The sequence below is a fragment of the Chromobacterium sp. ATCC 53434 genome, assembly GCF_002848345.1.
Lineage (GTDB): Bacteria > Pseudomonadota > Gammaproteobacteria > Burkholderiales > Chromobacteriaceae > Chromobacterium.
Map to the genome: position 1 here is coordinate 3,840,374 of NZ_CP025429.1, position 57,296 is coordinate 3,897,669.

Here is a 57,296-nt window from a genome sequence, read left to right on the forward strand (position 1 = left end):
TCATGGACCGTCGGCGGCAAGGCCGTCGCGCTTGAAGGCCACAAAGTCAGTTGCGGCGCCGCGCTGATCTCGACGATGGGCGAAGTCGGCCGCGACTATGAAAGCAGCGGGACCGCGACAACGGGCAGCCGCTCAAACGGGCTGGCCACCGGTGTGGCCGCGACAGCCGCCAGCATGGCGTCCCTCGCCGCTTTCGACGAGCAGATCCGCTTCTTCACCGCCGACCGGAACGTGCTCGCCAACACCCGCTACACGCTCACGCTGGGTGACGGCAGCACGGTCGAAGGCAGCACCGACTCCGCCGGCAAGACGGCGCGCATCCAGACCGATAAAGCCACCGAGATTACCTGCGTGGAGTTTTACCCGGATACGATCTATGGCTGCGCCTGCCAGCAAGAGCATATGTGCGAGACCGGGGGACGCGCGCCCTCCCCGGCCCTCAAAGCCAAGCTCAGTGGCATCAAGACGAATCCCCAGGCTATCGGCTCGTCCACGGTCAACCATACCTTGCCGAAGGCGACAGACACACGGGGCATGACGCCGGGCGAAATCGCCATGGCCCGGACGGTATTCAAGAACGCCATCGATTACACCAAGGTCAAAATCCACCGAGGCGGCTTGTTCGGCCAGCCAAACCGCTCTGGCAATGCCATGACGCCAAAGGGAGAAATTCACTTTCCGGATGATGCATTTCAGCCTGATTTTTCGGCTGTAGATGACAAATCGGTGAAGATCTGGTTCATTCACGAGATGACTCACGTTTGGCAATACCAGCTAGGCTATAGCGTTACATTTGCGGGGATGAAAATTGGCGCAAAAGGCGGTTATTCTGATGACGGTAAAAAGGGAGCACCATCACCGGCCTATCGTTATCATCTGAATACCGAAGACAAAGGCAAAACCATGCCTGATTTCAATATGGAACAGCAGGGTGAGCTTGTGTCCCATTATTTTGGCGCGACAGCATTGAACTACCCCAACTATGTTGGAAAGCTACCGTCTTTGAAGATCGCACTTGCCAGCTTCTTGACCAATCCTTCTGATGCGGGTCTGCTACCCACAACAACTGCAATTGAGCCATAATTATGAAGCAATATATGCTTATCGGTGCGCTGTTTTTTTCAAACACTGGCTTTGCAATGTCAAAGCTGTATGATGCGGATGCCTCTGTATTGATGAAGAATGGCAAACCATGCTTCTACATCAGCACACCAATTGAAAAAGAGACACCAGACTTCCTGGCTGGTGAGGGCGTTCATGCTGCGGTTTTTAAAGTGAATGGCCCCAGCAAATGGGATATGTGGATGGAGAAGCGCTTGCGTGTTGACCCTGTCACACCAAAGTCTTGCATTCCATACGGGATGAAATCTCCAATCAGAAACGACAAGCTTGCATTGCCTTTAAATCACGGTGAAGGATATTACTTCTCACTCACCGGCGAGTATGGTCGCTATCGAGTCTACTTTTGTGTGAAAAAAGATTCAAACAGCAATAAAGATTACTTGGTAAAGGCAGACAAATATGGCCATTGTCTTTCTGAATCATTGTGATACGCCACTTTTATCATTTTAAAGCCATGCATCTACGTGACTACATATTGCGATCAAAAGTAAACTGCTGCAATTTGCACTCGTAGTCAAATGGCCAGAGTAGATAAAATAAACTATGAAATATCTACTGGCAGTGGGACTAGCATTGGCCAGCAACTGCTGGGCAATGTCCAAACCCTTCGATGCGTATGCCGCTGCGGTGATGAAGGATGGGAAACCATGCTTCTACTTGAAAGTTCCGATTGAAGGCGAGACACCGGATTATCTCAAGGGTCAGGGTGTATCCGCGGAGGTTTTCAACGATACACAACATCGTTATATGTGGAAGTCTTGGTACAAAACCACGCTAAAGACTGCTCCAGTGTCACCACAAACATGCCTCCCCTACGGCACCATATCACCGGACAAAAATAAGGTGCCGGCACAGCCACTAACCAACCACACCGCTTATATTTTCGACATGTTTGGCGAGCACGGCCGGAACCGTCTTTACTTCTGTATCAAGAAAAACTCTCAAGGGAAAGACTATTTGAGCAAATTTGACCCACAAGGAAATTGCTCAGCCAATCCTCTTTGAGTTGGTGGCATTTCATAAAATCAAAACCCACCCTAAAAAGCCGGCAGGTTTTAAACAGTCATTAATGAAGAATTACAGCATATGGTGTATAAAAACTAAGTGACTACCGCCAGCGCCGCCACCAGAAGGACAGGCCCCTCCGCTGGATCCCCAAGCCCCACCGATCAGAGCGCCTGCCATTCCTCCAAAATAAGCGCCAACCGCAGCGCCACCAGGGAAAGGAGAAAGCGCGCCAAGTGCACCGCCTGCAAGTGCTCCTGCTCCCATTCCTGCACCGCCGGCGCCAACAATTTGATTTGCGCACTCACCCCGCGCACCTGAGACAGTTTCTACTTCGTCAATCGTTAGCTCGATCATTTCTTCTTCCTTGAAAATAGCCCCACCAATACAACGATTGCCGCTGGAATAAAGGTTTTAAAAACAACAAGCTTTACATCAACCTCATCTCCAGCCGGCGAATAATGTCTTGCAACACCATAAAGCACCGCAGTAAAAGATAGCCATACAAAGCAGAAAGAAAATAGTGCTATTGATATTTTTTTCATGCTCTACCCCATGAAATAAAAGACAATTCAAATATTAATTACTACTTAACTGCATTGAAAATAGATTGAAATATCTCGCAGATCATGAGTTGGCTCAACCAACAATTTATCATGACGACAGGATAATTGCAAGTAATTTCACATACCCGACATAGAGCGGTAGCATCACCGCAAATTGATTCGACGAAGCATGCCCTGCCTGCTTTAAGTTCTTGAAAAAATCAACACTCAAAATCAATAACAATAATATGCCACTTATTTAACTATGAAAAATCTTTGATTGCTTCAACAGTAGATACGGAATATTTCAATTCAATCTTCTCAATACTTCCACACAACTTATTAATCCGGCAGTCAAATACCGTACAGAAAGCTCATGCCGCGTAGCGGATTTTTTCATGCCGGAAGTACGACCGGATTCTGGCCGGCTGCTTCTGCAATGAGCGTAAATGGGACAGCACTTTCCCTTGAAGTTGACCGTCTGATCGAACCGGCTCACCTGCGCTCATTCTGGCCTTCAGGTCGCCGTTCAAGTATTCATCCGGGTTCAGTTCCGGTGAGTAGCTGGGCAGGAAGAACAACTCAATCGCCTTCTTGTTCTCTTCCTCCTCCAACCATGCTTGCACCAGCTTGCTGTGATGCACGCGCAAGTTGTCGAGGATCAAGAACACCTTCTTGCCGCCAGCATCACGGATCAGCCGCATCAGAAACTTGATCAGCACCCGGGCCGTCAAGGTCTCCCGGTACAGCATGAAGCGCATCTTGCCTTGGTTGGTAATGGCCGAAATCAAGTTGATGCGCGCTCTTTTCGATTGGGATAACACCAGAACTGGGGTTTGGCCTTTTGGGGCGTAGCCACGCGGAAAGTGCTCAACACTCGACACCGCCGATTCGTCGCCCCAGCTGATTTCAGCCATTTCCGCTTTGGCACGCGCGACGATAGCCGGGTATTCCTCCTTGAGCCATTTCTCGACTGCTGCCGGTCGCTGCTCATAAGCGCGTTTGAGCGGGCGCTGCGGCGTAAAGCCCCAGCGGGCCAAGTACAGACGGACAGTACGGATCGGCAGATCGATCAGAAACATCTGCTTGATTACAGCCTTGACCGCCTGAGCACTCCACAGGGCAAACCTCAGCTTCATCTGGTCTGGCGTGCGATCCACGATGTCCTGCTTGATCCGGGCTTCCTGCGCCTCGGTCAGCCGACGGCCGGTGCCTTCGGCGCGACCGCGCTTCTGTTCTTTGAATCCCTGCGCACCTAGTGCTGCCTCACGCACCACCCAGGCGGAAATGGTGGGGCGGCGCAGCCCGAGTTCTTCGGCAATACTGGCTTGAGACCGGCCTCGCTTGTACATCCGGATAGCGGTACGCCTCAGCTGCTCACGGGCGGCCAGTTCAAGCTTGCGCACATCGATTTTTTCCATGCCGGAAGTATACAATCTGTACGGATTATTACTGCCGGATTAATAGTAGCAGCACCAAAACTGGGATAGTGAGAAACAGGGTTAGAAAGCGGTGCAATGCCCGGCTGGAAGATGGCCGCATCCCACCGTTTCGTGCCGGATATTGCACCCTACGCCTCTGCGTCTACCCTTGCGCCGTGGGGCGGACGATGATCTCGCCCACATCGACGTCGGCGGGCTGCTCGATGGCAAACGCGATCGCGCGGGCCACCGCTTCCGGTGGCATCGCGAATGCCTCCATGCTGGCCGAGATTTGCGCTTTGACTTCCTGGTTTGTCATCGACTCGGCGAAGTTGGTCCGAGTGAAACCGGGGGAGATGACCGTCACCCGCAGCTTGTCGCCCGCCTCCTGCCTCAAGCCCTCCGAGATTGCCCGCACGGCGGCCTTGCTGCCCGCATAGACCGCCATGTTCGGCAGGATGCGATGCGCGGCGGTGGACGCGGTGTTGATGAAGTGGCCGAAGCCTTGTGAGCGGAAGACCGGCAAAGCCGCATAGATTCCGTACAGCACGCCTTTGATGTTGACGTCCACCATCTCCTCCCAATCGTCGACGCGCAATTCATCGAGCGGGGAGATCGGGCCGACGCCGGCATTGTTGATCAGCACATCCAGCTTGCCGTATCGCTCGCATGCCAGCTGGACGAGCCGCAACGCGTCCTCCCGGCGCCTGACGTCCACGCATGCCCATGCGCAGCTCCCGCCGGCCTCAGCGATCCGTTCCGCCACGCCGCGCAGGCGATGTTCTCCACGGGCGCCTAGCACCACTTTCGCTCCGCGCGCCGCCAACAGCAGCGCGGTGGCCTCGCCGATTCCGCTGCTCGCGCCGGTGATGGCCACGACCTTGTCTTTGATTGCCGACATGATGTTCTCCTTATCGCATATCCAGAAGGGCTCATCTTCAGCTATCGATGCCGGCCAATCTATAATCGATTCAACGAAATTCTTTATCCATCGTACGGAATCTCATGGACCCGCTTTCCGATATCTTCCATCTGCTCAAAGTCGAAAGCATGCTGTCGGCGCGGTTCGAGGCGCATGGCGCCTGGTCGCTGCGTTTTTCCGCCTATCAACACATCAAGTTCGGCGGCGTGTTGGCCGGCGCGTTCTGGCTATGGTTCGAAGACGGCGTCCCGCCGATCAGGCTGCGGCAGGGAGACTTCTATCTGCTGACCCAGGGGCAGGCGTATTGCACCGGCAGCGATCCCTCGCTCGCGCCAGCCGATGGCCGCGAGGTGCTCGCGGCCAACCGCGGCGCCGATGGCGTCGTGCGCTATGGCCAGGGCGGAGAGCGGATCAGCGCGGCGGGCGGCCGTTTCGTCCTCGACGCCAGCGCCAGCGCGCTGCTGCTCAAATCGCTGCCGCCGCTGATCCATATTCCGGCGGCGTCGGAAAGCGCGCCGGCACTGCGCGCCACGCTCGAACTGCTCCGCTTGGAAACGGAAACGCTCCGTCCTGGCGCGTCGCTTGCCGCGGCCAGTCTCGCGAACATGGTCCTGGTGCAGGTGCTGCGCGCGTATCTGGCGTCGAGCGCGCATACGCCCGGCTGGCTGGGAGCGCTGGCCGATCTCAAGATAGGAAAGGCGCTGGGCCTGATGCATGCGAACGCAGCCCGGCATTGGAAAGTCGACGAGCTCGCCGCCGCGGTGGCGATGTCGCGCACGATGTTTTCCCAGCGTTTCCGCTCGCTAGTCGGCATGACGCCTATCGATTACCTGACTCACTGGCGCATCGCCAAAGCCAGCGCCGCGCTGAGAGCCGGGGAGAGCATCGCATCGGTCGCCGAAAGCGTCGGCTATGGCTCGGAAGCGGCATTCCACTCCGCATTCAAACGGATTGTCGGGCAAAGCCCGGGACGTTATCGACGCTCGCAAGCCTAAGAGCCTGTTTACGATCTTTTTGCGGCATCGACGGTATTCTGCCGGATGCAGGGCACGAAAAACGGCCCGCGGCAGTGTCGCTCACTGCAAGAGACGTTTGACAAAGCCATGCGCCGGCAGAAAACCGTCCCGAAGGGCAGGCCAGCCAGCAGGCCATCTGCCGCGTTGTCGGGCTAGGCCTTGGAATCACCAAGGCCTACGCCCTCCGCCTTGCATCTGGCCTGCTGGCTGGCCTGCGCTGCTCGTAAAAAGATCGTAAACAGGCTCTAAGGGCTGGCCGTGGATAGCCGGCCCCGCCCCGCGCTGACTCGGCCGATAGCGATGTGACGGTGCGATGCCTGGCCGGGCATGGCATCCGGCATGCTTCCCAAAGCGGTCCCCGCTATCGCAAATGGCCGCCCCGCGATCATCGAAACGACCGCGATGCGCCCTCTTCCCTGCAGCCTGCCTGCAGGACGAACGCCACGCAAAAGGCTTCACACTTCAATTTCAAATGGATATAGTCTCTTTACATAAGCACACCCTGCCATATCCGCAGGCCTGCCCCTCGCTCCCGCCAACACCCGCGTCCCTGACAGCAAGAACAAAGCATGACGCCTGGCCGGCACGCTGCCGTCCACCAGGCTCGGCGTCGACATGACGCGCATGATCAACCAGCACGGAGTGGAATATGAATTCGAAATACACAGGGCAGTGCCTTTGCGGCGAGATCCGCTACGCAGTCGATGTCGAGCCCTTGTTCATGGGGAACTGCCACTGCAAGGACTGCCAGAGAAGTTCGGGCGGCGCTTTCATCCCGGCCATGCTTTTTCCCGAACAGGCGGTCGTCGTGTCCGGCGAGGCCAAGTTTTTTGAGACCACGGCCGACAGCGGCAATACGCACAGCCGGGGCTTCTGCCCGCATTGCGGCTCGCAACTGTTCGCCAGATTCGGCAGCATTCCCGGCATGCTGGGCGTCAAGGCTGGCACCTTGGACGACAGCTCGCGCTACGCGCCGAAGCTGGACTTCCATGTGGCAAGCGCCGCGCCGTGGGACTTCATGAATCCCAAGCTTCCGAAGAAACAAGGCGCAGCTCAGAGTTAAGATATTAACGATAGTCAGCATTTGACGGGGCCGAGTGGAATCGTAACTTGGCCGCGCTAACTAAAATCAGCGCTTATTGATTGCGCTACAGGTCCTTCTTCTGATAAGCCATGCTTAAGTACTAGGCGCTCTCTTCAGGAGCATGGAAAATAAAGTAAGTTTTTGCTTTTCTTAGCTTACCATCATCATGGTATGGTTGAAACTTCCATTGATACACTGCATCCTCGCATGCTTTTCGTACTGCAGGGTCTACATCTCCAGGCACTGTAACAGTGTTCGTGTCTCCATTCTCTTTCACAACAAAATCGACCTCTACTCTTCCTGAGAAATTTGTTTCACCATTTGGATACCGAGGCTGTACCTTTTTCATGATGATTAATGGCTGCCTACCAGGTGGCGCTCCCAGCATGCTTTCCGCAATGGAAAATGGGACCATAATCATTAGCAAGGTAAATAATATTTTTTTCAAGGCATCCCTAACATCACGTTGACATCTAAATTAAAAACAAAAAAAGCACGATACTTATTTAATCCATCTCAGGAATGAAATGTGATATACCGCCACTACCACCACCACTCGTAGTGCCATCATAAACAACAGGGTCTGAACACTCAACATAGCCACTTTTTGAGCCAAAGTTACCCATTTCCGAAACTGTTGCGTTATTTACGGTCCCCATATGTGCAGAACTTATGCCAGAACAATCTCCTCCTCCAATGCTTTTTGGCACAGATGGTTGAGACTGTGACTGCGGCTTGTGATTCACCATTCTTATACCGACCCCATCTTGACAATCAGATATCGCATCATCGGTAGTCTTAGTGCGCTGCAGCAGATCATTCGCAATATCTAGCGCGGACTTTGCTTCCTTATACTCAGGAAGAAGGGTAAGCGTGGCAATACTCCAAGCACAGCTTAAGAATTTCCCACCATCCTTTACATAAAATTCATTATGGTTATATACATCGACCGTGCCCTTTCCCGGTGTTCCTGACTGACCACTAGCCTGTACTTTTGGTTTCTCATAAACGATTGCCCTCTCTTCGACATCACCATTCTGCCCACTCAGTGTCACAATTGCAGCAGGCGTGCCTTCGTTGGGATCAGTTTCTGAGATATTACTTTTTACCGAATGAGCGTCAATAGGACCATCATCATCCGTAATAAGCTTATCACCTGGAGTTCGATGATTGAGAAGATAGTCACCTGTAGTCATTTGCCCAATGATTGATAGCACTACTCACTCCATGAGTCATAAAATGGAGGTGAATTATCAAATCCAATATGATGCTATTTTGTTAAAAATCTAGCACAAATGTTTATTTTTGTTAACTTGACATCAAATTTTAATATTTTCGACACTGTTGAGTGTTAATTCTCAAAAACATTCAATTATGCCAAATGAATTTCATAAGAATTAACTAATTTGTCTCATTTTTGTTGCACTGCATCTGGCGTAATCGACATTTTCCATAACTGGCATGCCTTACAAAACCCATAGCCTAGTCAGAGCAGAATGAAATCCAACATTCGCCGAGAAATTGATCAGGCGGTAAAGACCGCAGCCACGCCTCACGGTAACCAGTAGGTTTCGCCACACTCCGTGCCAACCCCCACGGTTTGCCCCACGCCCAGCCCCTCCAGCGTCACCTTCACCCCCACGGCAATCAGCGCGGCCGGGTTTGAGATTTTGTCCCACTCCTTCGTATAGACGGCTAGCACGATAGGTACGCAGCCCACGCCACCATCTGGACTCGGCCATTGCCGGCTGCATCCCTCTCCCCTAGTCATATGGCTTGCACACTCGAGCACTCCGTCAGCCCAAGACTTACCACCAAGCTGCAGTCCTCACCTTTTCGGTAAACCTTGGGCTTCGCTGCGCTCAGCACCACGCTACGGGATTTATCGTTTTACTTCCGGCTCACGCCCAGCCCTTCCAAGGCAGCCTTCGCCGCGGCGGCGATCACCGCGTCGCTGGGCTTGAGGTTTTTATCGCGCCCCTTCGTGTAGACGGCCAGCACGATGGGCGCGCGGCCCTTCGGCCAGATCACGGCGTAGTCGTTGGCCGTGCCGTACACCCCGCAGGTGCCGGTCTTGTCGCCGACTTTCCATCCGGCCGGCACCTCCGCCCGGATCCGCTTGTCGCCGGTGGTGTTGCCCTTCAGCCAGTCGTTCAGCTGCCGGCGCTGCGGCGCCGCCAGCGCGGAGCCCAAGGCCAGCTTTCGCAGGCTCTCCGCCACCGCGCGCGGCGACGAGGTGTCGCGCGCGTCGTCCGGAATCGCCGTGTTCAGCTCCGGCTCCCAGCGGTCCAGCCGGAATGTGCGGTCGCCGATGGAGCGCATGAAGGCCGTCAGCCCGGCCGGGCCGCCCAGCTCCTTCAACAGCAGATTGCCGGCCGCGTTGTCGCTGTACTGCACGGTGGCCGCGCACAGCCCCGCCACCGTCATGCCGGTGGCCTGGTGCTTTCTGGTGATCGGCGACCAGGAAATCAGCGCGTCCTCGCCGTAGGCGATGCGCTTGTCCAGCAGGCCGGCCTGTTGTTGGCTGCGCGCCAGCGTGGCTGCGGCCACGAAACCCTTGAACGAGCTGCACAGCGGGAAGCGCTCTTCGGCCCGGTAACTGACGACCGCGCCGGAACCTGTGTCAATCGCGTGGACGCCGATAGTGCCGCCAAAATCCTTCTCGATTTTGGCGAATGTCTCCGCGGCGGCGCCGGCCGGCGCGGCGGCCGAGAAGCTGGCCAGCGGCCACAAAAAGCAAGATAGCAAGGCAAAACGGCGGGAAAACGACATAAAACGCTCCTGGTTTGATGATGGAAAGCGGATTCTGACCGGACGGGCAGCCGCCTTCATCCCCGAAAATTGTAACCGCCGTAACAAGCGCGGCGCTTTCTGCCCGGTCCGGATAGCGTCCGGCCAACCAGGACCCGCCCCCTCCCCCGATGGCGATCCTGGCCGGACATCGCGCATGCGAGGCCATGCGGCGTAAGTATCGGCATCGGCCGCCGCATCGCCGATCCGGCCATATCGAACCAGCCTGGCGCAGCAAACATGAAGACATGAAATACATGTACATCGCCATATCGAAATGAAACGCATTTATTCAAAACAAGCCGGCTCCAATCCCTAGCGGGCGATTTTCCTGCCCATCCCCTTCATAGCGTTCTTCCACGGTTTCTTCATCGTTTTCTGAAATCGAACATTGCGCAGCCATCGATTGGAGCAGGGATGCTAAAATCATAAACGGCCGTATTCCCGGATATCAGGTCAATCCACTGCACATTAATTTCCATCCGGTATTCCTACCAGAAAACCTCTTGCATCCGCATATCAATCGACAGCCATCCAAACCAGGCAGCCCACCCCAAAATAATACCCATCGGCTAATGAATAATTTAAAAGCGCTGCTATAAATCAGAAGTAACTGTTATGCCCCGGCAGGGATAATAAGGCAATAGCAATGACCCTATGCCATCAGTAAAAAATTCCAAATAAATTAACTCTCCGTGCTGATAGTGGAAGTAAAGCGGACACGCATGATGCTCTCTCCTCTTTTTCGAAAGAGGGCATGGCGTTTGCTGCCGTGAATATTGTCGCGAGTACAGGACCACAGCTAGGAGGGATCCGTGTATGGCTACACCGATGAAGATTGGAACCCGCCTGCGGTTGGGATTTGGAACACTGGTCGTGATGACTCTGCTGTTATCGTTGCTGGGCATCGAGGCCTTGTCGTCCGTGGTCAAGGACTTTCAAGCGGTCAGCAGCGAGATCTGGCCCAAGACCAAGCTGGCCAATGCGAATATCAAGGAAGCTTATGATTATGCGCGCGCCTTCAGCTTCATCATCACCTCGGAAGGCCGGCCGGGCGTCAGCCCGGCCGACATAGCGGCCGCGCGCGATGTCCTCGCCGTTACCGTCAAAAACGTCAACGAGAACATGAAGGCGCTGGAGGGGATCGTATCCGGCGAACAGGAAAAATCGCTGCTGGACCAGGTCAAGGAGGCCAGGGCCAACTATGGCAAGAGCCGCAACCGCGTGCTTGGCTTGCAGAAGGCAGGGAAGAAGGACGAGGCCATCGTCCTGATGTTCAGCGAGACGACAAAGCTGCAGTCGGCCTATATCGATGCCTGGAAGAAGTTCATCTCCTACGAGGAAGACTTGCTGAAGAGCGGCAACGAGGAAGCCAACGCCACATACGGCACCGGCAAGCTCAGGCTGCTGGGACTGTCTTTGCTGGCGGTGCTGGTCGGCATCGTCGTGTCCACCGCCAATACCCGGGTGATCTTGCGCCTGCTGGGCGGCGAGCTTCACGCGGCCATCGAGAGCGTTGGCGCGCTGGCCAACGGCAACCTCTCCCAACGCATAGCGGCCAGCAGTCCCGAGAGCCTGCTCGGACACCTGGAATTGATGCGACAGAGCCTCAACGCCATGCTCAAACAGTTGCTCGACAATTCTGCCAATCTGGAGCGTCTGTCCCATGAGCTTGTCGATGTGTCCGAAAATGTGGCCAATGGTTCGGATGTCGGCAGCGATGCCGCCGCCAGCATGGCTGGCGCGGTGGAGGAAATGACGGTCAGCATTTCGGTGGTGTCGCAGAATTCGCGCAATGCGTCGGCCACCGCCGTGCAGACGGGACAGTCGGCCACCCAGGGGGTGGAGCGCATGCACGAGCTGGGCCACAGCATGGCCAGTATTTCCGCCAATGTGCGCGACTCCGCGGTCCAGGTCGGCGAATTGGGCAAGCAGTCGGAAGCCATCCGCTCCATTGTCGGCGTGATCAAGGACATTGCCGATCAGACCAATCTGCTGGCCTTGAATGCCTCCATCGAGGCGGCGCGCGCAGGAGAATCCGGCCGGGGCTTCGCCGTGGTGGCCGATGAGGTGCGCAAGCTCGCCGAGCGCACCGCCCAGTCGACCAAGGATATTTCCCAAGTGATCGAAAGCATCCAGGGCAATGTGCAAAACGTGGTTTCCACCATGTCCAGAAGCGTCGAGGCGGTCGAGAACGGAGAACGGCAGGCCGAGCAAAGCGCGGAGGCGATCAGCCATATCCAGCGGGAAACCAATGGCATGGTCAGCACCATTCACGAGATCAGCAGCGCCATGTCGGAGAATTCCAGCGCGAGCCATCAAATCGCCAATACGGTGGAGAGCATCGCGCGCAGCGCCGAAATGAACAGCGATGCGGCCAAGCAGATGGCCGGCGCCGCGCAGCAGCTGGAAACGCTGGCCAACCAGCTGAACCTGCTGACGACCCGCTTTACCGTTGCTTGAGCGACGATGCCGGCCCAAGCCGCCGTGCTTGGGCTGGATGGACCACCCAGCCCGCCATCCCCCTACCCGCCCATGAAGGCGGCGCCGCCGCTGCCATTGCGCGAAACCGCGAACTTTCCGCGCCTCCCCATTTAGCCATCACTTTTCAGAATCAAATAAATTATTGGCATTTATCGATGCGGTTATTTCAATCCATAACGCAATTCGTTTATTTCGATGCCGGAATGGCAATATTGATGTACGGAATTCATTGCCAGCAATAAAAACAAAAGCGCCGAGCAAAACAAAGGCCATAACGCCAATGCAATGCTCCAAAACGCTATTTTATGGCAATAAATCATTATGCCAGTACAATTCAAGCCGTCTATTTAATAGGATGCCGAAAAACAAATTCCTATTTAATACCATCCATAATCAGACTAATTTGGCGCGGTTCTATTTAATCATTCCAGCTTACCGACTGTGGCAAAACAAACACTCCTTTTGCCGCCATGTCTTATTCAAGACAAAATTAAATGACAAATTCATAATTCACTGGTAAATACTCTCGCTGCAATCGTTGTATCTCATCCCGTATCACTCACTGAAAAGGAATGTGCGATGAAAAAACTGCTGTGTGCGATAGCCGCCAGCATGATGCTGTTCACGATGTCCGCCGAGGCGAAATCGCTCAACTCGGGTCAAAGCCTGTCGATCAACGACAGGGTGTATTCCGATAACGGGCAATATTTTCTCGCCATGCAGGCTGACGGCAATCTGGTGTTCTACGGTCCCAGCGGCGCGCTGTGGGCATCGAATACCGTAGGCAGCGGCGCCATCCAGGCGATGATGCAGCCGGACGGCCGCCTCGTGCTTTATCGCCCGGGCGGTGCGGTGGTGTGGCAACTCAATACCGGCTGGGGCGGCAGCTTCCTCAATGTCCAGAGCGACGGCAACCTGGTGTTCTACCGCCTGAAACCGGTATGGGACAGCCATACCAGCGACCCGGCCACGATGCAGAACCTGCCGTCGCAAACCTTCATGCCGCCGGCCCACATCGCGCCGGGCAACAGCTATACCGTCGGCCAGTATTTCCTGATCTTCCAGACCGACGGCAATATGGTGCTGTACAAGAACGGCAGCCAGATCATCTGGTCCAGCGGCACGACGGGATCGGGCGCCACCGACGCCTGGATGCAGGCCGATGGCAACTTCGTGATCTACGCCAACGGCTCGCCGGTCTGGAAGACCAACACCGCCGGCACGCCCAACCCGTACCTGGCGCTGCAGGCCGACGGCAATCTGGTGATCTACAGCCAGGTTCCGGTATGGGACCGCACCCACGGTCCGCTGCAACAAACCCGTTGATCCCACGGTCGCCCGAAACGGCGGCAAGCGATCAAACCGACAGCCAGGCCCGCCTCCCGGTGGCCCGGCTGTTTTTCATTCCGGTGACCCTGCCCGATTTGAACCACATTCACCGGCAAATAGATACTGTAAGAGCTGGCAGGCGGAAATCGATGCTTGATCGACTATAGATTGATGGCAGCACGCGAGGTCCGTTTCCATCGCATTTGGGAGATCTGTCATGTCAGTTCCGCAAATCGGCACCTACGTTTCCGCAGACAAGAATTTCAGCTTCAAGATCACCTCGGCCAATGCCTCGAATGGCGTGATCGCCGGCGTTTATCAAGCCAATTACAGCCCGATAGGCTCGTTCAAGGCGGAAGGCGAGATCGGCCACTACGGCTGGGTGTTCAGCAAGGCCCAGGGCAAGGACGGCGTCGCGCCGTTCAACCTCTCCTTCGGCGGCAGCCAGCGCCCCGATGGACGCGCCTACAATATCGTCGACAGCTGGAACGGCGCGTATCTGACCAACAACACCCTCCTGGTCGAAGGCTCGCGCGCCTTCGTCAATAGCGACGGCACCGTCCAGGTCGGCAGCCTAGGCACGCAGATCTTCACGCTGTCCTAAGCCTCTTCAGGCAGAACAGCCCGGCCGTCTCTCGACGGCCGGGCTGTTGCATTCAATGGGCTACGCCTACAAGCGGTACTGCCGCAGCGTGGCCATCTGCTGATTGGCCAGATCGTCCAGATGCCCGGCGTTGGCCGCTGGTCGACGCCTTCACCGCCTGCCGCGCCTGGCCTATCGCACGGGATGGCCGTCTCCGGCCGCCACCTGAAATGCCATTGTCAAACTTCACCCGTATAAAGCCCTGACGCGCCGACCGCGGCCTCCTCCAGGCCCGAATGCGCCGGCGCGCCCCAGACTCCAGGAGAATCCATGACCCCGCATCTGTCGAACTGGCCGCGTCGCGTCGCGCTGGCCGCCTTGCCGCTGCTGCTGTCCGCCCACGCCGTCGCCGCCACCGAAACCATCGTGATGATCCGCCACGGCGAGAAGCCGGCGCAGGGCCTGGGGCAGATCACCTGCCAGGGCTTGAACCGCGCGCTGGCGCTGCCGCAGGTGCTGACCAGCGCCTTCGGCACGCCGGATGCCATCTTCGCCCCCGATCCGTCCACCCAGGTGTCGGACCCCGGCGGCAATTTCTACTATGTGCGTCCGCTGGCGACGATAGAGCCGACCGCCATCAGCCTGGGCATGCCGGTCAATACCGGCTACGGCTTCACGCAGACCACCGACCTGGCGTCCAAGCTGCTGAACTCGGACTATGCCGACTCCACCGTGTTCGTCGCCTGGGAGCACAAGAAGATCGTCACGCTGGCCAAGCAGATCTTCTCCGACCTGAAGCAGTCGGCCAGCATCCCGTCCTGGTCGGATTCCGACTACGACAGCATCTACGTCATCACCATCAACGGTTCCGGCAGCCGCCGCACCGCCTCGTTCTCGCTGAAGGCGGAAGGCCTGAACGGCCAGAGCACCGCCTGCCCGCGGCCCAACTGAGCGCCGGCTGGAGGCGGCCCATCGCACGACGGGCCGGCCGCCGGCCACATTCGGTAACGATTGCGTCGCTTGTCCGGGCGTCAAACGCATATACAATGCGTTTACAAAATTCACGCGAGCTATCGCCTCCCGCCGGCCCGCGCCACCAGGAAAGCCCATCATGACGCCGCAAGAGAACCAAGCGCTGCAAACCTTTCTGACCCAACTGGTACAGGCCCGTGGCGTGGCCAAGGACCCGCAGGCCGAAGCCGCCATCCTGCAGGCCGCCGCGCAACAGCCGGACGCCGCCTACCTGCTGGTGCTGCGTTGCATGCAGCAGGAACAGGCGCTGGCCGCCGCCAACGCGCAAATCGCCAAGCTGCAGGCCGACCTGCAGGCCGCGCGCAGCGCCCAAGCGCCGGTCGGCGCGCCCGGGACCTTCCTCGATCCGAACGCCGGCTCCGCCTGGGGCGCCCCGCCGCCGGCCCCGGCCTATGCCCCGCGCCCCGCCGCACCGGCCTATCCGCCGGCCGCGCCGGCTTATCAACAACCGGCCCCGGCCTACCAGCAGGCGCCGGCGCAATCGTCGGGCTTCCTCGGCGGCGGCGTCGGCAGCTTCCTCGGCAATGTGGCCACCACCGCGGCCGGCGTCGCCGCCGGCACCTTCCTGGTGCAGGGCATAGAAAACCTGTTCGGGGGCCATTCCGGCCACGGCGGCGGCCAGAGCCAGGCCGGCTACGACGCGCCGGTTCCGACCGAACAGAACATCACCGTCAACAATTACTACGAGTCCGATTCCCAGGACGGCGGCGATTATCAGGACACCGGCGCCTCGCAGGACGACTACGCCTCCGACGACGACAGCAACTACGTCTGAGCCGGCGGCGGCCGCCAGCGACAACCGCGCCTCCCGGCGCGGTTTTTTTGATGCCTGTTCAGCCGGTGGCCGGCAACACCGGCCAGCTGTCGACGATGCGGCCATCCTGATAGACGGCGATGTCGCCGAACTGCTGCAGCACCGCCTCGCTCTGCCGCGGCCGGAAGAACACCATATCGTCGGCGGCCAGCCGCTGCAGGCCGGACCCCAGCAGCACCTGCTGGTTGGACGAGACGCCGTACAAGCCGCTGGCGGACAGCCCCGGCGGCGACACCGGATCGGCCAGCCAGTTGCCGCCGTAGATGAAGTAGGCGCGACGGGCGTTCGGGTCCCAGCCGCGCGCGAGGCCGCCCAGCCACTCTACGCCGTACGGCAGCTGGAAATCGGGCAGCGCCTTCAGCACCGGCGTGGCGATGAAACAGGCCGGCCTCAGGTCGTCCAGCAAGGCGGTGTCGAAATCGCCAGGCTTGAGCAAGGCCGAGCCCAGCGCCACCTCGTTCTCGACGCCGTCGCCGTGGTAGAGCCGGTAGGTCGGCGAGCCGCCGGCGTTGAAGCAGGGGCGGCCGGCCGCCGCGTACAGCGCCGGCCGCGCCCGCGCCATCGCGGCGAAGGCGGCATAAGCCTCGCGGGCATGACGGTGCGCCCGCTCCCGCAGGCCGGGCAGGTCGGGAATCTTCGCGACGTGCGCGTCGTAGCCCATCAGCCCCGACCATTGCAGCCTGGGCTCCGATTCGAGCAAATCCAGCATCGCCGCCATCGTGGCGGCGTCGGCGACGCCGCCGCGGTGCAGGCCGACGTCTATCTCGAGGTTGACCCTCAGCCTCAGGTTCTGGCCGCGCGCCAGCTCGCGGTACTGCGCCAGCCGTTCCGGCGTGTCCACCAGCCATTGCAGCTGCCGCTCAGGATGAAAGTCCGCATCGGCGAAGCGGTGGTAGAAGGCCTGCGCCGCCGCCACCGGCAACGGCTTGCCCAGCAGAATGTCGCGATCGCCGCGCGCCATCGCCAGAAGCTGGGGCAGGCTGAACAGCATCTGCCGCCGCGTGCCGCACAAGGCGGCCGCCTCGTTCAGCAAGGCCGGACACGGCAGCGACTTCACCACCAGCCGCAGCGGAATCCGCCCGGCCAGATGGGCCATGACCCGGCCGACGTTGTCCTGCAGCCGGCGCCGGTCCAGCACCAACGTCGGCGTGGCGATGCCTGCCTGGCGCAAGGCGTCGGCCATCTGGCGGAAATAGCCGTCGTGCGGCGCGCCGCGCGTCCCTGGACGGAGCGCGACGGCGGCCATCGCGCCGATGCCCAGCGCCGCCAGCATCCGCCGCCGGCCGTTCACGTCGCCACCCCGAACACGCCGCGCAGATGCGGATTGAGCAGCAGGCCGCGCGGATCGAGCTCGCGCCGCAACTTCAGAAAATCGTTCCAGCGCGGATACAGCGCGGCGAAATCGGCCGCGCGATGCGCGTGCAGCTTGCCCCAGTGCGGCCGGCCCTGGTATTTGCGGAAGATGGGCGCCAGGTCGGTCACCAGGTAGTCGCAGGCTTCGCCGGCGGCGGCGTGGACGGCGATGGAGCAAGAGTCGCGGCGATAGAACGGGCTGAGCCAGGCGTCGTCGCCCTGGACGAAGCGGAACTCCATCGGGAAGAACACATCGTCGCGCCGCTCCAGCCGCGCGATCACCTCGCGCGCGCAAGCGATGCCGGCCTCGCGCGGCACATGGCATTCGGTCTCGTTGAAACGGGTGGGCCGCGAGGTGGACAACAGCCGCCACGACTTGTCGAGCGCCTGTTCGCCCATGCCCGGGTCGATCAGTTTCTGCGCCACCCAGCGCCGCAGCGACGGCATCTTGCCCAGCCAGTCGCGCAAGCGGCGCAGCTCGCGCAGCATGTCCTCGTCCTGCGATTCCGGCCGGGACGCCGGGCCGGCCGGCGCCAGGTCGTGGACGATGGCCGCCGCGTAGCCGGTGAACGGCAGGTAGTAGAATTCGAAGTTGCGATGGGTCCGCGCCAACTCCGGCGCGGCGTCCAGCATCTGCTGGGCTGGCATCAGCCACAGCTTGCGCTTCAGATAGTAAGCCGGCACCACGGCGATGGTGGCGCGCGCGATCACGCCCAGGCTGCCCAGCGACACCCGTGCCGCCTGCAGCAGATCGTCGTCGCGGCCGCCGCCGCAGTCTACGATCTCGCCGGCCGGCGTCACCAGCCGCAAGGCCAGCGCGTCGGCGTGCAGCGCCTGCAGCCGCGCGCCGGTGCCGTGGGTGGCGGTGCTGATCGCGCCGGCGTAGCTCTGCGCGTCGATGTCGGGCTGGTTGCGCAGTGCCAGGCCGTGCTGGTCCAGCTGCCTAGCCAGCTGGGCGATGCGGGTGCCGGCCAGCAAGGTGGCGGTGCCGGCGGCGGCGTCCTGCGCCAGCAGGCCCGACATCCGGTCCAGCGACACCAGCTTGCCGGCGGTGGGGACCAGCGGCGTGAACGAGTGGCCGGCGCCGACGCAGCGCAGCGGCGTGCCGGCCGCGCCGGCGGCGCGCAACAGCCGCGCCAACTCGGCCTCGTCGCCCGGCGTGGCCAGCGCCTGCGCGGTGCAGCTTTGCAGGCCGCTCCAGTTGCGCCAGCGGTAGCCGCCGGCGGGCGCGGCCGCCCTGGGACCGGCGGAGCGGACGGTCCAGGCGCCCAGCAGCGCGCCGCCGCCTAGGCGCAGCAGCACGCGTCTATCCAGCGTGGTCTTCATCGCGTCCCTCCTTGCCCGCCGCCGGACATGAAGGCGATCAAGCGGGTGAACTCCTCGTCGCTGCAGTCGTTGCAATAGCCGCGCGGCGGCATCGCGTTCAGGCCGTCGCGGACATGGGACAGCAGCAAGGGCATGCCCTTGCGCAGCCTCGGCTCCCAGGCCGGCGCGAAGCCGGTCAGCGGCGCCTGGCTGGCCGGCATGCCGTGGCAGCTCAGACAGGAGCGCTCGTACTTGCTCGCCAGCGCCGCGTCGGCCGGCCGCAGCGTTTCCGCTTTCTGCAGATCGGCCGGCTGCGGCTTGTCCTCCCCGCCGCAAGCGGCCAGCAAGGCCAGCAAAGCCGCCCCCGCCCCCAGTGCCGCCGGCCGGCGGCCAGCTGTCTTCCTGTCTGCGTCCATGCCGTCTCCTCGCGCCCAGCGCCGCGCCTGCTGCGCCGCAAGCGCGGTCGGCCGTACACGCCGGTCAGTTAATGACATTTGATTTAATATATCACTCAAATATCAATAAATGTCATCAAAGCCTCGCGCACTGTCCCTCTTCCCGGTCGAGACACTTGCGCCGCCCCGCCTTCAGGCCTTGCCGACGCCCAGCCTCCCCGGCCGGAAGCCGGTCAGCGAAATCGCGATCTGCGCCAGCAGCGCCAGACACAGCAGCCAGGCGGCGGCGCCCCAGTCGCCGTGATCGACGACCCGCCCCAACGCGGCGATCATCAGCGTCGCGCCGATATTGCCAGCCAGCCAGAAAATCGCCGTCGCGGTGCCGGAACGGGCATGCCCCGCGGCATCGGAAACCAGTTGCAGCAGCAGCGGCAGCGGCGACAGCAAGGCGGCGCCGATCGCGACGCCGGCCAGGGCCAGCAGCGGCAGCGAGCCGGTGGTGAACAGGCACAGCGTGCCGACGCCGGCGCAGAGGGCCGCGCAGGACAGCACCCGGCCCACGGTCGCGCCGGCGCGCACCAGGGCGACGATCAAGGCCGAGCTGGCCATGCCGGCCGCCAGCATCAGCACGACGATCCAGCCGCTCGTCCGGGTGTCCACGCCCTGCCGCAGCAGGATGGGCTCCAGCCAGGTGGTGATCGCCGAGAAATACCCATTGGTCAGGAAGATCATCAGCAGCACGGCGATGAAGGGCCGGGTGCGCAGCAGATCGACGCCGTCGACGCGTAAGGAGCGGGCGCCATGCCCGGCCGGCGCGGCGCCGTCGCCAAGCGCCGGGTCCCTGGGCACGCAGGCGAAGGTCAGGGCCGCGATCAACGCCAGCAGGCCGGCATCCCAGCGCAGCGAGCCCGCCACGTTTCCCGGCGCCGTCAACGGCACCAGCACGAAGGCCGCGCCTATGCCCAGGAAGATGACCATGCTGGACAGCGCGGACACGCGTCCGCGCTCCGGGGCCGGAAACCAGGTGAGCATCAGCTTGACCAGCAGCGACATGGTCAGCGGCTGGACGAAGCCGAACAACAGCTGACCGGCCAGCAGGCAGCCGTAGCGCGGCTGCCCGATTCGAATCAGCGCCGCCAGCAGCATGGCGACGGCGGTCGCCCGCAGGCAGGCGCGCACCGATATCCGGTCTATCAGGCTGCCGCTGGGCAGCGCCAGCGGCAGCGACAGCGCGGTCACGGCCAGCGACAGCGAGCCCACCTGGCCGTAACTGATGCCGTAGCTGGTGGATACCAGGTCGGTGATGGGCGCGAAGCGCATCCACTGGTACTGCGTCATCGCCAGCATGGCCGAGTAGATGCATAGAATGCGGTAACGCACTGGAATCACATCGATCTCCGCTAATGAAGACAGGAGGCCGCCCCGCCGGACCCGGCAAGCCGGCCTTGCCGCCGCGACGCTAGGGTTTGACGCCGGTGGCCAGACTCCAGTCGCCGTATTGCGTCCGGAACACCTCGACGCCGGCGAAGCCCGCCGTCTCCAGCAGCTCCCGGACCTCCGGCTCCGACAGTTGCTGGCCCTGGGTCCATAGCAGCATATTGGCGTTGTATGCCGCGACGTTCCGCGGACCGGTCTTCTGCGGATTGAACAGCATCTCGTGCAGGATGACGCGGCCGCCGCTCGGCAGGGCCTCGAAGCTCTTCCTCGCCAGAAACCGGCACTTGTCCATCGGCCAGTCATGGAAGATGTCGCTGTAGAAGTGCACGTCGGCGGCCGGGTAGTCCGAGGTCCAGAGATCGCCCTTGCACGTCCGCGCGCGCCCCGTCGCCCGGTAGCGTTCGATGAAGGTGTCGGCGATGTCGCAAACCGTCGGCAGATCGAAGATCACCGCCTGCAACGCGGGCCAGCGCTCGAGCGCGCTGATGACGTGCGCGCCGGAACCGCCGCCAATGTCCAGCAGGCGGTCGTGGCCGGACAGGTCGATGCGCCGCACCCAGGCCTCGGCCGGTCCCCTGCTCTTGCTGTGCATCGCGCGGGTGAAGATCTCGCAGTGCTCGGCGTCGCGGGCATTGTTGTCGAACAGGTCGACGCCATCGAACAGCCGGGAGCGGCCCTCCCGCAGCGAGGCCTTGAAAAAGGCGTAGGAGAACGCCTCCTCCTGCTGGCGGGCCGAGGCCAGCACGCCGCTGAAGGAGCTCGCCGCCTCGCCGGTCAGAAAGCCTTGCGCCAGCGGCGTCGACGCGTAGCGGTCGGCTTGCCGCTCCAGCAGGCCCAGGCTGGCGCACAAGGACACCAGCGCCTGGGCCGAGCGCGCCGCCAGCGCCGTCCTGGCGGCGATCTCGTCCAGCGTCAGCGCGCCGTCCGCCAGCAAGTCGAACAGGCGGATTTCATCGGCGAACAGCAAGGCATAGGTATGGATGAAGCCGAAGTAGATGTCGAATATCGGCTTGTCGCCGTGGCGCGCTTGCGGCGCCGCGCAGTCGATGTCCATAGAACCCTCTCTCAGAAATGTCGTTGCAGACCGTCGACGATGCCATGGCAGTAATGGCCGTCGACCACCCGGCTGAAAGCCCGCCTGGCCTCCGGCAGCGCGTTCCCCACCAGGTAGCCGTTCCGATAGGCCCGCAGCATCTCGATATCGTTGCAGCTGTCGCCGAACGCGATGACCCGGTCGGGATCGACGGCGTGCCGGCGGGCGATGAAATCGACGCCCTGCCGCTTGCCGCAGCCCGGATTCAGAATGGCCACGTCGTAGACCGCCTCCGGATCGCCGGCGGCGGAACTGGCGTAAGTGATCGACGCCTCCAGTCCCACCTGCTCGCACAGGCTGTGAATCCGCTCCATCGCCGCCGTCTCCCGGCCGTCGGCCGGCAGGTAATAGCCGCGGATGCGCTGCTGCTGGAAAGCGGCCCCTTGCGGTTGCAGCGCCAGGCCGTGCGTCTCGAACAGCCCGGCCAGACGCGCCACCCGCCGCTCGAACTCCCCGGCGTCCCGCGGCGGCCAGTCCGGGTCCTCCTCCACCCGTCCGGCACGATTCCAGTACAGTTCGGTGCCCAGGCTGGTCAGCGCGAAGTCCCAGTGGAAAGCCGGATAACGCCGCATTTTCTCCAGGATGGCCGTCCGGCTGTTGCCGGTCGCCCAACCGAACAGCAGGCGATGGCCGCGCCTGAGTCCAGCCAGGCAATCCTGCAGCCTTTCTATCCCCGCCTCCGCCTCGCGCGACGGCTGCGCCGGCATGAAGGTCTCGTCGAAATCGGAAACGATCAGCCAGCTATCGTCGTATGCCATCCCGTCACTCCCTGACATGCGCCATCGGCTCCGGCGAAATCCCGATGTCGGCGAATCGCCCCTCGGCGCCGGCGGAAAACGGCGACTGCACGCAAAAGCCGGCCAGCGCCTCGTCCGGGCAGCCATCGACATAAAAGGCCCGATGAAACAGAACGGCGCCGTCCGCCCCCCGTACATAGCAGGAGAACACGTCCGCGCTGCGCGACACGAACAGCCGTACCGGCTCGTTCCCGACATCGATGCCGTTGGCCTCGTCGCTGTACGGCGCGGAGTGGACCGAGACGATCTTCTTGCCGGAACCGTACTCCTCGACGCCGAATTTCAAGCGATGCTCGCCGACGGCGACGAACAGCCCCGCCGCATCGAACTTCGCCCGGCTGGACAGGCTGACGTCGGCGGCCAGCGTGAACGCGCCCGACAACGGGGCAAGCAGCGTTCCCAGGCGGTCCGCCACATGCAGGCCCGGAATGTTGAAGCCGTCGCTGTCGGCCTCGCTCTCCATGGTCAGCGCCTCCCCCTCGAACCGGCATCGCGCGCCATGCCGGGACGCGAACAGACGGCCGCCTATGCGCAGCGCCGCATCGATGCCGCTTGCGCCGTCAGCCATGGAGATTCATCCCGCCGTCGACGGACAGCGACTGGGCCGTGATGTCCTCGTTCTCGAGAACGGCCAGGCAGAAGCGGGCGATATTGTCCGCCGCCTGGGTGCGGCCCAGCGGAATCAGACCTTCCATCCGGGCCCACAGCTGGTCCAGGCTTTCCTCCGGCGTCATCAGCTGGTTTTCCAGGTACTTCCACATATTGGTCTTGACGATGCCGGGGCATACGCAGTTGACCCGGATGCCGTGCGGCGCCAGTTCAAGCGCCAGCGAGCCGGAAAAGCCCTGCAGACCGGCCTTGGCCGCGCAGTAGGCGGAGATGCCTGGAAAAGCCTGCTTGGCGGCGATGGAGCTGATGTTCAGGATGGCGCCGCCCTTCCCCTGCTTGATCAGCGCGCGCGCCGCCTCCCGCGACGTCAGATAGGGCGCGGCCAGATTGGTCTGCAGGACGGCCTCGAACTCCGTCAGCGACGACTCCACCGTGTGGACCACATGGCTGCTGCCGATGGCGTTGACCAGGCCATAGAAGTCGCCGGCCTGATGCGCGACATTGCCCACCGCCTCGATCACCTGCGATTCGGACGTGGCGTCCACGGCCATCGCCTTGACCGACAAGCCCTGCCCCTCCAGTTCTGCGGCCAGTTCGCGGGCGGCCTGGTAGCCGCTGATGTCCTCGCTCTGGTAATGATTGATGGCCGTTGGGGCGCGGTCGGTATCGAAGATGCAAACCCGGACCTGCTGCCTCGCCAGCGCCTCGACGATGGCCGCGCCTATGCCCCGGGCGCCGCCGACAACGATGATGGTTTTGCCGGCCAGCTTGCCGTGCCCTGCGTTTTGCTGCGTCATGAGTCATGCCTCCTAGGCGATAAAAGGGTTGCCGAAGCCCGGCTGCGGGTTCGGAACAGCTCGAAAAAGGGGACGGCGTTCAAACGCGCAAAGGCTGGTCGGCCAAGGCGAATGAAGGTCGGGCCAGCAAGGCGTCCAGCTGGCGCGGCGCGGCCGCGGACTGGAAAGTCTCCAGCGTCGGCCACTCGTAGGCGTCGCTGAAAACCTTGCGCACCCGGATCAGCAAGCTGGATTCGACGTATTCCGCCAGGTTGAAGCGGGCGCCGTTATGCTCGGCCACGATGACCTCGTCGGCGTTCAGCAGCAGCCTGCGTACCGGCGCCAGATCCGGCCGGGTGGACAAGGCCCGGACATGGGCGCAGCGCTTGGCCTTCGCGACCTGAAAAGCCTCGTAGGCCATCGCTTCCGACGACAGGATCACCGTGCCGCCGGCGTACTCCGGCTGGTAGGCGTAAAACTCGTCGGACAGCCTGCGGTAGTTCTCCCTCAGCGCGAGAATCCGCTCCATCGGCTGGTCGTACATCAGGTACAGGCCGTTTCCGCCGGCCGCCAGCCGGCGCCGGATGCAATCCCTCAGGTCCAGCGGATCGCTCAGCTCGTACACCGTCTCCTCCGTCAGCAGGCCGAAAACCGTCGAGACGTAGGTGGGACCGCCCCATACGCCGTTCTTGCGCGCGGCGATCACATGCAGATTGCGGCAGGCGATCAACGCGGAATGCAGCACGTCTATCGCGTTCAGGTAATACTTGTCGTCGGTCAGGACGAATTTGAGCGCCGCTTCCGGGCAGCCGATGGCGGCGGTCAGCAAGGCCGACTCGGCCAGGCCGACATTGCAATACGCGTCGGCGGGCTTCAAACCGAAGCGGGCGGCCAGATCGGCGGTGAAGACATGGACGGGCCGGCCGTCGCGAACCTCCTCGATCAGGCCCGCCGTCAGGCTGCAGCTGCCGGCCTTTCCGGCGGCGACATGCGCGGGCTGCGCCGGCTGGCCAGGGCGCTTGAACGAGTGCGCGCCTTTCCGGGTATGGCAGACGATGGCGGCGGAATGCCGCGACCGCTCGGCTTCCCGGATGCATTCGGCTATCCCCCGCGTATCGTGGCCGTCCACCTCGTACACCCGATCGAAATAGGCGGCCAGATACCCCGGCCTGAGCTTGCCCGGCAGGGGGTCGATTCCCCGTCCGTTGTTGTCGACGACCAGCGTCAGGTTGGACACCGCCAGCTCGCCGACCAGCCGGATCGCCTCGCAGGACACGCCTTCGTTCAATTCGCCGTCGCCGGCGACGCACAGGACCCGCTCGTCCGGATGGGTGATGGCCCTGCCCAGCGCGATGCCGACGCCCTCCCCCAGGCTGTGGCGCATGCCGTAGGCAAAACCGTAGGCCTTGTTGACCACCGCCGGCACCGGCTCGTGCACCGTCGCCAGCAAGGCCAGCGGCATGCCTTGCCGCAGATGCCGGCAGGCGTAGAACAAGGGCGCGATGTGTCCGCGGCCTATCACCAGATTCGGACCGGCCACTCCCGCCTCATCGCAGTGCCCCAGCTCGAACAGCGCCTCGGCGATGTTCAGCGAGGACAGGCAGGAGGCCAGCGTGCCGTAGCCGGCGATCTCGTGGATGCGCTCCAGGCACCGCGCCGCGTCCCGGTAAAAGGGCGTGAACCGGCGGGCGACGGCCACCGACAGCTCGTTGATGGTCCGGCATTCCGCCATCAGCTCCCGCCCCGCCTCCAGCTCGTCCAGCGCGCGCGCGTATTCGTCGTCCGTCAGAACCGCCCGACGCCGGCGCAGGCACGCCTCGATGCCGGACCACTGCGCCGACAAGGCCGCCATGGACTCGAAATCACAGTTGATCGATGGATTCATTCAACACCTCGAACACTTCCGCCAGGGTGTTTTCCGGCATGACGTAGGCCGGCGCCAGGCACGCCCAGTTTTCCTCGCCGCGGATGATCAGCTTGCGCTCGAAGCACAGCCGCTCCAGTCTCTTGCCCGCGTCGCGGCCCAGCCCGTCGTCCAGCGTCAGGCCTATCAGCAGCCCGCTGGCCTCGATGCGGGCGATCCGCTGATTGGCCGCCATCGCTTGCGCGAGACCGCCAGCCTTGCCGATCAATCGTTGCAGCTGGCCGGAGGCCTCGACTTGCTCCAAAGCCCGCAATGACGCGTGGATGGACGCGATAGACACCGGATTGCTGGCATAGGTATGGGAATAGGAATACGGAATCCAGGCGCCGCGCTTGTCGAATACCGAGGCGATCTTGGCCGACGTCGCCATCGCAGAAGCCGGGTAATATCCGCCGCTGATGCCCTTGCCCAGCGCGACGATGTCGGCGGACACCCCGAAGCGGTGCGTGTTCAGGAAGGTCCCGGTCCGGGACGCGCCGGTGACGATCTCGTCGGTGATCATCACGATGTCGTACCGGTCGCACAGCGCCCGGATCCCGGCCAGGTATTCCCCCGGACTCTGCCGCATGCCCTTCAGATGGTTGACCGGCTCGAAGAGGATGCAGGCGATCTGTTCCGGCCCGCTTTGCAGGATGATGTTCTCCACATCCTCGACGCCGTGCGCTTCCAGCTGCCTGCCCTCGTGATCGACGGGAAACGGCGGATGGATGCGTATCGTGTCGTAGCCGCTGTTGCGCAGCTCCTGGAAATCGTTCCTGCCGGTCACGCTGTGCGCCCCCAGCGTCGCGCCGTGATAGGAGTGCTTGCGGCAAATCACTTTGCGCTTGCGGCCATTGCTCTTGCGCTGGTGGTATTCCAGCGCCATGGCGATCGCGGACTCTATCGCCTCGGAGCCGCTGTTGACGTACAGCAGCGCGCCATCGTCCATTTTCACCCGCTTGAGCAGCATGGCCGACGTTTCGAACCATTCCTCCGAATAGAAATGGTCCTTGGGATGGAAGGGCAGCGCGTCCAGCGTCTTGGCGATATGCCGTTTGATCGGCTCGCAGGAATACCCGAACGGCACATTGAACATGCCGGAAATCGCATCGGTATAAACGCCGTTTTCCGCATGAACGCTCACATCCTTGACCGAATGTATGATTTGGTCCTTCAAACGCGACTGATAAAGATACATGTCAGATTTCCATTACGAGGGGATAAACCTGGGAACGCGCACCCAGTACTTTGCTGCAAGCCGGCACCGACTTGGCCACCACCGCTCCGGCGCCGACAATCGAGCCCCTGCCTATCGTGACGCCCGGCAAGATGATGGCGCCGCCGCCAATCCAGACATCGTCCTCAAGCGTGACCGGCGCGCCCCACTCCATATAGTTGCGCCGCTGCTCCAGGTCCTTGGCATGATTGGAGGTGTAAATGCCGACATTGGGGCCAATGAAAACGTGATTGCCGATATTGATGTCAAACGCGTCCAGAAAGACGCCATTGGCGTTAATGAACACGTTGTCGCCAATTTTGATATTCCATCCAAACTCGCAAAAAATACCGCCCCATTGCTCAAAGCCTTCGCCAACAGAGCCAAACAAATCCCAATACAGCGATGCTCGATCCGCCAAACCATGGCTTATCGAAGCACACAAATCCCGAGCGGCTTTTCGCCTGTCAACCAAATCGGGTTCTGCCGCATTAAAGCTAAAGAACTTGCTCATTTGATCACCCAAGAATGTGCGAGCCGACGATAGGCGCCCATCTGGAAAATCGATCCGCCTATCGATCCGGCAACCATGAAATTCGCAATAAAAACAATGCGAATCGCAATGAAATTATCCGCGTCGATATGCTTCATGCGGAAATTGAAGCGAGGCTAGAATCAAAAAACCGCGCTCTCAACGTAACTATTCACATTTAAAAACCGTCCTATATACCAGCAAACCCCGACACGAATAGCCGTTTCAAACAAACGGATGAACCAAATAGCTGAAAAACAATCAGTACAAAACTTCAACAAACAAATTCCTCCCATACCATTTCTTTTGAAATTAAAAGAAAATCGACATAACAATCGGTTGGCAATTAAGAAATTATTTAAAAAATCGCTCAAGCCACCACGCCATTAACAGCCATTGAAATATTCAATTCCATCCAAGTTTAAAATTCCTGAAAAACAGCTTAACCATGTCATTGGCCGCAAGCACATTTCGCCAAGTTTTAATAGATAGGTGTATTGACCCTTCCTCGCTAATCCAGACTTGCCTGTCAGCGAAATTTGAGCCAAAGCGGATGCCGGATTCGCAACATTCTCCATTTGGGGAATCATCGCGATGAATTTTAAAAAGCAAAATGAGTACAGCGGGCGGGACTTATATAGGCAGATTGCGGGCATACCCCGCGCTTTCGCTTGATGGCGGCGGTGTCCGCCTGATCGGCATTGACTAGAAGACGTGCATGGGTGGGCCGGATTTGCGGGCTGCGACCTGGCATCCGATACTTCATCAAGACCGGGCGATAGGCGGCCGCGCCATCAGGCGAGACCCCGACGGCGGCGCGTTCAGCCGGCAGGCCATTCCGGACTAAAACGGCGCTCCGGCGGCATCGCGGCTTTACACATTGTTACGGTTATGAACAGATACAAATAGCAATGAGTAGCTATTGTTTCTTTGCGTTTACGAAACAAAACGCCGCCATAGTGCAAGCATGCGCAATACGCGTCCGTAACGTAAAAGGAAGACCTGCCATGAAACACGTGATGACCGCGGCCGTGATGATCGCCGCTTCGCTTGCCAGCCTGCCCAGCCAGGCCGGCGTCTCCATCAGCGTCGGCGAGCCCGGCTTCTATGGCCAGATAGATATCGGCGGCGTGCCGGCGCCGCAGGTGCTCTACCCGCAGCCGGTGATCGTGCAGCCGGTGCCGGTGGTCGCGCCGCCGATTTATCTGCGCGTGCCGCCCGACCATGCCCGCCACTGGAACCGCTACTGCATGCAGTACCACGCCTGCAACCGGCGCGTGTTCTTCGTCAAGGACGACTGGTACAACCGCGTCTACGTGCCGCACTATCGCCAATACCATCACGACAACGGCCGCCACGAAGGCTGGCGCGACGACCACCACGATCATCACGACGAGCATCACGACGACCGCTGGCACGACCGCTGAGCCCCTCCAAACCGAACCGGACGCGTACGCGCGTCCGGTTTTTCATTCGCATCGACTTCACGGCGGCGGGACCGTGCCGGTCAGCCGTTCCCCGATAAGCGGGTCCGGCCAGCTTCCTCACGCAAGCGGTCCGCCAGCGCTGCCGCCGGCAGCGGCCGCGCCAGCCAGAAGCCCTGCAGCACATCGCACCCCAGTTCGGCCAGCTTTCCGGCCTGCGCCTCCGTCTCCACCCCCTCGGCCACCACTTCCAGGCTCATCGTGTGGGCAAGGGAGATGATCATCTCCACCATCAGCATCGCCTCCTCCTCGTCCAGCATGCGGCTGACGAAGCTGCGATCTATCTTCAAGGTCTGCACCGGCAAGCGGGCCAGATAAGCCAGCGAGGAGTAGCCGGTGCCGAAATCGTCCAGCGCGATCGAGACGCCCAGCTCCCTCAGCTGGCGCAACATGACGATGCTGCTGTCGATATCGGCCATCAGCTGGCTTTCGACAATCTCGATGTCCATCGCGGTTTCCGCCTGGAGCATGGCCAACACGGCCGCCACCGACTGGGCAAAATCCTCCCGCCGCAGTTGCAGAGGCGAGACGTTGACCGAGACCCGCGGCGCCGGCAGCCCGGCCGAGAGCCATTCGTGATGATCGCGCGCCGCCTGCCGCATCACCCAGTTGCCCACCTCGACGATCAGACCCAGCTCCTCCAGCATAGGCACGAACTGATTGGGCAAGACCATGCCCTGTCCGGGACAGTGCCAGCGCAGCAGGGCTTCGACGCCTACGATGGCATGCCCCCTCGCCGCGCACTGCGCTTGGTAATGGAGTTCGAATTGCTCCCCCTCCAGCGCATGGCGCAAGCGGCTGCCCAACTCCAGCGCCGCGGCCGCGCGCTCCGTCATTTCCTGCCGGTAGAACAGGAAGGCCTCGTTCGCCGCCTTTGCCCGTTTCAACGCAGACTCCGCGCGCTCCAGCAATCCCATCGCCGTGGCGCCGTCGTCCGGATGCATGGCGATGCCGAACTTGGCCGACAGGCATAAATCATTGCCGTCCAGACGAATGGGCGGGTCCAGGCAATCGTGCCGTATCTGCTCCATGCCGAGCACGGCCTCGTCCTCTCCGCCAGCCTGAGGCAGCACCAGCGCGAACTGGTCCCCCCCTATCCGCGCCAGCAGCGAAGGATCCCGCACATGCCGCAACAGCCTCTCGGTCAGCAGCTTCAACGCCTGATCGCCCTCCCCCCGTCCGAATACGTCGTTGATGGACTCGAAATTCTCCAGATCGCACACACGACGACCGAGCAATGCCGCCCCTGCTCCGCGGCGTCCGCCATCCGCTGGGCCAGCCGCTCCACCAACAGCTTGCGGTTGGCCAGGCCGGTCAAGCTGTCGTAATAGGCCAGATAGTCGAGACGCTCCTCTTTCCCGATATGGTCCAGCGCAAAGCCGATATCGCTGGCCAGCTCGCCCAGCAGGGCGATTTCCTGGCGGTCGAAGGCGCCGACGTCGCTGGCGAACAGCGACAACACCGCCTCCACGCGCCCGTCCAGCGCGATGGGCAGGCTGGCGATGGAGCGAACGCCGTAACCGGCCAGATGCGGAATCAGCTCCGTCAGCGATGGATCGCCCTGCGCGTCGTTGCACACCACGATCTCGTTCAGGCGGGCCGCCCGGCAAGCCGGGCGGTCGCGGTGCGGCGAGTCCTCCTTGGCGCTGAGCCGGATCTGCCGCAGATAATCGCCATCGTCGCCGCGGAAGGCGATCACGGTGCCGTTTCGCGTGTCGGGATCGATGACGCCGGCCCAGGCGATCCGGTAGGCGCCGACCTCGACCGCGATCCGGCAGATGCCGTCGAACAATGCTTCCCGGTCGCGGCAGCGGACGACCAGCGCGTTGACCCGGCTCAGCACCTCGTACACCCGGCCCAGCCGCGCCACTTTTTCGCGCAGCAGCGACTGCTGCAGGCAGACCGCCAGCTGGCGGGCATAGTCCTTGGCTACTTCGAGCTCAGTCTCGCTGCAGCCGCCGGGAACATCGAATCCCAGGTTCAATATGCCCAGCAGCCTCTCCTCGGCCATCAGCGGGATGCGGGCATAGGAACGCATGCCCTGCTGATACAGACGCTCCAGCGTAGGCGGTCGCTGCGCCCGCCAACCCAGGTCGGCCTCCACACAGGCCTCTCCCCGCGTCAGCCTCGCCAGATCCTCCTCGCCGTAGCTATCCAGGCTCAACCGCTGGCCCGGATCGTAATTCGCCCTCTCGTCGCGCTCCACCGCCAGCACACTGATGCTGTCGCTCTCCCAGTCGATCAGCATCGCCGTCGCGCCCCAGAACGGCACCTGCCGCCGCAGATAGCGCAAGCCGATCTGGGCGATCTGCTCGGCGTCGTCTGCAGCCAGAATCGCGCGGTTCAGATCGTTCAGGCTCTCCAGCTGCTGCATATGCCGCAGGATGTCCACCTGGACCCGCTCGCGCTCGGTGACGTCGCGCAGTATCACCGTGTAGCTGCGCCGCCCGTCTATTTCCTGCGAGGAGATCGAAGCCTCGAGATCGAACGCGCCGCCATCGGCCCGCATGCCTTGCACCTTGCCGAGCTGGCCCATGCGCCGGGCGCTGGCGCCGCTGTCGCCGAAGCGCTGCACCACCTGGCGGTGCACCCCGCGCAAGGCGGCCGGCAACAGACGGTCCAGCGGCTGTCCCAGCATCTCCTGCTCGCGCCAGCCGAACATCCGCTCGGCCGCCGCGTTGAACAGGATGACGCGCTGCTCGGCGTCCAGCGCGATGATGCCGTCCATCGCCGACTGCACCATGCCGGCCAGCCGCGCCTCGCTTTCCTTCAAGGCCTGCTGGACCCGGTGCCTGTCGGTCACGTCCAGCATCACGCCCTGCACATGCGGTTCGCCATCGATATCGATCAGACGGAAGGACAGCAGCACCTGTATCTCGGCGCCGTCGCTGCGCAGCATGGTCACCGGCGCGCCGATGACCTCGCCGTCCCGCAGCAACGCCTCCAGCAGCCGCTTGCGGTCGGCCGCGACGTTCCAGATGCCCAGATCCACCGTGTCATGGCCCAACGCGCGATCGCGGGACAAGTCCAGCAAATTCAGAAACGCCTGGTTCGTCTCCACCAGCAAGCCGTCCGCCAGCCGTGAAATCGCCATCGCCACCGGGCTGTCGGCAAACAGCGCGCGAAAACGCTCGTCGCTTTGCCTCATGGCTTCGAGAGCCTGCTGACGCTGTCCCAGGGCCGTCCCCAGACCGGTCCTCGCCCGGAACTGCGCCTCGCTGATCATGCTCAGCAGCACGCCCAGCAACACCAGCAGGCTTAAAGTCAGCAGAGACATCGCCGAATGCGGCAACGGGTCGGCAAGGGAAGAGACCGACAGGGCGGCGACGCCGGCGACAATCACCACGGTAGACAACAGGCCCGGCCCGAGGCCGCCCAGCATGGCGCTCAGGCCGATCGGAATCAGAAACAACAAGGCCAACTGGGACAGCGGGTGCTGAGAACCGATCCGATACCAGAGCGCGAGCATCAATAAGGAGCCGATCACCGCCAGCGGGTAGGACAGCCTCTGCCGACGCGCCAGCTCCGGCGGCGCGCCATCGTCGTCCAGCAGTTTCAGGCATCGGGTCAGCAGGGCGGCGCTTCCCGCGATGAAGGCCGCGTCCCAGGCGGCGACCAGCCAGATATACTTCGTGGAATACGCCATGCGGTCCCACAATATGTCCGGCACCGCCATCGCCGCCAGCACGAACAGCACATACGGCAACAACAAGCAGCCGACGCCATGCCGGGCCAGCCGCAGCAGCGCGCGCCCAGCCAGGCCGGAGCTTTGCAAACCCGTCAGCCGTTCCGGTCCCAGGCTGCTCAGCAACAGATACAGGAAGACGGACGAGATGGCCGCGAACAGGCCGTCCCAGGCCATGCCGCCTATCAGGCTGTCGGGGCCGTCCCACCGTCCCATCAGCACATCGGGCACCAGAATCCAGGCCGACGAGATCAGCACATACGCCGCCACGACGACGAAATCCAAACGCTGTCTAGATGCCATTCAGCCCCCCTCATCGAGCCGCCGCCAAAATGCGATGCACATATCATGACCATGATATGCATTCAGTATGGCCAGCGATGGCCGCATGTCCAGTCGCCGGCGGACAGGCATAAAAAAGCCCGCGCTAGGCGGGCTGGTCATCCGGCTCAGGCTGGCCTTAGTTCTGCGGCAGCAGGCTTTCGCGCGTCAGCAGCGAGGCGAACTCGTCGGCCGGCAGCGGCTTCGCGATCAGATAGCCCTGGACGAAGTCGCAACCCTCCTGCTCCAGGAACTGCCACTGCTCCATCGTTTCCACGCCCTCGGCCACCACCTGCATATTCAGGTTCTTCGCCATATTGATGATGGCGCGGGCGATGGCGCTGTCGTCGGCGTCCTGCGGGATGTCGCGGACGAAGGAGCGGTCGATCTTCAGCTTGTCGGCCTTGAAGCGCTTCAGGTAGGACAGGCTGGAATAACCGGTGCCGAAGTCGTCGATCGACAGTCTCAGCCCCATGTTCTTCATATTGTCTATCGCCTGTATCGTGGCCTGGGCGTCTTCCATGATGATGCTCTCGGTCACCTCGATGTCCAGCGCGTGGCCGGGCAGATCGTTGGACGACAAGGCGCCCTGCACCTGCTCGGCCAGATCCGGCTGGCGGAACTGCAGCGCCGACAGATTGATCGCCACCGTCAGCTCCGGCAGGCCGGCCTGGCGCCACGCCACCATCTGGCGCGTGGCCTCGGCCAGCACCCAGTTGCCGATCTGGACGATGAAGCCGCGCTCCTCGGCCACCTGGATGAAGCGCACCGGCCCCAGCAGGCCCAGCGACGGATGGTTCCAGCGTATCAGCGCCTCCGCGCCGATGATGCGGCCGCTCTTCATGTCCACCTGCGGCTGATAGTGCAGCACGAACTCGTCGCGTTCCAGCGCGAAGCGCAGCTGGCTTTCTATCGCCAGAATCTCGCGGGCGCGGGCATTGAGGTCGGCGGTGTAGAACTTGTAGCTGTTGCGGCCCGACGATTTGGCGTGGTACATCGCCGCGTCGGCGTTGCGCACCAGGGTCTCGTAGTCGCGGCCGTCGTCCGGATAGACGCTGATGCCTATCGACGGCGTGATGGTGATCACGTGGTTGTGCAGCTCGATCGGGCTGGCGAACACGTCGCGCACCCGCTCCGCCGCCAGCGCCGCCTCGCCCGGGTCGGAAATCACCGGCAGCAGCACGATGAATTCGTCGCCGCCCTGGCGCGCCAGCATCTCGCCCGGCCCCAGCGCCGAGCGTATGCGGTCGGCCGCCACCTGCAGCAGCGTGTCGCCGGCCGAATGGCCCAGCGACTCGTTGACGGTCTTGAAGCGGTCCAGGTCCAGCAGCAGCAGCGCCAGCCGCTGGTTGTCGCGCACCGCGTTGTGTATCGCCAGCTCGACGCGGTCCTGCATGTGCATGCGGTTGGGCAGGCTGGTCAGCACGTCGAAGTGGGCCAGGAACTGGATGCGCTCGTCGGCGGCCTTGCGCTCGGTCAGGTCGCTGAAGATGGCGACGTAGTGGGTGATCTCGTCCAGGCTGTTGCGCACGGCGTTGATCGCCAGCCACTCCGGATACACCTCGCCGTTTTTGCGGCGGTTCCACAGCTCGCCCTGCCAGGAGCCGTGCTCGCCGATGGACTGCCACATCTGCTCGTAGAACGGCTCGTCGTGGCGGCCCGACGACAGGATGCTGGTCTTCTGGCCCAGCACCTCGTGCTGGGTGTAGCCGGTGATCTCGGTGAAGGCGCGGTTGACGCTGCGGATGCGGCGGTCGGCGTCGGTGATCATGATGCCCTCGACGGTGTTCTCGAACACCTTGGCCGCCAGCTGCACCCGCTCCTCGGCGGCGCGCTTCTCGGAGATGTCGCGCACCATCCGCCACACCGCGTTGATGCGGCCGAAGGCGTCGCGCATCGCCACCGTCTTGACGCTGACCGGCACTTGATTATCGAAACGGTTGCGATAAGTGGCCTCGAACTCGTCGCAATAGCCGAAGCGCAACACCTTGTTGTCGAGGTTGAAGCGCTCCAGCGCCTCGCTCTCGTCGGCCACCAGGCTCCAGAAATTCTGTTGTTTCAGCTGGTCCAGGCTGTAGCACATCAGATTGAGGAAGGCCGGGTTGGCGTCTATCACCTGGCCGTCCAGCGAGCTGATGACGATGCCGTCCAGATTGGACCAGAACAGCTCGCGGTATTTGTTCTCCGAGCGGCGCAGCGCGTCCTCCACCTCGCGGCGGCGGGCGATGTCGGCCTCCAGCGCCAGCGTCTTGGCCCGCAGTTCGTCCACCAGCCGCTTCAGCTCGGAACGGGTCCACTCCAGGTGGGTGCCGAGCCGGCCCAGCTCGTCGCGGCGCGACCATTCGAACGGCGCGTCCAGCTTCAGTTCGGCCAACAGCCGCGCCTGCTCGGTCAGCAGCCGCATCGGACTGAGGAAGCGCGAATGCAGGATGCTCATGATCAGCATGATGGACAACACCAGCTGCGCCGCCAGTATCATCAGGATGTTCTTCACCTGGTTGCTCAGCGCGATCGCCAGGTTCTCGTTGTCGAACTCCATCGTCACCTGACCTATCGCCTCGCCGCGGTAGATCACCGGCTTCTCGACATAGGACACGCTGCCGATGCGGCGCTCGCTGCGCACCGACGACAGGAAGACCTGATTGGACTGGGTGTCGGTGACCCGGATGGAGATCACGCGCGGATCCTCCATCACCGACGAGATCAGCGGATTGCCGGCCTGGCGGCTGAGGTTCCACAACGGCTCCTGCATGCCGAGCGCGACGATGTCGAGCAGGCGGCGCTGATCGGTGTCCAGCTGGGTGGTCAGATTGTCCTTCTGGATGTTGAAGCTGAGGTAACTGATGATAGAGGCAGGGATCAACAGGCCGAGTATCACGGCGATGAGAAACACGTCCCTAAGATTCAGGCCAGTGCTGGCAGTGGATTTTTCGTCTGCTTGTTGAGCCATGTCGCGCTAGTTCTTTGCTTCGCCGAAGTTCTGGGATCGGGCACCGGGGGTTGAATTCGTTCGTGCAATCAGCAGTATACACCGGCCTCGTCCGGCTTTTGGCCCGAATATTCACCAGTCATCCGTTGTCGTCATTTTCAAGCGTATGGCCGGCATATTGATAGTCGATATTAAGGAATGGAAGCAGCTCATTGCCTTGCCTATCGGCTGGGCCTAAAATCCACGACACTTTTTGACAACGGATTCAGGATTCTCAACCATGCCGCAGTCGCGTTATGAAAAGATTATCTCCGCCCGCTGGATCATCACCGTGGAAACTGACGGCGAGATCCTGGAGAACCACGCGGTAGCCATCAAGGACGGCCGCATCGCGGCCATCCTGCCGGCCGCCGACGCCGCCGGCCTGGACGCCGACGAGCGGCTGGAACTGCCCGACCACGTGCTGATGCCGGGCCTGGTCAACCTGCACGGCCACTCGGCGATGACGCTGCTGCGCGGCCTGGCCGACGACAAGGCGTTGATGGACTGGCTGCAGAACCATATCTGGCCGGCCGAAGGCAAACATGTTCGCGACGACTTCGTGTTCGACGGCGCGCTGCTGGCGATGGGCGAGATGATCCGCGGCGGCACCACCACGATCAACGACATGTATTTCTACAACGCCGCGATGGCGCGCGCCGGCCTGGCTTCCGGCATGCGCACCTTCGTCGGCTGTTCGATCCTGGAATTCCCGACCAATTACGCCAGCAACGCCGACGACTACATCGCCAAGAGCATGGCCGAGCGCAACCAGTTCCTCGGCGAGGACCTCGTCACCTTCACGCTGGCGCCGCACGCGCCGTACACCGTGTCCGACGACACCTTCCGCAAGGTGGTGACGCTGGCCGAGCAGGAGGACATGCTGATCCACTGCCACATCCACGAAACGGCCGAGGAAGTGGCAAACAGCGTCAAGGAACACGGCCAGCGTCCGCTGGCCCGCCTGCAGCAGCTGGGCCTGTTGTCGCCGCGGCTGGTGGCGGCGCACATGGTGCATCTGAACGACGCCGAGATCGAGCTGGCCGCCAAATACGGCGTGTCCACCGCCCACAACCCGGCATCGAACATGAAGCTGGCCTCCGGCATCGCGCCGATCGGCAAGATGCTGGCGGCCGGCATCGCGGTCGGCATCGGCACCGACGGCGCCGCGTCCAACAACAAGCTGGACATGCTGGCCGAGACCCGGCTGGCCGCGCTGCTGGCCAAGGTCGGCTCGCTGGACCCGACCACCGTGCCCGCCGCCGCCGCCATCCGCATGGCGACGCTGAACGGCGCCCGCGCGCTGGGCATCGACGACAAGACCGGCTCGGTCAAGCAAGGCAAGGACGCCGACCTGATCGCCATCGACCTGTCGGCGCTGGAAACCGCCCCGGCCTTCGACCCGATCTCGCACGTGGTGTACGCCGCCGGCCGCGAGCAGGTCAGCCACGTCTGGGTCAAGGGCCGCACGCTGATGGCCGGACGCAAGCTGGCCACGCTGGACGAAGGCAATCTGAAGGCCCGCGCCGACGACTGGCGCAACCGCATCCTGGCAAAGTGAGCGCATGAGCAATAACGTAGACGAACTCGAAATCGACAAATTCAGCCAGCTGGCGCACAAGTGGTGGGACAAGGACAGCGAATTCAAGCCGCTGCACGAGATCAACCCGCTGCGGCTGGACTTCGTCGACCGCCACGCGGCCATCGCCGGCAAGAAAGTGCTGGACGTCGGCTGCGGCGGCGGCATCCTGGCCGAGAGCATGGCGCTCAGGGGCGCCCAGGTGACCGGCATAGACCTGGCGAAAAAATCGCTGAAGGTGGCGCAGCTGCACTGTCTGGAAAGCGGCGTCGCCGTCGACTACCGCTGCGTGGCGGTCGAGGACCTGGCGGCGGAAGTGCCGGCCAGCTTCGACGTGGTCACCTGCATGGAGATGCTGGAGCACGTGCCCGACCCGCAAAGCGTGGTGCGCGCCTGCGCCACGCTGGTCAAGCCAGGCGGCTGGGTGTTCTTCTCGACGCTGAACCGCAACGCCAAGGCCTATCTGCTGGCGGTGGTCGGCGCCGAATACGTGCTCAATATGCTGCCGCGCGGCACCCATGAGTACGCGCGTTTCCTGAAGCCGTCGGAGCTGAGCCGGATGGCGCGCCACGCCGGCCTTGGCCTGCAGACGCTGAGCGGCATGGGTTACAACCCGCTGACGCGCATCTACTCGCTGAACGACGACACCGACGTCAATTACCTGATGGCCACCCGCCTGCCGGCGGCCTGATCCCGTCCCGACTCTCCCCAGGCCCGGCTTGCCGGGCCTTTTGCTTGCGCGGGCGCCAGCAGGCCGGCAATTTTGCTGCGGCCCGCGTCCGTTTGCGCGCAGACCATGGCAAACAGCAGAAAACGCTCATACTCCTGGTCAACACAACATCAAAACATGCGTTTTAATCATCTGATTGATATGATGACAGCCCTTTGCACGGGCTTTCGCATGAAGATGCGGGCGGCGGCATGGCAGTGCCCACGCCCGAATCGCGACCTGCTCCACTGGATACAAACCGGCTGCCTAACAGAATACTGCCGGACAATCCAGCACAAACATGCCGTACAATACTTACCAGAACGATAACATCAGCTTTAGCTTTCCGGAGATGACTTCAATGACTTTCAAGGCCAACGACCTCTTGACCGAGCAGATCGCCCAGTATCTGGGCAGACAGATCATTCAGGGCGAGATGAAGCCGGGCGAGCGCATACAGGAATTGCGCATCGCCGCCGAGCTGGAGGTCAGCCGCGGTTCCGTGCGCGAGGCCTTGCTGATCCTGCAACGGCGCCACCTGGTGGACATTTTCCCGCGCCGCGGCGCGGTGGTCGCCAGCATAGGCGCGCGCGACGTGCGCGACTTCTTCGAAATGTGGTTCCTGCTGCTGGACCGCGTCGTGCAGAACCTGGCCGCCGGCTGGCAGAACGACGATCTGGCGCGCTTCATCGACCTGATGGCGCAGTTGGAGGAAGACAATCGCCGCGACGATCTGCAGGCCTTCTACGAACACGGCATCGAATTCCTGTCGGCGCTGTACCGCCACGCCGACAACCGCTATCTGACCGACACGCTGCACGACATGCTGCCGCTGACCCAGCGCTGCCTGTACGCGATCCTGCGCGCCGGCAAGAGCCAGATGGAACACACCTGTCATTTCCTGGAAAGCCTGCTGAAGACGCTGATCGCGCGCGACACCGTCCGGCTGAAGCAGATGATCGCCGAATTCGGCCGCGATTACAGCGAGCTGGCGCAAAGCGCCGCCGAGACGCTGGAAGGCCGGCCCTGAGAGCCGCCCCCTTCAAGGTGTCTTGATTGCGGTGCGTCGCCCAGCGGTGCGTCGCCCAGTGCGTCGCGCGTCGCTCAGGTGCGTCGCCCAGCGGTGCATCGCCCAACGGTGCGTCGCCCCTGCGGGGTGACGCACCCTACCAATAAAAAGGCTGCCCGAGGGCAGCCTTTTTGCTTGGACGCCGCCGCGATCAGCGGCGGTAGTCGACGAAGGCGTAGGCCAGACCGGCGGCGCTGACCGCCGGCTGCCGCGACTCTTCGCGCCACTCGTCGGCGGCGAAGACCGGGAAATGGGCGTCGCCGTCGTAATCGCGGCCGATCTCGGTCAGGCACAGCCGGTCGGCGATCGCTATCGCCTGGCGATACAATTCGGCGCCGCCGATCAGGCAGACCTCGTCGACGTCGCCGGCCAGCGCCATCGCCTGTTCCCAGCGAGTGCGCCACCTCGGCGCCGTCGGCGCGCCAGTCGGCCTGCCGCGTCACGACGATATTGCGCCGTCCAGGCAGCGGCCGGCCTATCGAATCCCAGGTCTTGCGGCCCATGATCACCGGCTTGCCCAAGGTGGCGGCCTTGAAATGCTTCAAGTCCTCCGGCAGATGCCAGGGCAATTGATTGTCGACGCCTATCGTCCGATTGGCGGCCATCGCCGCCACCAGCGTCAGCATCGGTTTCTTCGCCTCGCTCATACCGCCACCTGCGCCTTGATGTGCGGATGCGGATCGTAGTCTTCCAGCGCGAAGTCGTCGAAAGTGAACGCGAACAGGTCCTTGACGTCCGGATTCAGCCGCATCGTCGGCAGCGGGCGCGGTTCGCGCGCCAGTTGCAGCCGCGCCTGCTCCAGATGGTTGCTGTACAGGTGGGCGTCGCCCAGCGTGTGGACGAAATCGCCCGGCTTGAGGCCGCATACCTGGGCCACCATCATCGTCAGCAGCGCGTAGCTGGCGATGTTGAACGGCACGCCGAGGAAGATGTCGGCCGAGCGCTGGTACAGCTGGCAGGACAGCCGGCCATCGGCGACGTAGAACTGGAACAGGCTGTGGCACGGCGGCAGGGCCATCTGGTCCACCAGGGCCGGATTCCACGCCGACACGATCAGCCGGCGCGAGTCCGGATTCTTGCGGATCATGTCCAAGAGCTGGCCGATCTGGTCGATGTGGCGGCCGTCCGGCGCCGGCCAGCTGCGCCACTGGTAGCCGTAGACCGGGCCGAGCTCGCCGTTTTCATCGGCCCACTCGTTCCAGATCGATACGCCGTTTTCCTTCAGATAGCGGATATTCGTATCGCCGGACAGGAACCACAGCAATTCGTGAATGATGGATTTGAGGTGCAGTTTCTTGGTCGTGACCAGCGGGAAACCGTCGGCCAGATTGAAGCGCATCTGGTAGCCGAACACCGAGCGGGTGCCGGTGCCGGTCCGGTCGGCCTTGTCGTGGCCATGTTCCAGCACATGGCTCATCAGGTCGAGGTACTGTTGCATGTGGGCGATTCCGTCAATAATCAGATCTATTGTAACGCCTGCGGCCGCGCCGCGCGAGGCGGAACGCTGGTCGAAACCGGCCGCGATACGCTACCATTCAGTTTAAAATCAAGACAAAAGCATTATTAAAGCGAGCCCATGGCAGAAGATTCCGACCTCGAACGCACCGAACCCGCGTCAGCCAAACGGCTGTCGATGGCGCGGGAAGACGGCAACATTCCCCGATCGAAGGAGTTGTCGACGTTCGCCGTCACCATGGCCGGGGTATCGCTGCTGATGGTGCTGGGCGGCAAGATGGGCCGCTTTCTCGGCGACACCATGCGCCAGGTGCTGACCTTCGACCAGACTACGGTGCAGACCACCGAGCCGGCGCTGCTGCGGATGAAGGAAAGCCTGTTCGGCGCGCTGTGGCAGCTGGCGCCGTTCTTCGGCGGGCTGGCGCTGGTCGCGCTGCTGACGCCGATGCTGGTTGGCGGCTGGAACTTGACGACCAAGGCGCTGGAACCGAACTTCGGCAAGCTCAACCCGCTGCCGGGCATCAAGCGGCTGTTCTCGCTGAACGCCGCCACCGAGGGCCTGAAGGCGATACTGAAGAGCGTGCTGATAGGCGGCATCGCCACCTGGTACATCTGGAAGGAGCGCGGCGACATCATCGGTCTGTTGGCGATGCCGCTGGAGTCCGGCATCCTGAAGATGACCGACCTGATGATACGCACCTTCTTCATCGTCACCTCGGCGATGCTGCTGCTGGTGGCGATAGACGTGCCCTACCAGCTGTGGAGCTACTACAAGAAGCTGCGGATGACCAAGGAAGAGGTCAAGCAGGAATACAAGGAAGCGGAAGGCTCGCCGGAAGTGAAGGGCCGCATCCGCCAGATGCAGCGCGAGGCGGCGCGCAAACGGATGATGCAGGAAGTGCCGAAGGCCAATGTGATCGTCACCAACCCGACCCACTTCGCGGTGGCGCTGAAATACGACGAAGGGATGCGCGCGCCGCAGGTGGTGGCCAAGGGCTCGCTGAAGCTGGCCGAACGCATCATCGACACCGGCAAGGACAGTCACGTGCCGGTGATGCGCTCACCCAGCTTCGCGCGGGCGCTGTACTTCAATGCCGAACTGGGCGAGGATATCCCGGCGCAGCTGTACGCGGCGGCGGCGCAGGTGCTGGCCTACGTGTTCCAGTTGCAGCAGTACCAGGCTGTGGGCGGCGTGGCTCCGGTGTTCCCGGACCAGCTGGAAGTGCCGGCCGAGCTTGACCCGTACAGCAAACGTCCGCAAGATTCGGCGCCTGAAGAAAGCCTCTAAGCCAGCATGGACTCCATCCTCCAAATTCTAAAGGGACTGAAGATCTCCCAGCTCGCCGGGCCGCTGCTCATCATCCTGATCCTGGCGATGATGGTGCTGCCGCTGCCGCCGGTGCTGCTGGACATCTTCTTCACCTTCAACATCGCGGTATCGGTGATCGTGCTGCTGGTGGGGATCAACGTCCGCAAGCCGCTGGACTTCTCGTCCTTCCCGTCGGTGCTGCTGATCACCACGCTGCTGCGATTGTCGCTGAACGTCGCCTCCAGCCGGGTGGTGCTGCTGGAAGGCCATACCGGCCCCGACGCCGCCGGCAAGGTGATCGAATCGTTCTCCCACTTCCTGGTCGGCGGCAATGTCGCCATCGGCATCGTGGTGTTCATCATCATCACCATCATCAACTTCATGGTGATCACCAAGGGCGCCGGCCGGATCGCCGAAGTGTCGGCCCGCTTCACGCTGGACGCGATGCCCGGCAAGCAGATGGCGATCGACGCCGACCTGAACGCCGGCCTGATCGGCGAAGACGAGGCCCGCCGCCGCCGTTCGACCATCGCCGAGGAAGCCAACTTCTTCGGCGCGATGGACGGTGCGTCCAAATTCGTCCGCGGCGACGCGATGGCCGGCATCCTGATCATTCTGATCAACATCATCGGCGGCCTGATCGTCGGCGTGGTCCAGCACGATCTGCCGGTCGGCCAGGCCGGCGAGACCTACACGCTGCTGACCATAGGCGACGGCCTGGTCGCCCAGATTCCGGCGCTGATCATCTCGACCGCCGCCGGTATCGTGGTGTCGCGTGTCGGCACCGATCAGGACATGTCGGAGCAGTTCCTGACCCAGCTGTTCACCAAGCCGCAGGTGCTGTACATCACCTCGGCGGTAATCGGCACGATAGGCCTGATTCCGAACATGCCCCACCTGTCCTTCCTGCTGATCGCCGGCACGCTGCTGCTGTTGGCGCGCACAATGGAGCAGCGCCGCCAGCGCCTGCTGCGGCAGGAGTTGCAGGCGGCCCAGCCGCCGGCTCCGCCGGAGCAGCAGGGCGCCGAGGTCAGCTGGAGCGATGTGCAGCACGTCGACCAGCTGGGCATGGAGGTCGGCTACCGGCTGATCCCGCTGGTGGACCGCACCCAGGACGGCGAGCTGCTGCGGCGCATCCGCGGCATCCGCAAGAAGATCGCCCAGGATCTCGGCTTCCTGGTGCCGCCGGTCCACATCCGCGACAATCTGGAAATCAAGCCCAACGCCTACCGCATCCTGCTGAAGGGGGTGGAGCTGGGCAAGGGCGAGGCCTATATCGGCCAGTTCCTGGCGATCAATCCCGGCCGCGTCAGCCGCGAGATCGCCGGCAACGCCACCACCGACCCGGCTTTCGGCCTGCCGGCGGTGTGGATAGACGCCGGCAAGCGCGAAGAAGCGCAAAGCCTGGGCTATACCGTGGTGGATGCCAGCACCGTGGTGGCCACCCATATCTCCAATCTGCTGCAGACCCATTCGGCCGAACTGTTGGGCCGCGAAGAGGTCCAGGCATTGATCGACCATCAGGCCAAGGAGTCGCCGAAGCTGATCGAGGATCTGGTGCCCAAGGTGGTGCCGCTGGGCACCTTGCAGAAAGTGCTGCAGCAATTGTTGTCCGAGGGCATACACATCCGCGACTTCCGCACCATAGTCGAGACGCTGGCCGACCACATCCCGCAGAACCAGGACGTGGACGAACTGACCGGCGCGGTGCGCACCGCGCTGTCGCGGGTCATCGTGCAGCAGTTGTTCCCCGGCGAGGCGGAACTGCCGCTGATGACGCTGGAGCCGCAGCTGGAAAACGTGCTGATGCAGGCGGTGCAGTCGAAGGCCGGCGGCGGGCTGGAACCGGGTCTGGCGGAAAATCTGCTGTCCAGCGCGGCACAACAGACCGAGCAAGTGGAGATTCAGGGGTACAATCCGGTGCTGCTGACGGCGCCGGGACTACGGCCTTTGCTGGCGCGCTTCCTGCGCCGGGCATTGCCGCAGCTGCGTGTGATTTCGCATAATGAGATTCCAGACAATAAATCCATTCGTATAATTGCGGTAATCGGCGGTGGCAAGGGCTAATCGACAATGGTGGTAAAAAAGTTCTTCGGGAAGACCACTCGAGACGCGCTGCGGCAAGTTCGCGAAGAACTGGGAGCCGACGCCCTCATCTTGTCCAACCGCCCCACCATGGGGGGCGGCGTGGAGATCATGGCCGTGGCCGACGCCGACGTCGCCAATCTGGCCAGCACGCTGTCCACCGCCAGCAGCAAGCATCCGCCGCGCAACGCGCCGCCGGTGGTCAGCCGGCCGCAGCAGCCGGCGCCGATTCCGCCCAACGGCAGCGCCGTCAACCGCGCCATCGCCCGCACCTACGCGATGCCGGTCGAGCCGCTGGAAAGCCCGGCGCCGCCCAGGCTGGACGCCGCGCAGCCGCGAATGGAACCGTCGTACGCCCCGCCGCCGCAAGCGGCGCCCGCAGCCAGCGTGCAGGCGCCGGCGCGCCAGGTGGCGCCGCCGGTGGCCCAGCCGCAAGCTCGCGCCGCCGCCATCCAGCCTCCCAGCCGCCCCGCCCAGCCCGTCGTCGCCCAAGCCAACGGCGAGGAGCCCGAGCAGATGGCGCAGGAACTGAAGCTGATAGGCGACGACGAGATCAAGCTGCTCCGCAGCCTGCTGCAAAGCCAGTTGGCCAGCTTCGCCTGGTCCGACATGGAGGGCAAGGCGCCTAACCGCATCGAGCTGTTCAAGCATCTGCTGGCGATGGGTTTTTCCGCCCAGCTGATCCGTCAGCTGATCGAGAAGATGCCGGCGCAGTACCAGGCCGACGTCGCGGTGAAATGGGCCCGCTCGGCGCTGGCCCACAATCTGAAATGCGCCGACGCCGACCGCGAGGTGATGGACCGCGGCGGCATCTTCGCGCTGGTCGGCCCGACCGGCGTCGGCAAGACCACCACCGTCGCCAAGCTGGCGGCGCGCGCGACGATGCGCTTCGGCGCCCAGCACGTGGCGCTGATCACCACCGACAGCTACCGGATCGGCGCGCAGGACCAGCTGCGCATCTACGGCAAGATACTCGGCGTGCCGGTGTTCTCGATCCAGAACGAGGGCGATCTGCAACTGACGCTGGCCGACCTGTCCAACCGCCACATCGTCTTCATCGACACGGTCGGCATGGGACAGCGCGACGCCCGGGTGCTGGCGCAGATCGACATGCTGCGCACCGCCGGCCGGCCGATCGAGCGCTTGCTGCTGCTGGCCGCCAACACCGATGGCCACACGCTGGAAGACGTCGTGCGGCGCTACCGCGGCGACGGCCTGGCCGGCTGCGTCCTGTCCAAGATAGACGAGGCGGTGGCGCAGGGTCCCAGCCTGGACGTGATCATCCGCAACCGGCTGAAGCTCTATTACGTCACCAACGGCCAGCGCGTGCCGGAAGACCTGCACGCCGCCAACGCCGCCTTCCTGGTAGACCGCGCGATGCGCGCGCAGCAGATCGGCTCGCCGTTCGCGCTGCAGGCCGAGGAGCTGCCCATCATGCAGGCGGCGCAGGCGGGATGGCTGTAAGCGTCATGCAGGACCAGGCCGCCAGTCTCCGCATGCTCGCCGCGCAGCAGAAGCGCGCGCCGAGCTTCGCTTTCATCGGCTCCGAACACGCCGGCACCAGCACGGTGGCGACCGAGTTGGCGCTGGGCCTGGCCTACGCCGGGCTGCGGCCCTTGCTGGTGGACTGCTGTCTGGGCCAGGTGCAGACCCGGCGGCTGGGCGTGCCGTCGACGGCGACGCTGGAAGGCCAGATGATAGGCGCCGGCGGCCTGGACGACATGCTGATCGCTTCGAGACAGGGCGTGCAGTTGATCAATCTCTATGCGCAACCGGAGCAACGTGCCTTATTCTCCACACAGCTGTGGCTGCGGCTGGGCAGCGAATTCGGCGCGCTGGAGCGCGACGCCTCGGCGCTGCTGATCGACGCGCCCGATCCGGCGCGCGATCCGATACCGGCCAGCGTGGCCGACAATCTGATCTTGGTATTAACACCGGCAGCCGACTCGCTGACCACGGCCTACGCTAATATCAAGCGCCTCTCCAGCCTGTACGGCCGGCAGCGCTTCAATGTGCTGATCAACCGCGCGCGCCATCTAGACGAGGCGCGCGAGCTGTTCACCCGGCTGTCGGCGGTGGTGGGGGAGTTTCTGACGGTGTCGCTGCGCTGGGTGGGCTTCGTGCCGCAGGACAGCACGGTGCGCCGCAGCCAGACGCTGCACCGGCCGCTGATGGAAGCCTTTCCGGACAGCGAGGCGGCGGCGGCGTTCTCGCAGCTGGCCGCGGTGCTGTTGCACTGGGACGCGCCGGAAACCGCGCGCGACAGTACCGGATACATGGATTTGCTGATTGCCGCCTCGCGCGACTGGGCCGAGGCAGATGGAGCCAAACCGTTATGACCTTGCCGTCGTTCCGCCGATCGGGCTACGCCAACACGGCCCCCAGCGTCGAGATAGACGTGGAGGCCCACACGCCGCTGGTGCGCAAGCTGGCCAGCATCATGATCGCCCGGCTGCCGGCCTCGGTGGAGCTGGGCGACCTGATACAGGTCGGCATGATCGGCCTGATCGAGGCCGCGCGCCAGTTCGACCCGGCGCAGGGCGTGCAATTCGAAACCTTCGCCAGCCAGCGCATACGCGGCGCGATGCTGGACGAACTGCGGCGCGAGGACTGGCTGCCGCGCCAGGCGCGCCGCAACTCGCGCCAGATCGAGGAAGCGATCTGCCGGCTGGAGCAGCGGCTGGGCCGCTCGCCGCTGGAATCGGAAATCGCCGCCGAGCTGAACCTGGAGCTGGAGCAGTACCAGGACATGCTCGGCGATTGCAAGGGCACCACGCTGCTGCACTTCGAGGATTTCGGCAGCGACGACGAAAACAGCCACAATCCGGTGGCCAACATCGCCGACGACGATTCGCCCGATCCGCTGGCCTCGCTGGCCGACGATGATTTCCGCCAGCAGCTGATCAGCGCGATCAAGTTCCTGCCGGAACGCGACCAGCTGGTGATGGCGCTGTATTACGAACAGGAACTGAATCTGAAGGAAATCGGCGCGGTGCTCGGCGTCACCGAATCCCGCGTCTGCCAGCTGCACAGCCAGGCCATCGCCCGGCTGCGCGCGAAACTGAAGGACTGGCTGTAATCAAACGCCCGTCCCGGATGACGGCGGGCTTCAGACCAGATCGATAACGGAAACATTGTGGACAAGATCAGTTTAATCGCCATCGTGCTCGGCGTGACCGCCATCGTCGCCGGCCAGGCCATCGAGGGGGGCAATATCGGTTCGCTGCTGCAGCTGACCGCCTTCATGATCGTCATCGGCGGCACCACCAGCGCCGTGATGCTGCAAAGCACGCCGAAGCAGTTCATGGCCGGCCTGCGCATGCTGCGCTGGATTTTCCGCCCGCCCAACTTCGACCACGAGAAGATGATCCGCGAAGTGATCAACTGGAGCCAGACCTCGCGCAAGGGCGGCCTGCTGGCGCTGGAAGGCATGATCGCGATGCAGCGCGACCCGTTCACCAAGAAGGGGCTGCAGATGCTGGTCGACGGCACCGAGCCGGACACGCTGCGCGCGGTGATGGATGTGGAAATCAGCATGTTCGAGCACGCCCGCAAGCAGGCGGCGCGGATCTGGGAGTCGGCCGGCGGCTATGCGCCGACGATGGGCATCCTGGGCGCGGTGCTGGGCCTGATCCACGTGATGGAGAACCTGTCCGACCCGTCCAAGCTGGGCGGCGGCATCGCGGTGGCCTTCGTCGCCACCATTTACGGCGTCGGCTCGGCCAACCTGTTTTTCCTGCCTATGGCCAACAAGCTTAAGCACCTGGTGGCGTCGGAGCTGGCGATGAAGGAGCTGGTCGTCGAGGGCATCGTCGCCATCGCCAGCGGAGAGAACCCGCGCATCATCGAGAGCCGCCTGCGCGGCTTCCTGGCGATGCATGAGTAGGCCCCGCGCCGATCACCGCCGGACTTGAAAAAAGGCAAGCATCGCTTGCCTTTTTTCATGCTGGCCGCCAAAAGCGCTCACAATGGCCGCAACGCCCTGCCCGGCTTGCGCAACTCGCTCTCCAGCAGCTTGTAGTAGTCGAGATCGAAGGCCGGCTCGCCCTCCAGCTCGCCGCCGTTGCGGCGGCTACCCAGATAGCACCAGCGGTCGAACAGGTGCTCGACCACGTCGCCGCACACCTCGTCACGCTCCGCCACCGCCACCGCGCCCTCGAACGGCCACGGCTTGACCCTGAGCCGCTGCAGCGCCGTTTGCAGACGGCGGTTGTGGCTGTCGGCGCCCTCGTCGCCGACGCAGGCGCCGCGGCAGCGGCCGATGCGGTAGGCGGCGCACGGCGCGCCCTTGCGGCTGGTGACCTGCTCGACGCCGAGCACCGCCTGACACAGGCCCTGGGCCAGCGCGATCTGGGCCAGGGCCTTGCGCGCCTCGCGCGCGTGGCGGAACAGGCCGTACAGATCGGCGGTGCGGCTGAAGTCTATGGTCTGCGCCGCCACCGACAGCGGCCGCACGAAGCCGTCGTCGCCCGGCGACAATTGCAGCGTGCACACCTCGCCCATCATGCGCGCGCGCGGATTGTGCAGCGGTTGCAGGCGGCGCAGCCACTGCAGCTCCAGCAGATGGGCGCCGAACTCGCCAAGGCTCTCGCGCCATTCCAGCCGCGCCACCGCCTCGTCTATCCGCGCCTCGTGGCTCTTCTGTCCCGGCTTGCGCTCGGCGAAGTGGGCCAGCGCCTTGCGGTACAGATTGGGCGCGCGGCCGACATAGAGCGCGCCGCCGTCGACGCCGAACAAGGCGTAGACGCCGGCGGAGTCCGGCATGTCCTCGATCTGCTGCTGCAAATCGGCCGGCAGGCTGGACAGCTCGGCCGGCTGGGCCAGCAGCTGGGCCGCCTCGTGCGCGATCCGATCCTGCCCCAGCTCGGCGCCGGCGACCTCCAGGAAGCGATGCACGGCCTCGGCGTCGGCCAGCGCCCGATGACGCTCCGGCATCTCGATGCCATGCCGCTCGATCAGGCTGTCCAGGCTGTGCTTGAAATGCTGCGGATACAGCCGGCGCGACAGCTTGACGGTGCACAGCGTGCGCGCCTGGAAGCGCAGGCCGTAGCGACGGAATTCGTTTTTCAGGAAGCCGTAGTCGAAACGGGCGTTGTGCGCCAGCAGCAGCCGGCCCTGCAAACGCGCCAGCAGCTCGGCGGCCAGTGCCGAGAACGGCGGCGCGGCCGCCACCATCTCGTTGCTGATGCCGGTCATGTTCTCGATGAACGGCGGTATCGGCTGGCCGGGATTGACCAGCCAGGACAGGCGTTCGACCCGGTCCCCGTCTATCAGCACCAGGCCGACTTCGGTGATGCGGTCGCGGCTGATGTTGCCGCCGGTGGTTTCCAGGTCGACGATGGCGCAGGGCTGTGCAAACAGTTTATTCAATCTCGATTCGCTCTCGCTGATCAGGGGCCGCGACGTCTTATGCCATCATGTTGGCCGGCCGCGACAGGGACAGCGGGCCAGTTTACCGGCTTTGCAAAAAAAAGCCTACGAGGTGTTGACAGTCAAAAACCCCCTCTGTATTATCCGACCTCTCGCAAGACACAACGTCTCGCGAAACAGCGCACCCGTAGCTCAGTTGGATAGAGTATCTGGCTACGAACCAGAGGGTCGGGCGTTCGAATCGCTCCGGGTGCGCCAGGCATGTCCCTATAGTTTAGCGGTTAGAACACCGCCCTTTCACGGCGGTAGCCGGGGTTCGATTCCCCGTGGGGACGCCAACAATACGCACCCGTAGCTCAGTTGGATAGAGTATCTGGCTACGAACCAGAGGGTCGGGCGTTCGAATCGCTCCGGGTGCGCCAAGCTGTCCCTATAGTTTAGCGGTTAGAACACCGCCCTTTCACGGCGGTAGCCGGGGTTCGATTCCCCGTGGGGACGCCAGGATTCAAGAAAAAGCCCAGCATGCAGATGCCGGGCTTTTTCGCATTTCCCCTTGGCAAAAAGGCCGCCCGCAGGCGGCCCGCCTCCTCAGCCCCGCAAGGCCAGTACCGGTCTCAGCCTCAACGCCGTCAACAGGTGGCGCCACACCGCCAGCACGGCCACCAGCACGCACAACAGCAGCGACAGCAGCAAGGTCCAGCCGCCTATCGGCGCGCGCTCGACGAAGTCGGCCAGATACTGGCGAATGTACAGCCAGGCCGGCAACAAGCCGATCGCCGCGCCGACCAGCAAGACCAGCAGGAACTCGCGGCCGATCAGCCTGACGATCGCGCCGCCGTCGGCGCCGTGCAGCTTGCGCAGCACCACTTCGCGCGTCATCCGCTGCACCGAGTAGGCCGACAGCACATAGATGCCGAAACCGGCGATCAGGATGGAGACGCCGGCCGCCGCGGCCAGCAGCTGCGCCAGCTTGATGTCGCCGCTATAACGCTGGTTCAGCTGGTAACGCGCGCTTTTGATCTCCAGCGGATAATCGGGAAAATAGCGCGGCCACAGGCGGCCGATGCCGGCGCGCAGCGTCGCCTCGTCGCCGCCGAAGCGCAGCGACACGATATTGGTCGAACTGTGTCCAAGCTGGTAGAGCCAGGATCTCGGCCGCTCCCGCGCGCTCTGCAGCTTGACGTCCGACACCACGCCCAGCACCGGCATCGCCTTGCCGGACTCGTTGCGCAGGCTCCGCCCCACCGCCTGCTGCGGCGTGGCGAATCCGAGTTCGCGCGCCGCCGCCGCGCTCAACACCCAACCGTCCCCGGCCTGGTCGGCGCCGTTCGCGCAGCCGGCAAGCAGGCGTCCCGCCAACAGCTTGACGCCGTAGGTCTGCAGATAATCGCAGCCGACCAGCCTGATCTCCAGATTGACCGAGCCCTGGTCCGCCCGCTTGAACGTGCTCATCCGCATCATGCCGTCCACCAGATTGTTGCCGCTCAAGGCCGCCCCGCGGACGCCCGGCAACGCAGCCAGCGCGGTGCGCAAGGCCGCGCGCGCGGCCTGGTCCCGCGGCGTGCTGCCCCCCGCCTCCATCGTCAGGACGCCGTCCACCGCGAAACCCGGATCCAACCGGCTGCCATGCCAGGTCTGCCAGGCGATGGCCAGCGTCACGCCGCTCAGCCCCATCGCGGTGGCGAATTGCAGCACCGTCAGGCCGCGGCGCAGCCAGATGCCGTGGCGAGTCTCCTGCTGATCGCGTCCGGCCAGCGCCTGGGTGGCGCGCACCCTGGCCGCCACCCAGGCCGGATAGGCGCCGGCCAGTCCGCCGACCAGCACGGCGGCCGCCAGGGCCGTCAACACGCTGCCGACCGAAAACACGCCGCCAAGCTCCCGCTCCATCAGATAGCCGAAAACCGGCAGCAGCAGCCACGCCAGCAGCAGGCCGAACAGCACGGCCAGCAGCGCCACCAGCACGGACTCCGTCAGAAATTGCCCGGCCACCCGGCCCACGCTGGCGCCCAGCACCTTGCGCACGCCGATCTCGCGCTGGCGGCGCACGGTGCGCACCGTGGCCAGATTGACGTAGTTGATCGCCGCCAGCAGCAGGATCAGCACGCCGATGGCCGCCAGTCCCAGCACCTGCGTCAGGCTGCCGTGCGCGCCCATGTCCATCGGACTGTCCCGCAAGTCCGGATCGAAATAGACGTCGGCCAGAGAATTGGAGGCGAAGCTCGCCAGCGGCCGGCCGCCCAGCATCTGCCGGAAGCCGGCGGGCAGCGTGCGCGAGAAGGACGAGCGGTCGAACACCTGCTGCAGGCGGCTCACCGCCTGCTCCGCGGACAGGCCCGGACGCGGCCGGAAATACACCTTGCCGCCCATGCTGCCCCAGTTGTCCAGCATCTCGTGGCGGCCGGCGGCGTCCACCGCCGAAAAGTTGCGCCCGCTCAGCATCGAATAGGGCTGGGTCGACGTCAGCGGCGGCGTGGCCAGCACCGCCGCCACCTGATAGTTCTGCCGATTGATGCTCAGACGCTTGCCGACGGCATTGACCGTGCCGAACAGTTGCACGGCCTTTTCCTCGGTCAGCGCCATGCTGTCCGGTCGCGTCAGCGCCGCCCCCAGATCGCCGGCCACCAGCTTCAGCTCAAGCAGCTCGGCGAAATCCGGGTCCACCAGCAGCACATGCTGCGTGCTGACCGTCGAGGCCACCCGCACCGGCAGCTCATAATCCCAGGCGATGCTGGCCTTGTCCGCCAAGCCGCCGTCCCTCAGCGCCTGCACCGCGGGAAACGGCGCCAGACTGCTCCACTGCTTGTCCATTTCCGGCAGGTTGAACCGGGTCTTCAGCTGGTACACCCGCTCCCGTTCCGCCAGATGCTGGTTGTACTGCATCGAAAAACGCACATAGCCCAGCAACAGGAAGCAGCTGGCGAAACCGATCGCCAACCCCGCCACCACCAGACCCGACCAGGCCGATTCTTTCGCCAGCCAGCGCCAGCCTACGCGGAAATCCCGCAACAAATCCTTCATCGCCGTCTCCTCACAACTGCAGCGCGTCGACGACGACGCGGCCGTCCAGCATATTGATGGTGCGCGAAGCCTGGGCGGCGTGCGACGGCGAGTGGGTGACCATCACCACGGTGGTGCCGTCGGCGTTGATCTCGCGCAGCATCTTCATCACCTCGTCGCCATGGGCGCTGTCCAGATTGCCGGTCGGCTCGTCGGCCAGCAGCAGCGCCGGTTCCGCCACCAGCGCTCGGGCGATCGCCACGCGCTGCTGCTGGCCGCCGGACAGCTGCGAGGGCCGGTGTCCGGCCCGGTGGCTGACGCCCAGCCGCTCCAGCGCGGCCGACACCCTGGCCTTGCGCTCGGCCGCCGGCACATCGGAATACTCCAGCGCCAGCGCCACGTTTTCGCGCACCGTCAATTCCTCGATCAGATTGAAGCTCTGGAAGATGAAGCCGATGCGGCCGCGCCGCAGGCGGTTCAGCCTGGCCTCGCTCCAGCCGGCCACATTGTGTCCGTCGAACCAGTACTCGCCGCTGTTCGGCACGTCCAGCAGCCCCAGCAGCGACAGCAGCGTCGACTTGCCGCAACCGGACGGCCCGGTGACGGCGACGTACTCGCCGGCCTCGATTTCCAGATCGACGCCGTTCAGCGCGCGGGTCTGCACCTCTCCGCCGATATGCAGCTTGGTGATATTGCTCAGCTTGATCATGTTTTCCTCTTCTTATGGTTGCAGCGTCAGCTGCCGATACTTGCCGAAACCGGCATAGGAGGAGACGATGACCCTGTCTCCCGCCTTCAGTCCTCCCAGGATTTCCAGCTGGGTCTGGCTGCGGCGGCCGATGCGGATCGCGCGGCGCTCGGCGCTGCCGCCGTCGCCGCTCAGCACCATCGCCCACGTTCCGCCGGTGTCGTTGACGAAGGCGCCGGCCGGCAGCACCAGCCCGCGCACCGGCTCGCCCAGCGTCAGCCGGCCGTCCAGGCCCTGGCCGGCGCTGAGCGCGGCGTCCGGCTTGCCGTCGAACTGCAGCTCCAGCTGGAAATGTCCGTCCTGCACCTGCGGATTGATCGTGCCGACCCGCGCCGGCAGCGTGCGGCCGTCCAGTTCGATGCCGGCGCGCTGACCGCGCCGGACCCGGCCGAGATAGAACTCGTCCACCTGGGCGTTCAGCTTGTAGCTGCCCAGGCTGTCGACCCGGCCGGCCCGATCGCCCGGCTTCAGCGAGCTGCCCACCTGCAGATTGAAATTGGTCAGCTGCCCGTCCATCGGCGCGCGCAGCGACAGCGCGGCCAGGCTGTCGGCCGCCATCCGCGTGCCGCGGCTCAGCTCGTCCTGCGCCTGCCGCATCTGCCGCAGCGCGTCCCGCTTGATGTCCAGCTCCTGCTCCCGGCTTTTCTGCTCGTCGCGGTAGTCGTCGCGGTACTGCTGCAGGCGATCGCGCGAATCCTCCAGCGCCGCCGCGGAAATAAAGCCCTGCGCCGCCAGCGCCGCGTCGCGCCGGTATTGCCGCTCCTGCTGCTTCAGCTTCAGCGCCAGATCGCTGAGCCGGCGGCGGTAGTCGCTGCGCGTCGCCTCCAGCTGCTCGCGGGTGGACGACAGATTGGCGTACTGCTGCGCCAGATCGGACTTGCGCGCCAGCAAGTCCAGCTGGCGCTGCGGATTGGACAGCCGCGCCAGCACCTGGCCGGCGCGGACCCGGTCGCCGTCATGCGCCAGCACCTCGTCCACCCGGCCGCCCTCCACCAGGTCCAGCAGCACCGACTGCGCCGGCTGCACCGTGGCGCGCAGAACCACCTCGTCGCTGAAAGTGCCGGCCGCCACCGCCGCGATCTGCACCTCGCCGGCGGCAACGCGCAGGCCGGCCGGCTGCCAGGTCCACCACGCCGCGACGCCGGCCAGCGCCAGCAGCGGCGCGAGCAACCAGGCCGGACGGCGCCGGAACCAGCGCTTGCGCGCCACCGCCTCGTCCATCGCCGCGCCGCTGACCGGCAGTTCCGCCTCCCGAGAGGCGCTCACAAGCCGCCCCCCAGGTTCAACTGCAGGCGCAGTTGCAGCGCGCCCAGCGTGGCCCGCAGCAACAGGCCGCCGGGATGGCAATGCAGCGCCAGCGACGGCGACGGGAACAGCGCGAAAACCAGCAACGCCGCCAACGCGCCGACGGCCAGGATGAAAGACTTGCCCGCCATGGCGGAACCCTCCTCGATTGCGAATGCCCGTACTACAGCAATCGGCGTGCCAGCTCTTGCATCCCATTAAATTCAATGACTTGCAAAACCCATCCAATCAAACCGTCCGCATTCGGACAGGCGAGTGTCCGGATACGGACAGTGTCCGCGCGCCGGACCGTCCATCGCGCTTGCCAAGCCGGCGTTTGCCGCGCACCATCATGCCTTTGTCCTGCCGCATCACGACCATGAGCAAGCCCTGCATTCTGCTGATCGAAGACGACGCCGACGTCGCGCTGGCCGCGCGGCTGCTGCTGCGCAAGCTGGGCGACTGCGTCCACCTGCCCCACCCTGACCGGCTGGACGACTTCCTGGCCCGGCAGACGCCGGACGCGGTGCTGCTGGACATGAACTACACGCCCGGCGCCGTCTCCGGGGCCGAGGGCCTGGCCGTGCTCGCCAGGCTGCGCGCGCTGCCGGCGCCGCCGCCGGTCATCGTGCTGACCGCCTACGCCGACGTGCCGCTGGCGGTGGCCGCGCTGAAACAGGGCGCGCAGGACTTCGTCACCAAACCCTGGGACAACGACAAGCTCTGCCAGACCGTGGCCGGCGCGCTGGCCCAGACCGGCGGCGCGGACGCGGCGTCGACCGCGCCGGCGCTGCTTGGCGAATCGGCCGCGATGGACCGCCTGCGCGCGATGATAGCCAGAGTCGCGCCGACCGAGGCCAATGTGCTGATACTCGGCGAGAACGGCGTAGGCAAGGAATTGGTGGCCCAGGCCATCCACCAGGCCTCGCGCCGCGCCGGCGGCCCGTTCCAGAGCGTGGACATGGGGGCGCTGCCGGAATCGACCTTCGACAGCGAGCTGTTCGGCCACCGCAAGGGGGCCTTCACCGACGCGCGAAGCGACCGCAGCGGCCGCTTCCAGAGCGCCGCCGGCGGCACGCTGTTCCTCGACGAAATCGGCAATCTGCCGCTGGCCGGCCAGGCCAAGCTGCTGACCGCGCTGGAGCGGCGCCAGATCACGCCGCTGGGCGCAGACCGGCCGGAAGCGCTGGACGTGCGCGTGCTCAGCGCCACCAATCTGGACGAGACCCGGCTGCACGATCCCCTGCATTTCCGCCGCGACCTGCTGTTCCGCCTGAACACCATCGTGCTGCGCGTGCCGCCGCTGCGCGAGCGGCGCGATGACGTCCCGCTGCTGGCCCGGCACTATCTCGCCCATTACGCCGCGCAGTATGGCAAGCCGGCCCGGCCGCTGACAGCGGCGGCGGCGGCGGCGCTGGCCGATCACGACTGGCCCGGCAATGTGCGCGCGCTGCGCCACGCCTGCGAGCGGGCGGTGATCCTGGCCCAAGGCGACGAATATAGCGCCGCCGACTTCGATCTGGGACCGGCCGCCCTTCCGGCCGTCGGCGCCCTCTCCGGCGACGCGCCGCTGAAGCTGGACGAGCGGGAACGCGCCGCCATCCGCCAGGCGCTGGACAGCTGCGCCGGCAATGTCAGCCACGCCGCCCGCCTGCTCGGACTGTCGCGCGCCGCGCTGTACCGCCGGATGGAAAAGCATGGTCTTTAAACGTTCCGCCGCAAGCATCGCCTGTTGCGGCGTCCTGCTGCTGGGCTGCGGCGCCGGCGCCGGACTCTGCGCCGCCTCGCCCAGGCTGGCGACGCTGTGGCTGATCGCCGCGCTGCCGTTGCTGATATGGCTGTCGCGCGCCGCGCGAGGCGGCGGCGCGCCGCCGCTCGAGACCGAACCGCCGGCGCAGCCGGCCAGGCAAAGCGCCCAGGCCATGCAGGAGATCCGGCTCGAACACGCGCCGCTGGCGCTGTTCCGGCTCAGCGGTGAACAGGCCGAGCCGCTGAACGCCCGCGCCCGGCGGCTGGTGGCCCCCGGCTACGCCAGCGAACCGGAGGCGCTGTACCGCCAGTTGCTGCGACAGCAGGACGAACGCCAGTGGATACGCTTCGACACCGAGCGCGGCGTCGAGCGCGCGCTGGCCGCCAGCAGCAGCCTGATCATAGACGGCAGGCAGGAAAAGCTGCTGGCGCTGCTGCCGCTGGAAAGCGAGCTGGAGGCCGAGACGCTGCGCGCCTGGCAGCAATTGGTGCACGTGCTGACGCACGAGATCATGAATTCGCTGACGCCGGTGGCCTCGCTGTCGCGCAGCGCCGGCGCGCTGCTGGCGGAAGCCTCCGCCTCGATACCGGCCGAGCTGGGCCAAGAACTGGACATCGCCTTCGCCGCGATCAGCCGCCGCGCCGACAGCCTGGCCGACTTCGTCGGCAGCTACCGCAGCCTGTCGGCGCTGCCCGAACCCAAGCCCGAGGTGGTGGCGCTGAGCGGGCTGTTCGAGCGCCTGCAGGCGCTGGTGGCGCCCGGCTGGCGCGAACGCGGCGGCGAGGCCAGCTTCCGCGTGGAGCCGGCCACGCTGGAAGTGCGCGTCGACGCCGGCCAGCTGGAACAGGCGCTGATCAATCTGATCAAGAACGCCTTCGAGGCCACCGCCGGCCAGCCGCGCGCCCGGCTCGAGGTGATCG

At 63.6% G+C, this 57,296-nt stretch carries 50 protein-coding genes, 4 tRNA genes and 1 pseudogene (2 of these 55 running past the window's edge); 26 read left to right on the forward strand and 29 right to left on the reverse strand.

What is annotated here, in order from left to right; all coding sequences use genetic code 11:
* The 3 genes from CXB49_RS16905 to CXB49_RS23680 form a co-directional block, all read left to right on the forward strand.
* Positions 1-1,083 carry the 3' portion of a PAAR domain-containing protein gene (locus CXB49_RS16905; protein ID WP_101709475.1) on the forward strand. The gene continues 165 nt to the left of window position 1, outside the view, so 1,083 of the gene's 1,248 nt are visible here — the last part of the coding sequence; the start codon falls outside the window, past its left edge; it ends in the stop codon at positions 1,081-1,083.
* Positions 1,084-1,085: 2 nt separating this feature from the next.
* Positions 1,086-1,550, forward strand: a complete 465-nt coding sequence (locus tag CXB49_RS23675; protein WP_158300920.1) for a hypothetical protein — start codon at positions 1,086-1,088, stop codon at positions 1,548-1,550.
* A 115-nt stretch (positions 1,551-1,665) separates the two neighbouring features.
* Positions 1,666-2,127: a hypothetical protein gene (locus tag CXB49_RS23680; RefSeq protein WP_158300921.1), complete on the forward strand. Its 462-nt coding sequence runs from the start codon at positions 1,666-1,668 to the stop codon at positions 2,125-2,127.
* 164 nt (positions 2,128-2,291) lie between these two features.
* Here CXB49_RS23680 and CXB49_RS23685 read toward each other — a convergent pair whose 3' ends face one another.
* From CXB49_RS23685 to CXB49_RS16915, 4 genes are all read right to left on the reverse strand, one after another.
* On the reverse strand, positions 2,292-2,435 hold the full coding sequence (locus tag CXB49_RS23685) for a hypothetical protein (RefSeq protein ID WP_158300922.1): 144 nt from the start codon (positions 2,433-2,435) through the stop codon (positions 2,292-2,294).
* A 45-nt stretch (positions 2,436-2,480) separates the two neighbouring features.
* Complete coding sequence (locus tag CXB49_RS23690) at positions 2,481-2,672, reverse strand: hypothetical protein (RefSeq protein WP_158300923.1); 192 nt, start codon at positions 2,670-2,672, stop codon at positions 2,481-2,483.
* A gap of 374 nt (positions 2,673-3,046) precedes the next feature.
* Complete coding sequence (locus CXB49_RS16910) at positions 3,047-4,093, reverse strand: IS630 family transposase (protein WP_101706528.1); 1,047 nt, start codon at positions 4,091-4,093, stop codon at positions 3,047-3,049.
* Positions 4,094-4,256: 163 nt separating this feature from the next.
* Positions 4,257-4,994, reverse strand: a complete 738-nt coding sequence (locus CXB49_RS16915; protein ID WP_101709476.1) for an SDR family oxidoreductase — start codon at positions 4,992-4,994, stop codon at positions 4,257-4,259.
* 104 nt (positions 4,995-5,098) lie between these two features.
* On the opposite strand from CXB49_RS16915, the gene CXB49_RS16920 reads away from it, so the two are divergent.
* A complete protein-coding gene (locus tag CXB49_RS16920; protein WP_101709477.1) occupies positions 5,099-6,010 on the forward strand; it encodes an AraC family transcriptional regulator in 912 nt (303 codons plus the stop codon).
* Between the two features lie 670 nt (positions 6,011-6,680).
* The gene (locus CXB49_RS16925; protein WP_101709478.1) at positions 6,681-7,094 is read left to right on the forward strand and encodes a GFA family protein; all 414 of its coding nucleotides are present in this window, start codon (positions 6,681-6,683) and stop codon (positions 7,092-7,094) included.
* Positions 7,095-7,215: 121 nt separating this feature from the next.
* Here CXB49_RS16925 and CXB49_RS16930 read toward each other — a convergent pair whose 3' ends face one another.
* The 3 genes from CXB49_RS16930 to bla all read right to left on the reverse strand — a co-directional run bounded on the left by CXB49_RS16930 (position 7,216) and on the right by bla (position 9,887).
* Entirely contained in the window at positions 7,216-7,563 is a 348-nt protein-coding gene (locus CXB49_RS16930; protein WP_158300924.1) for an energy transducer TonB, read from the reverse strand.
* Between the two features lie 58 nt (positions 7,564-7,621).
* Positions 7,622-8,332: a hypothetical protein gene (locus tag CXB49_RS23695; RefSeq protein WP_158300925.1), complete on the reverse strand. Its 711-nt coding sequence runs from the start codon at positions 8,330-8,332 to the stop codon at positions 7,622-7,624.
* Between the two features lie 673 nt (positions 8,333-9,005).
* Positions 9,006-9,887, reverse strand: a complete 882-nt coding sequence (gene bla / locus CXB49_RS16935; RefSeq protein ID WP_101709480.1) for a carbapenem-hydrolyzing class A beta-lactamase — start codon at positions 9,885-9,887, stop codon at positions 9,006-9,008.
* Between the two features lie 849 nt (positions 9,888-10,736).
* Between bla and CXB49_RS16940 the strand changes: the two genes are divergently transcribed.
* The 5 genes from CXB49_RS16940 (at position 10,737) to CXB49_RS16960 (ending at position 16,108) form a co-directional block, all read left to right on the forward strand.
* A complete protein-coding gene (locus CXB49_RS16940) occupies positions 10,737-12,368 on the forward strand; it encodes a methyl-accepting chemotaxis protein (protein ID WP_158300926.1) in 1,632 nt (543 codons plus the stop codon).
* 600 nt (positions 12,369-12,968) lie between these two features.
* On the forward strand, positions 12,969-13,715 hold the full coding sequence (locus CXB49_RS16945; RefSeq protein ID WP_101709482.1) for a curculin (mannose-binding) lectin: 747 nt from the start codon (positions 12,969-12,971) through the stop codon (positions 13,713-13,715).
* Between the two features lie 220 nt (positions 13,716-13,935).
* Positions 13,936-14,322, forward strand: a complete 387-nt coding sequence (locus CXB49_RS16950; RefSeq protein ID WP_101709483.1) for a hypothetical protein — start codon at positions 13,936-13,938, stop codon at positions 14,320-14,322.
* A gap of 309 nt (positions 14,323-14,631) precedes the next feature.
* Complete coding sequence (locus CXB49_RS16955; protein ID WP_101709484.1) at positions 14,632-15,252, forward strand: hypothetical protein; 621 nt, start codon at positions 14,632-14,634, stop codon at positions 15,250-15,252.
* Positions 15,253-15,412: 160 nt separating this feature from the next.
* A complete protein-coding gene (locus tag CXB49_RS16960) occupies positions 15,413-16,108 on the forward strand; it encodes a DUF2076 family protein (RefSeq protein WP_101709485.1) in 696 nt (231 codons plus the stop codon).
* Positions 16,109-16,166: 58 nt separating this feature from the next.
* On the opposite strand, the gene CXB49_RS16965 is transcribed toward CXB49_RS16960, so the two are convergent.
* From CXB49_RS16965 to CXB49_RS23700, 12 genes are all read right to left on the reverse strand, one after another.
* Positions 16,167-17,438 (reverse strand): DSD1 family PLP-dependent enzyme, encoded by a 1,272-nt coding sequence (locus tag CXB49_RS16965; protein ID WP_233492840.1) that lies wholly within the window; start codon positions 17,436-17,438, stop codon positions 16,167-16,169.
* Positions 17,435-18,826, reverse strand: a complete 1,392-nt coding sequence (locus CXB49_RS16970; protein WP_101709486.1) for a D-arabinono-1,4-lactone oxidase — start codon at positions 18,824-18,826, stop codon at positions 17,435-17,437. Before CXB49_RS16970 ends, CXB49_RS16965 begins: the two co-directional genes overlap by 4 nt.
* A complete protein-coding gene (locus CXB49_RS16975) occupies positions 18,823-19,221 on the reverse strand; it encodes a cytochrome c5 family protein (protein WP_101709487.1) in 399 nt (132 codons plus the stop codon). The genes CXB49_RS16970 and CXB49_RS16975 overlap by 4 nt, the downstream gene beginning before the upstream one ends.
* 171 nt (positions 19,222-19,392) lie before the next feature.
* The gene (locus CXB49_RS16980) at positions 19,393-20,589 is read right to left on the reverse strand and encodes an MFS transporter (RefSeq protein ID WP_233492841.1); all 1,197 of its coding nucleotides are present in this window, start codon (positions 20,587-20,589) and stop codon (positions 19,393-19,395) included.
* A 70-nt stretch (positions 20,590-20,659) separates the two neighbouring features.
* A complete protein-coding gene (locus tag CXB49_RS16985; RefSeq protein ID WP_101709489.1) occupies positions 20,660-21,691 on the reverse strand; it encodes a methyltransferase in 1,032 nt (343 codons plus the stop codon).
* Positions 21,692-21,702: 11 nt separating this feature from the next.
* A complete protein-coding gene (locus CXB49_RS16990; protein WP_101709490.1) occupies positions 21,703-22,488 on the reverse strand; it encodes an HAD-IIB family hydrolase in 786 nt (261 codons plus the stop codon).
* A gap of 4 nt (positions 22,489-22,492) precedes the next feature.
* The gene (locus tag CXB49_RS16995) at positions 22,493-23,095 is read right to left on the reverse strand and encodes a DUF1349 domain-containing protein (protein WP_101709491.1); all 603 of its coding nucleotides are present in this window, start codon (positions 23,093-23,095) and stop codon (positions 22,493-22,495) included.
* Positions 23,088-23,933: an SDR family NAD(P)-dependent oxidoreductase gene (locus CXB49_RS17000; RefSeq protein WP_101709492.1), complete on the reverse strand. Its 846-nt coding sequence runs from the start codon at positions 23,931-23,933 to the stop codon at positions 23,088-23,090. Before CXB49_RS17000 ends, CXB49_RS16995 begins: the two co-directional genes overlap by 8 nt.
* Positions 23,934-24,012: 79 nt before the next feature.
* Entirely contained in the window at positions 24,013-25,797 is a 1,785-nt protein-coding gene (locus CXB49_RS17005) for a 1-deoxy-D-xylulose-5-phosphate synthase N-terminal domain-containing protein (protein ID WP_233492842.1), read from the reverse strand.
* A complete protein-coding gene (locus CXB49_RS17010; RefSeq protein WP_233492843.1) occupies positions 25,775-26,959 on the reverse strand; it encodes an aminotransferase class III-fold pyridoxal phosphate-dependent enzyme in 1,185 nt (394 codons plus the stop codon). Before CXB49_RS17010 ends, CXB49_RS17005 begins: the two co-directional genes overlap by 23 nt.
* Positions 26,960-27,014: 55 nt before the next feature.
* Entirely contained in the window at positions 27,015-27,545 is a 531-nt protein-coding gene (locus CXB49_RS24370) for a sugar O-acetyltransferase (protein ID WP_101709494.1), read from the reverse strand.
* Complete coding sequence (locus tag CXB49_RS23700; RefSeq protein WP_158300927.1) at positions 27,542-27,682, reverse strand: hypothetical protein; 141 nt, start codon at positions 27,680-27,682, stop codon at positions 27,542-27,544. The genes CXB49_RS24370 and CXB49_RS23700 overlap by 4 nt, the downstream gene beginning before the upstream one ends.
* 888 nt (positions 27,683-28,570) lie before the next feature.
* Here CXB49_RS23700 and CXB49_RS17020 point away from each other — a divergent pair.
* On the forward strand, positions 28,571-28,990 hold the full coding sequence (locus tag CXB49_RS17020; RefSeq protein WP_233492844.1) for a hypothetical protein: 420 nt from the start codon (positions 28,571-28,573) through the stop codon (positions 28,988-28,990).
* Positions 28,991-29,070: 80 nt separating this feature from the next.
* Here CXB49_RS17020 and CXB49_RS17025 read toward each other — a convergent pair whose 3' ends face one another.
* From CXB49_RS17025 to CXB49_RS17035, 3 genes are all read right to left on the reverse strand, one after another.
* The gene (locus tag CXB49_RS17025; RefSeq protein WP_101709496.1) at positions 29,071-30,285 is read right to left on the reverse strand and encodes a bifunctional diguanylate cyclase/phosphodiesterase; all 1,215 of its coding nucleotides are present in this window, start codon (positions 30,283-30,285) and stop codon (positions 29,071-29,073) included.
* The gene (locus CXB49_RS17030; RefSeq protein ID WP_101709497.1) at positions 30,201-33,035 is read right to left on the reverse strand and encodes a PAS domain S-box protein; all 2,835 of its coding nucleotides are present in this window, start codon (positions 33,033-33,035) and stop codon (positions 30,201-30,203) included. The genes CXB49_RS17025 and CXB49_RS17030 overlap by 85 nt, the downstream gene beginning before the upstream one ends.
* A 157-nt stretch (positions 33,036-33,192) precedes the next feature.
* Positions 33,193-35,946, reverse strand: coding sequence for an EAL domain-containing protein (locus tag CXB49_RS17035; protein ID WP_233492845.1), 2,754 nt, complete (start codon positions 35,944-35,946; stop codon positions 33,193-33,195).
* 316 nt (positions 35,947-36,262) lie between these two features.
* Here CXB49_RS17035 and CXB49_RS17040 point away from each other — a divergent pair, with 316 nt between their 5' ends.
* The 3 genes from CXB49_RS17040 to CXB49_RS17050 all read left to right on the forward strand — a co-directional run bounded on the left by CXB49_RS17040 (position 36,263) and on the right by CXB49_RS17050 (position 39,339).
* The gene (locus CXB49_RS17040; protein WP_101709499.1) at positions 36,263-37,582 is read left to right on the forward strand and encodes a TRZ/ATZ family hydrolase; all 1,320 of its coding nucleotides are present in this window, start codon (positions 36,263-36,265) and stop codon (positions 37,580-37,582) included.
* Positions 37,583-37,586: 4 nt separating this feature from the next.
* Entirely contained in the window at positions 37,587-38,291 is a 705-nt protein-coding gene (ubiG, locus tag CXB49_RS17045; RefSeq protein ID WP_101709500.1) for a bifunctional 2-polyprenyl-6-hydroxyphenol methylase/3-demethylubiquinol 3-O-methyltransferase UbiG, read from the forward strand.
* 379 nt (positions 38,292-38,670) lie between these two features.
* Complete coding sequence (locus CXB49_RS17050; RefSeq protein ID WP_199406706.1) at positions 38,671-39,339, forward strand: GntR family transcriptional regulator; 669 nt, start codon at positions 38,671-38,673, stop codon at positions 39,337-39,339.
* Between the two features lie 190 nt (positions 39,340-39,529).
* On the opposite strand, the pseudogene CXB49_RS17055 reads toward CXB49_RS17050, so the two are convergent.
* Together CXB49_RS17055 and CXB49_RS17060 are read right to left on the reverse strand one after the other, a co-directional pair.
* Positions 39,530-40,025, reverse strand: a pseudogene (locus CXB49_RS17055) (dihydrofolate reductase).
* Positions 40,022-40,816 (reverse strand): thymidylate synthase, encoded by a 795-nt coding sequence (locus CXB49_RS17060; protein ID WP_101709501.1) that lies wholly within the window; start codon positions 40,814-40,816, stop codon positions 40,022-40,024. The pseudogene CXB49_RS17055 and the gene CXB49_RS17060 overlap by 4 nt, the downstream one beginning before the upstream one ends.
* A 138-nt stretch (positions 40,817-40,954) precedes the next feature.
* On the opposite strand from CXB49_RS17060, the gene flhB reads away from it, so the two are divergent.
* Genes flhB through CXB49_RS17090 form a run of 6 tightly spaced genes read left to right on the forward strand, consistent with a single transcriptional unit; the run spans position 40,955 to position 48,113 of the window.
* Positions 40,955-42,121 carry a flagellar biosynthesis protein FlhB gene (flhB, locus tag CXB49_RS17065; RefSeq protein ID WP_101709502.1) on the forward strand — a complete coding sequence of 389 codons (1,167 nt, stop codon included), beginning with the start codon at positions 40,955-40,957 and terminating at the stop codon, positions 42,119-42,121.
* A gap of 6 nt (positions 42,122-42,127) precedes the next feature.
* Entirely contained in the window at positions 42,128-44,209 is a 2,082-nt protein-coding gene (flhA, locus tag CXB49_RS17070) for a flagellar biosynthesis protein FlhA (protein WP_101709503.1), read from the forward strand.
* Between the two features lie 6 nt (positions 44,210-44,215).
* On the forward strand, positions 44,216-45,691 hold the full coding sequence (flhF, locus tag CXB49_RS17075; RefSeq protein ID WP_101709504.1) for a flagellar biosynthesis protein FlhF: 1,476 nt from the start codon (positions 44,216-44,218) through the stop codon (positions 45,689-45,691).
* The gene (locus tag CXB49_RS17080; protein ID WP_199406707.1) at positions 45,682-46,566 is read left to right on the forward strand and encodes a flagellar synthesis regulator FleN; all 885 of its coding nucleotides are present in this window, start codon (positions 45,682-45,684) and stop codon (positions 46,564-46,566) included. The genes flhF and CXB49_RS17080 overlap by 10 nt, the downstream gene beginning before the upstream one ends.
* Entirely contained in the window at positions 46,563-47,306 is a 744-nt protein-coding gene (locus CXB49_RS17085) for an RNA polymerase sigma factor FliA (RefSeq protein WP_101709506.1), read from the forward strand. Before CXB49_RS17080 ends, CXB49_RS17085 begins: the two co-directional genes overlap by 4 nt.
* Before the next feature lie 57 nt (positions 47,307-47,363).
* Positions 47,364-48,113 carry a flagellar motor protein gene (locus CXB49_RS17090; RefSeq protein WP_101709507.1) on the forward strand — a complete coding sequence of 250 codons (750 nt, stop codon included), beginning with the start codon at positions 47,364-47,366 and terminating at the stop codon, positions 48,111-48,113.
* A 77-nt stretch (positions 48,114-48,190) separates the two neighbouring features.
* Here the strand turns inward: CXB49_RS17090 and CXB49_RS17095 are convergent, their stop codons facing one another.
* Positions 48,191-49,597 (reverse strand): exonuclease domain-containing protein, encoded by a 1,407-nt coding sequence (locus CXB49_RS17095; protein WP_233492846.1) that lies wholly within the window; start codon positions 49,595-49,597, stop codon positions 48,191-48,193.
* A gap of 181 nt (positions 49,598-49,778) precedes the next feature.
* Between CXB49_RS17095 and CXB49_RS17100 the strand changes: the two genes are divergently transcribed.
* The 4 genes from CXB49_RS17100 to CXB49_RS17115 all read left to right on the forward strand — a co-directional run bounded on the left by CXB49_RS17100 (position 49,779) and on the right by CXB49_RS17115 (position 50,098).
* Positions 49,779-49,855: transfer RNA gene (locus CXB49_RS17100), tRNA-Arg, on the forward strand.
* Between the two features lie 5 nt (positions 49,856-49,860).
* Positions 49,861-49,935: transfer RNA gene (locus CXB49_RS17105), tRNA-Glu, on the forward strand.
* A 7-nt stretch (positions 49,936-49,942) separates the two neighbouring features.
* Positions 49,943-50,019 (forward strand) — tRNA-Arg (locus tag CXB49_RS17110).
* Between the two features lie 4 nt (positions 50,020-50,023).
* Positions 50,024-50,098: transfer RNA gene (locus CXB49_RS17115), tRNA-Glu, on the forward strand.
* Between the two features lie 87 nt (positions 50,099-50,185).
* On the opposite strand, the gene CXB49_RS17120 is transcribed toward CXB49_RS17115, so the two are convergent.
* From CXB49_RS17120 to CXB49_RS23705, 4 genes are read right to left on the reverse strand one after another with little or no spacing between them, the layout of a single operon-like run.
* Entirely contained in the window at positions 50,186-52,615 is a 2,430-nt protein-coding gene (locus CXB49_RS17120; protein WP_101709508.1) for an ABC transporter permease, read from the reverse strand.
* Between the two features lie 10 nt (positions 52,616-52,625).
* On the reverse strand, positions 52,626-53,303 hold the full coding sequence (locus CXB49_RS17125; protein ID WP_101709509.1) for an ABC transporter ATP-binding protein: 678 nt from the start codon (positions 53,301-53,303) through the stop codon (positions 52,626-52,628).
* Between the two features lie 12 nt (positions 53,304-53,315).
* Positions 53,316-54,608 carry an efflux RND transporter periplasmic adaptor subunit gene (locus CXB49_RS17130; protein WP_101709510.1) on the reverse strand — a complete coding sequence of 431 codons (1,293 nt, stop codon included), beginning with the start codon at positions 54,606-54,608 and terminating at the stop codon, positions 53,316-53,318.
* The gene (locus CXB49_RS23705; RefSeq protein WP_158300928.1) at positions 54,605-54,778 is read right to left on the reverse strand and encodes a hypothetical protein; all 174 of its coding nucleotides are present in this window, start codon (positions 54,776-54,778) and stop codon (positions 54,605-54,607) included. The genes CXB49_RS17130 and CXB49_RS23705 overlap by 4 nt, the downstream gene beginning before the upstream one ends.
* A 227-nt stretch (positions 54,779-55,005) precedes the next feature.
* Here CXB49_RS23705 and CXB49_RS17135 point away from each other — a divergent pair, with 227 nt between their 5' ends.
* Both CXB49_RS17135 and CXB49_RS17140 read left to right on the forward strand, forming a co-directional pair.
* Positions 55,006-56,334, forward strand: coding sequence for a sigma-54 dependent transcriptional regulator (locus tag CXB49_RS17135; RefSeq protein ID WP_101710752.1), 1,329 nt, complete (start codon positions 55,006-55,008; stop codon positions 56,332-56,334).
* Positions 56,324-57,296: the 5' portion of a PAS domain-containing sensor histidine kinase gene (locus CXB49_RS17140; protein ID WP_101709511.1), read on the forward strand. 224 nt of this gene lie beyond the right edge of the window; the window shows 973 of its 1,197 coding nt (coding positions 1-973); its start codon is at positions 56,324-56,326; its stop codon lies beyond the right edge, outside the window. Before CXB49_RS17135 ends, CXB49_RS17140 begins: the two co-directional genes overlap by 11 nt.

Excerpts from the sequence above, each read along its gene's own strand:
- CXB49_RS17030 (WP_101709497.1), bottom strand. The coding sequence starts at position 33,035 with ATGGCATCTAGACAGCGTTTGGATTTCGTCGTCGTGGCGGCGTATGTG.
- bla (WP_101709480.1), bottom strand. The coding sequence starts at position 9,887 with ATGTCGTTTTCCCGCCGTTTTGCCTTGCTATCTTGCTTTTTGTGGCCG.
- CXB49_RS23705 (WP_158300928.1), bottom strand. The coding sequence starts at position 54,778 with ATGGCGGGCAAGTCTTTCATCCTGGCCGTCGGCGCGTTGGCGGCGTTG.
- CXB49_RS17005 (WP_233492842.1), bottom strand. The coding sequence starts at position 25,797 with ATGAATCCATCGATCAACTGTGATTTCGAGTCCATGGCGGCCTTGTCG.
- CXB49_RS16925 (WP_101709478.1), top strand. The coding sequence starts at position 6,681 with ATGAATTCGAAATACACAGGGCAGTGCCTTTGCGGCGAGATCCGCTAC.
- CXB49_RS16950 (WP_101709483.1), top strand. The coding sequence starts at position 13,936 with ATGTCAGTTCCGCAAATCGGCACCTACGTTTCCGCAGACAAGAATTTC.
- CXB49_RS16990 (WP_101709490.1), bottom strand. The coding sequence starts at position 22,488 with ATGGCATACGACGATAGCTGGCTGATCGTTTCCGATTTCGACGAGACC.
- CXB49_RS23680 (WP_158300921.1), top strand. The coding sequence starts at position 1,666 with ATGAAATATCTACTGGCAGTGGGACTAGCATTGGCCAGCAACTGCTGG.
- CXB49_RS16955 (WP_101709484.1), top strand. The coding sequence starts at position 14,632 with ATGACCCCGCATCTGTCGAACTGGCCGCGTCGCGTCGCGCTGGCCGCC.
- CXB49_RS17000 (WP_101709492.1), bottom strand. The coding sequence starts at position 23,933 with ATGACGCAGCAAAACGCAGGGCACGGCAAGCTGGCCGGCAAAACCATC.
- CXB49_RS16975 (WP_101709487.1), bottom strand. The coding sequence starts at position 19,221 with ATGGACGCAGACAGGAAGACAGCTGGCCGCCGGCCGGCGGCACTGGGG.
- CXB49_RS16995 (WP_101709491.1), bottom strand. The coding sequence starts at position 23,095 with ATGGCTGACGGCGCAAGCGGCATCGATGCGGCGCTGCGCATAGGCGGC.
- CXB49_RS16915 (WP_101709476.1), bottom strand. The coding sequence starts at position 4,994 with ATGTCGGCAATCAAAGACAAGGTCGTGGCCATCACCGGCGCGAGCAGC.
- CXB49_RS17040 (WP_101709499.1), top strand. The coding sequence starts at position 36,263 with ATGCCGCAGTCGCGTTATGAAAAGATTATCTCCGCCCGCTGGATCATC.
- CXB49_RS16910 (WP_101706528.1), bottom strand. The coding sequence starts at position 4,093 with ATGGAAAAAATCGATGTGCGCAAGCTTGAACTGGCCGCCCGTGAGCAG.
- CXB49_RS17120 (WP_101709508.1), bottom strand. The coding sequence starts at position 52,615 with ATGAAGGATTTGTTGCGGGATTTCCGCGTAGGCTGGCGCTGGCTGGCG.
- CXB49_RS16970 (WP_101709486.1), bottom strand. The coding sequence starts at position 18,826 with ATGAAGACCACGCTGGATAGACGCGTGCTGCTGCGCCTAGGCGGCGGC.
- CXB49_RS23700 (WP_158300927.1), bottom strand. The coding sequence starts at position 27,682 with ATGAAGCATATCGACGCGGATAATTTCATTGCGATTCGCATTGTTTTT.
- CXB49_RS17020 (WP_233492844.1), top strand. The coding sequence starts at position 28,571 with ATGAAACACGTGATGACCGCGGCCGTGATGATCGCCGCTTCGCTTGCC.
- CXB49_RS16960 (WP_101709485.1), top strand. The coding sequence starts at position 15,413 with ATGACGCCGCAAGAGAACCAAGCGCTGCAAACCTTTCTGACCCAACTG.
- CXB49_RS17085 (WP_101709506.1), top strand. The coding sequence starts at position 46,563 with ATGACCTTGCCGTCGTTCCGCCGATCGGGCTACGCCAACACGGCCCCC.
- flhA (WP_101709503.1), top strand. The coding sequence starts at position 42,128 with ATGGACTCCATCCTCCAAATTCTAAAGGGACTGAAGATCTCCCAGCTC.
- CXB49_RS24370 (WP_101709494.1), bottom strand. The coding sequence starts at position 27,545 with ATGAGCAAGTTCTTTAGCTTTAATGCGGCAGAACCCGATTTGGTTGAC.
- CXB49_RS17060 (WP_101709501.1), bottom strand. The coding sequence starts at position 40,816 with ATGCAACAGTACCTCGACCTGATGAGCCATGTGCTGGAACATGGCCAC.
- CXB49_RS16945 (WP_101709482.1), top strand. The coding sequence starts at position 12,969 with ATGAAAAAACTGCTGTGTGCGATAGCCGCCAGCATGATGCTGTTCACG.
- CXB49_RS16985 (WP_101709489.1), bottom strand. The coding sequence starts at position 21,691 with ATGGACATCGACTGCGCGGCGCCGCAAGCGCGCCACGGCGACAAGCCG.
- CXB49_RS17135 (WP_101710752.1), top strand. The coding sequence starts at position 55,006 with ATGAGCAAGCCCTGCATTCTGCTGATCGAAGACGACGCCGACGTCGCG.
- ubiG (WP_101709500.1), top strand. The coding sequence starts at position 37,587 with ATGAGCAATAACGTAGACGAACTCGAAATCGACAAATTCAGCCAGCTG.
- CXB49_RS23690 (WP_158300923.1), bottom strand. The coding sequence starts at position 2,672 with ATGAAAAAAATATCAATAGCACTATTTTCTTTCTGCTTTGTATGGCTA.
- CXB49_RS17050 (WP_199406706.1), top strand. The coding sequence starts at position 38,671 with ATGACTTTCAAGGCCAACGACCTCTTGACCGAGCAGATCGCCCAGTAT.
- CXB49_RS16920 (WP_101709477.1), top strand. The coding sequence starts at position 5,099 with ATGGACCCGCTTTCCGATATCTTCCATCTGCTCAAAGTCGAAAGCATG.
- CXB49_RS23675 (WP_158300920.1), top strand. The coding sequence starts at position 1,086 with ATGAAGCAATATATGCTTATCGGTGCGCTGTTTTTTTCAAACACTGGC.
- CXB49_RS17080 (WP_199406707.1), top strand. The coding sequence starts at position 45,682 with ATGGCTGTAAGCGTCATGCAGGACCAGGCCGCCAGTCTCCGCATGCTC.
- CXB49_RS16940 (WP_158300926.1), top strand. The coding sequence starts at position 10,737 with ATGAAGATTGGAACCCGCCTGCGGTTGGGATTTGGAACACTGGTCGTG.
- flhF (WP_101709504.1), top strand. The coding sequence starts at position 44,216 with ATGGTGGTAAAAAAGTTCTTCGGGAAGACCACTCGAGACGCGCTGCGG.
- CXB49_RS17125 (WP_101709509.1), bottom strand. The coding sequence starts at position 53,303 with ATGATCAAGCTGAGCAATATCACCAAGCTGCATATCGGCGGAGAGGTG.
- flhB (WP_101709502.1), top strand. The coding sequence starts at position 40,955 with ATGGCAGAAGATTCCGACCTCGAACGCACCGAACCCGCGTCAGCCAAA.